This window comes from Nonomuraea sp. NPDC003560 (assembly GCF_042878785.1).
Classification (GTDB): domain Bacteria; phylum Actinomycetota; class Actinomycetes; order Streptosporangiales; family Streptosporangiaceae; genus Nonomuraea.
In genome coordinates this window covers 1-55,200 of record NZ_JBIAOF010000009.1, presented here as the reverse complement: position 1 = coordinate 55,200, position 55,200 = coordinate 1, and the positions used below count along the sequence as shown (strand labels likewise).

At 71.0% G+C, this 55,200-nt stretch carries 55 protein-coding genes (1 of these 55 only partly in view); 23 read left to right on the top strand and 32 right to left on the bottom strand.

Annotated elements, in window-relative coordinates:
• The 3 genes from ACFYUV_RS31415 to ACFYUV_RS31405 all read right to left on the bottom strand — a co-directional run.
• Window positions 1–633: the 5' portion of an FAD-binding oxidoreductase gene (locus ACFYUV_RS31415; RefSeq protein WP_387674523.1), read on the bottom strand. The gene continues 519 nt to the left of window position 1, outside the view; the window shows 633 of its 1,152 coding nt (coding positions 1–633); its start codon is at window positions 631–633; the stop codon falls past the left edge of the window.
• Between the two features lie 43 nt (window positions 634–676).
• Entirely contained in the window at window positions 677–1,582 is a 906-nt protein-coding gene (locus ACFYUV_RS31410) for an LLM class flavin-dependent oxidoreductase (protein WP_387674521.1), read from the bottom strand.
• Between the two features lie 179 nt (window positions 1,583–1,761).
• A complete protein-coding gene (locus ACFYUV_RS31405) occupies window positions 1,762–2,226 on the bottom strand; it encodes a MarR family transcriptional regulator (protein WP_358287222.1) in 465 nt (154 codons plus the stop codon).
• Window positions 2,227–2,357: 131 nt separating this feature from the next.
• Here ACFYUV_RS31405 and ACFYUV_RS31400 point away from each other — a divergent pair, with 131 nt between their 5' ends.
• On the top strand, window positions 2,358–3,188 hold the full coding sequence (locus ACFYUV_RS31400) for an NAD(P)H-binding protein (RefSeq protein WP_387674518.1): 831 nt from the start codon (window positions 2,358–2,360) through the stop codon (window positions 3,186–3,188).
• Between the two features lie 124 nt (window positions 3,189–3,312).
• Window positions 3,313–4,731 carry an alpha/beta hydrolase family protein gene (locus ACFYUV_RS31395; protein WP_387674515.1) on the top strand — a complete coding sequence of 473 codons (1,419 nt, stop codon included), beginning with the start codon at window positions 3,313–3,315 and terminating at the stop codon, window positions 4,729–4,731.
• Window positions 4,732–4,753: 22 nt separating this feature from the next.
• On the opposite strand, the gene ACFYUV_RS31390 is transcribed toward ACFYUV_RS31395, so the two are convergent.
• Window positions 4,754–5,806 (bottom strand): winged helix DNA-binding domain-containing protein, encoded by a 1,053-nt coding sequence (locus tag ACFYUV_RS31390; protein ID WP_387674513.1) that lies wholly within the window; start codon window positions 5,804–5,806, stop codon window positions 4,754–4,756.
• Window positions 5,803–6,789: a zinc-binding dehydrogenase gene (locus ACFYUV_RS31385; protein WP_387674510.1), complete on the bottom strand. Its 987-nt coding sequence runs from the start codon at window positions 6,787–6,789 to the stop codon at window positions 5,803–5,805. The genes ACFYUV_RS31390 and ACFYUV_RS31385 overlap by 4 nt, the downstream gene beginning before the upstream one ends.
• Window positions 6,790–6,851: 62 nt before the next feature.
• On the opposite strand from ACFYUV_RS31385, the gene ACFYUV_RS31380 reads away from it, so the two are divergent.
• The gene (locus ACFYUV_RS31380) at window positions 6,852–7,820 is read left to right on the top strand and encodes a helix-turn-helix transcriptional regulator (protein WP_387674507.1); all 969 of its coding nucleotides are present in this window, start codon (window positions 6,852–6,854) and stop codon (window positions 7,818–7,820) included.
• Between the two features lie 40 nt (window positions 7,821–7,860).
• On the opposite strand, the gene ACFYUV_RS31375 is transcribed toward ACFYUV_RS31380, so the two are convergent.
• The 5 genes from ACFYUV_RS31375 to ACFYUV_RS31355 all read right to left on the bottom strand — a co-directional run bounded on the left by ACFYUV_RS31375 (window position 7,861) and on the right by ACFYUV_RS31355 (window position 12,328).
• The gene (locus ACFYUV_RS31375; protein ID WP_387675571.1) at window positions 7,861–8,511 is read right to left on the bottom strand and encodes a carbon-nitrogen hydrolase family protein; all 651 of its coding nucleotides are present in this window, start codon (window positions 8,509–8,511) and stop codon (window positions 7,861–7,863) included.
• Between the two features lie 175 nt (window positions 8,512–8,686).
• A complete protein-coding gene (locus ACFYUV_RS31370; protein ID WP_387674505.1) occupies window positions 8,687–9,589 on the bottom strand; it encodes an aminoglycoside phosphotransferase family protein in 903 nt (300 codons plus the stop codon).
• A 36-nt stretch (window positions 9,590–9,625) separates the two neighbouring features.
• The gene (locus ACFYUV_RS31365) at window positions 9,626–10,072 is read right to left on the bottom strand and encodes a hypothetical protein (protein WP_387674502.1); all 447 of its coding nucleotides are present in this window, start codon (window positions 10,070–10,072) and stop codon (window positions 9,626–9,628) included.
• Window positions 10,073–10,351: 279 nt separating this feature from the next.
• Window positions 10,352–10,846 (bottom strand): NUDIX hydrolase, encoded by a 495-nt coding sequence (locus ACFYUV_RS31360; protein WP_387674499.1) that lies wholly within the window; start codon window positions 10,844–10,846, stop codon window positions 10,352–10,354.
• A 78-nt stretch (window positions 10,847–10,924) separates the two neighbouring features.
• Window positions 10,925–12,328, bottom strand: coding sequence for an MFS transporter (locus ACFYUV_RS31355; protein WP_387674496.1), 1,404 nt, complete (start codon window positions 12,326–12,328; stop codon window positions 10,925–10,927).
• A 90-nt stretch (window positions 12,329–12,418) separates the two neighbouring features.
• On the opposite strand from ACFYUV_RS31355, the gene ACFYUV_RS31350 reads away from it, so the two are divergent.
• Window positions 12,419–12,988 carry a TetR/AcrR family transcriptional regulator gene (locus tag ACFYUV_RS31350; RefSeq protein WP_387674493.1) on the top strand — a complete coding sequence of 190 codons (570 nt, stop codon included), beginning with the start codon at window positions 12,419–12,421 and terminating at the stop codon, window positions 12,986–12,988.
• Between the two features lie 214 nt (window positions 12,989–13,202).
• A complete protein-coding gene (locus tag ACFYUV_RS31345; RefSeq protein ID WP_387674490.1) occupies window positions 13,203–14,144 on the top strand; it encodes a zinc-binding dehydrogenase in 942 nt (313 codons plus the stop codon).
• A 25-nt stretch (window positions 14,145–14,169) separates the two neighbouring features.
• On the opposite strand, the gene ACFYUV_RS31340 is transcribed toward ACFYUV_RS31345, so the two are convergent.
• The 4 genes from ACFYUV_RS31340 to ACFYUV_RS31325 form a co-directional block, all read right to left on the bottom strand.
• A complete protein-coding gene (locus ACFYUV_RS31340) occupies window positions 14,170–14,754 on the bottom strand; it encodes a TetR/AcrR family transcriptional regulator (RefSeq protein WP_387674488.1) in 585 nt (194 codons plus the stop codon).
• Window positions 14,755–14,780: 26 nt separating this feature from the next.
• The gene (locus ACFYUV_RS31335; RefSeq protein ID WP_387674485.1) at window positions 14,781–16,307 is read right to left on the bottom strand and encodes an MFS transporter; all 1,527 of its coding nucleotides are present in this window, start codon (window positions 16,305–16,307) and stop codon (window positions 14,781–14,783) included.
• A 70-nt stretch (window positions 16,308–16,377) separates the two neighbouring features.
• Window positions 16,378–16,806, bottom strand: a complete 429-nt coding sequence (locus ACFYUV_RS31330) for an ester cyclase (RefSeq protein ID WP_387674482.1) — start codon at window positions 16,804–16,806, stop codon at window positions 16,378–16,380.
• Window positions 16,807–16,827: 21 nt separating this feature from the next.
• Window positions 16,828–17,484 (bottom strand): FMN-dependent NADH-azoreductase, encoded by a 657-nt coding sequence (locus ACFYUV_RS31325; protein ID WP_387674479.1) that lies wholly within the window; start codon window positions 17,482–17,484, stop codon window positions 16,828–16,830.
• 234 nt (window positions 17,485–17,718) lie between these two features.
• On the opposite strand from ACFYUV_RS31325, the gene sigJ reads away from it, so the two are divergent.
• Window positions 17,719–18,654: an RNA polymerase sigma factor SigJ gene (gene sigJ, locus ACFYUV_RS31320; protein WP_387674476.1), complete on the top strand. Its 936-nt coding sequence runs from the start codon at window positions 17,719–17,721 to the stop codon at window positions 18,652–18,654.
• A gap of 173 nt (window positions 18,655–18,827) precedes the next feature.
• Here sigJ and ACFYUV_RS31315 read toward each other — a convergent pair whose 3' ends face one another.
• Together ACFYUV_RS31315 and ACFYUV_RS31310 are read right to left on the bottom strand one after the other, a co-directional pair.
• Window positions 18,828–19,775 carry a hypothetical protein gene (locus ACFYUV_RS31315; protein ID WP_387674473.1) on the bottom strand — a complete coding sequence of 316 codons (948 nt, stop codon included), beginning with the start codon at window positions 19,773–19,775 and terminating at the stop codon, window positions 18,828–18,830.
• Entirely contained in the window at window positions 19,772–20,155 is a 384-nt protein-coding gene (locus ACFYUV_RS31310) for a PadR family transcriptional regulator (RefSeq protein WP_387674470.1), read from the bottom strand. Before ACFYUV_RS31310 ends, ACFYUV_RS31315 begins: the two co-directional genes overlap by 4 nt.
• A gap of 288 nt (window positions 20,156–20,443) precedes the next feature.
• Here ACFYUV_RS31310 and ACFYUV_RS31305 point away from each other — a divergent pair, with 288 nt between their 5' ends.
• Entirely contained in the window at window positions 20,444–21,793 is a 1,350-nt protein-coding gene (locus ACFYUV_RS31305; RefSeq protein ID WP_387674467.1) for an alpha/beta hydrolase, read from the top strand.
• A gap of 87 nt (window positions 21,794–21,880) precedes the next feature.
• Entirely contained in the window at window positions 21,881–22,087 is a 207-nt protein-coding gene (locus ACFYUV_RS31300) for an alpha/beta fold hydrolase (protein WP_387674464.1), read from the top strand.
• A 51-nt stretch (window positions 22,088–22,138) separates the two neighbouring features.
• Here the strand turns inward: ACFYUV_RS31300 and ACFYUV_RS31295 are convergent, their stop codons facing one another.
• Both ACFYUV_RS31295 and ACFYUV_RS31290 read right to left on the bottom strand, forming a co-directional pair.
• Window positions 22,139–23,104: a hypothetical protein gene (locus tag ACFYUV_RS31295; protein WP_387674461.1), complete on the bottom strand. Its 966-nt coding sequence runs from the start codon at window positions 23,102–23,104 to the stop codon at window positions 22,139–22,141.
• A 51-nt stretch (window positions 23,105–23,155) separates the two neighbouring features.
• Window positions 23,156–23,899, bottom strand: a complete 744-nt coding sequence (locus ACFYUV_RS31290) for an SDR family oxidoreductase (protein ID WP_387674459.1) — start codon at window positions 23,897–23,899, stop codon at window positions 23,156–23,158.
• A gap of 71 nt (window positions 23,900–23,970) precedes the next feature.
• Between ACFYUV_RS31290 and ACFYUV_RS31285 the strand changes: the two genes are divergently transcribed.
• Window positions 23,971–24,804: a LysR family transcriptional regulator gene (locus ACFYUV_RS31285; RefSeq protein WP_387674457.1), complete on the top strand. Its 834-nt coding sequence runs from the start codon at window positions 23,971–23,973 to the stop codon at window positions 24,802–24,804.
• Between the two features lie 37 nt (window positions 24,805–24,841).
• Here the strand turns inward: ACFYUV_RS31285 and ACFYUV_RS31280 are convergent, their stop codons facing one another.
• A complete protein-coding gene (locus ACFYUV_RS31280; protein WP_387674454.1) occupies window positions 24,842–25,696 on the bottom strand; it encodes a LysR family transcriptional regulator in 855 nt (284 codons plus the stop codon).
• Between the two features lie 59 nt (window positions 25,697–25,755).
• On the opposite strand from ACFYUV_RS31280, the gene ACFYUV_RS31275 reads away from it, so the two are divergent.
• The gene (locus tag ACFYUV_RS31275; RefSeq protein WP_387674451.1) at window positions 25,756–26,574 is read left to right on the top strand and encodes an alpha/beta fold hydrolase; all 819 of its coding nucleotides are present in this window, start codon (window positions 25,756–25,758) and stop codon (window positions 26,572–26,574) included.
• A gap of 31 nt (window positions 26,575–26,605) precedes the next feature.
• Here ACFYUV_RS31275 and ACFYUV_RS31270 read toward each other — a convergent pair whose 3' ends face one another.
• Window positions 26,606–27,433, bottom strand: a complete 828-nt coding sequence (locus ACFYUV_RS31270) for an alpha/beta fold hydrolase (RefSeq protein WP_387674448.1) — start codon at window positions 27,431–27,433, stop codon at window positions 26,606–26,608.
• 85 nt (window positions 27,434–27,518) lie between these two features.
• Between ACFYUV_RS31270 and ACFYUV_RS31265 the strand changes: the two genes are divergently transcribed.
• Window positions 27,519–28,247 carry a TetR/AcrR family transcriptional regulator C-terminal domain-containing protein gene (locus ACFYUV_RS31265; protein ID WP_387674445.1) on the top strand — a complete coding sequence of 243 codons (729 nt, stop codon included), beginning with the start codon at window positions 27,519–27,521 and terminating at the stop codon, window positions 28,245–28,247.
• A gap of 31 nt (window positions 28,248–28,278) precedes the next feature.
• On the opposite strand, the gene ACFYUV_RS31260 is transcribed toward ACFYUV_RS31265, so the two are convergent.
• Window positions 28,279–28,761, bottom strand: coding sequence for a MarR family transcriptional regulator (locus ACFYUV_RS31260; protein ID WP_364344704.1), 483 nt, complete (start codon window positions 28,759–28,761; stop codon window positions 28,279–28,281).
• Window positions 28,762–28,818: 57 nt separating this feature from the next.
• On the opposite strand from ACFYUV_RS31260, the gene ACFYUV_RS31255 reads away from it, so the two are divergent.
• Window positions 28,819–29,646, top strand: a complete 828-nt coding sequence (locus tag ACFYUV_RS31255; protein ID WP_387674441.1) for an SDR family oxidoreductase — start codon at window positions 28,819–28,821, stop codon at window positions 29,644–29,646.
• 169 nt (window positions 29,647–29,815) lie between these two features.
• On the opposite strand, the gene ACFYUV_RS31250 is transcribed toward ACFYUV_RS31255, so the two are convergent.
• Window positions 29,816–30,127, bottom strand: coding sequence for a hypothetical protein (locus ACFYUV_RS31250; protein WP_387674438.1), 312 nt, complete (start codon window positions 30,125–30,127; stop codon window positions 29,816–29,818).
• Window positions 30,128–30,301: 174 nt separating this feature from the next.
• Entirely contained in the window at window positions 30,302–31,153 is an 852-nt protein-coding gene (locus ACFYUV_RS31245; protein ID WP_387674435.1) for a LysR family transcriptional regulator, read from the bottom strand.
• Window positions 31,154–31,246: 93 nt separating this feature from the next.
• Between ACFYUV_RS31245 and ACFYUV_RS31240 the strand changes: the two genes are divergently transcribed.
• From ACFYUV_RS31240 to ACFYUV_RS31230, 3 genes are all read left to right on the top strand, one after another.
• A complete protein-coding gene (locus ACFYUV_RS31240; protein ID WP_387674432.1) occupies window positions 31,247–31,984 on the top strand; it encodes an SDR family oxidoreductase in 738 nt (245 codons plus the stop codon).
• Between the two features lie 54 nt (window positions 31,985–32,038).
• A complete protein-coding gene (locus tag ACFYUV_RS31235; protein ID WP_387674429.1) occupies window positions 32,039–32,962 on the top strand; it encodes an NADP-dependent oxidoreductase in 924 nt (307 codons plus the stop codon).
• A gap of 575 nt (window positions 32,963–33,537) precedes the next feature.
• Window positions 33,538–33,837 (top strand): hypothetical protein, encoded by a 300-nt coding sequence (locus tag ACFYUV_RS31230; RefSeq protein ID WP_387674426.1) that lies wholly within the window; start codon window positions 33,538–33,540, stop codon window positions 33,835–33,837.
• Window positions 33,838–34,103: 266 nt separating this feature from the next.
• On the opposite strand, the gene ACFYUV_RS31225 is transcribed toward ACFYUV_RS31230, so the two are convergent.
• Entirely contained in the window at window positions 34,104–34,409 is a 306-nt protein-coding gene (locus ACFYUV_RS31225) for a DUF1330 domain-containing protein (RefSeq protein ID WP_387674423.1), read from the bottom strand.
• A 188-nt stretch (window positions 34,410–34,597) separates the two neighbouring features.
• On the opposite strand from ACFYUV_RS31225, the gene ACFYUV_RS31220 reads away from it, so the two are divergent.
• On the top strand, window positions 34,598–35,500 hold the full coding sequence (locus ACFYUV_RS31220) for a LysR family transcriptional regulator (protein WP_387674420.1): 903 nt from the start codon (window positions 34,598–34,600) through the stop codon (window positions 35,498–35,500).
• Between the two features lie 61 nt (window positions 35,501–35,561).
• On the opposite strand, the gene ACFYUV_RS31215 is transcribed toward ACFYUV_RS31220, so the two are convergent.
• The gene (locus ACFYUV_RS31215) at window positions 35,562–36,038 is read right to left on the bottom strand and encodes a DUF6326 family protein (RefSeq protein WP_387674417.1); all 477 of its coding nucleotides are present in this window, start codon (window positions 36,036–36,038) and stop codon (window positions 35,562–35,564) included.
• A 378-nt stretch (window positions 36,039–36,416) separates the two neighbouring features.
• Between ACFYUV_RS31215 and ACFYUV_RS31210 the strand changes: the two genes are divergently transcribed.
• The 3 genes from ACFYUV_RS31210 to ACFYUV_RS31200 all read left to right on the top strand — a co-directional run bounded on the left by ACFYUV_RS31210 (window position 36,417) and on the right by ACFYUV_RS31200 (window position 39,937).
• Entirely contained in the window at window positions 36,417–37,091 is a 675-nt protein-coding gene (locus tag ACFYUV_RS31210) for a TetR/AcrR family transcriptional regulator C-terminal domain-containing protein (protein ID WP_387674414.1), read from the top strand.
• 462 nt (window positions 37,092–37,553) lie between these two features.
• Window positions 37,554–38,948 carry a phenylacetate--CoA ligase family protein gene (locus ACFYUV_RS31205; RefSeq protein WP_387674411.1) on the top strand — a complete coding sequence of 465 codons (1,395 nt, stop codon included), beginning with the start codon at window positions 37,554–37,556 and terminating at the stop codon, window positions 38,946–38,948.
• Window positions 38,948–39,937, top strand: a complete 990-nt coding sequence (locus ACFYUV_RS31200; protein ID WP_387674408.1) for a hypothetical protein — start codon at window positions 38,948–38,950, stop codon at window positions 39,935–39,937. Before ACFYUV_RS31205 ends, ACFYUV_RS31200 begins: the two co-directional genes overlap by 1 nt.
• Window positions 39,938–39,943: 6 nt before the next feature.
• Here the strand turns inward: ACFYUV_RS31200 and ACFYUV_RS31195 are convergent, their stop codons facing one another.
• Window positions 39,944–43,231 (bottom strand): BTAD domain-containing putative transcriptional regulator, encoded by a 3,288-nt coding sequence (locus ACFYUV_RS31195; RefSeq protein ID WP_387674406.1) that lies wholly within the window; start codon window positions 43,229–43,231, stop codon window positions 39,944–39,946.
• A 564-nt stretch (window positions 43,232–43,795) separates the two neighbouring features.
• Between ACFYUV_RS31195 and ACFYUV_RS31190 the strand changes: the two genes are divergently transcribed.
• A complete protein-coding gene (locus tag ACFYUV_RS31190; RefSeq protein WP_387674403.1) occupies window positions 43,796–44,338 on the top strand; it encodes a hypothetical protein in 543 nt (180 codons plus the stop codon).
• Here ACFYUV_RS31190 and ACFYUV_RS31185 read toward each other — a convergent pair.
• The 3 genes from ACFYUV_RS31185 to ACFYUV_RS31175 form a co-directional block, all read right to left on the bottom strand.
• On the bottom strand, window positions 44,305–45,177 hold the full coding sequence (locus ACFYUV_RS31185; protein WP_387674401.1) for a DDE-type integrase/transposase/recombinase: 873 nt from the start codon (window positions 45,175–45,177) through the stop codon (window positions 44,305–44,307). The two genes, ACFYUV_RS31190 and ACFYUV_RS31185, sit on opposite strands and share 34 nt — an antisense overlap.
• 343 nt (window positions 45,178–45,520) lie before the next feature.
• The gene (locus ACFYUV_RS31180; RefSeq protein WP_387674398.1) at window positions 45,521–46,615 is read right to left on the bottom strand and encodes a serine hydrolase domain-containing protein; all 1,095 of its coding nucleotides are present in this window, start codon (window positions 46,613–46,615) and stop codon (window positions 45,521–45,523) included.
• Between the two features lie 194 nt (window positions 46,616–46,809).
• The gene (locus ACFYUV_RS31175) at window positions 46,810–47,907 is read right to left on the bottom strand and encodes a serine hydrolase domain-containing protein (RefSeq protein ID WP_387674395.1); all 1,098 of its coding nucleotides are present in this window, start codon (window positions 47,905–47,907) and stop codon (window positions 46,810–46,812) included.
• A 118-nt stretch (window positions 47,908–48,025) separates the two neighbouring features.
• Here ACFYUV_RS31175 and ACFYUV_RS31170 point away from each other — a divergent pair, with 118 nt between their 5' ends.
• The 3 genes from ACFYUV_RS31170 to ACFYUV_RS31160 all read left to right on the top strand — a co-directional run bounded on the left by ACFYUV_RS31170 (window position 48,026) and on the right by ACFYUV_RS31160 (window position 50,542).
• On the top strand, window positions 48,026–48,682 hold the full coding sequence (locus ACFYUV_RS31170) for a response regulator transcription factor (RefSeq protein WP_387674392.1): 657 nt from the start codon (window positions 48,026–48,028) through the stop codon (window positions 48,680–48,682).
• Window positions 48,679–49,944: a sensor histidine kinase gene (locus ACFYUV_RS31165; RefSeq protein WP_387674389.1), complete on the top strand. Its 1,266-nt coding sequence runs from the start codon at window positions 48,679–48,681 to the stop codon at window positions 49,942–49,944. Before ACFYUV_RS31170 ends, ACFYUV_RS31165 begins: the two co-directional genes overlap by 4 nt.
• A 163-nt stretch (window positions 49,945–50,107) precedes the next feature.
• Window positions 50,108–50,542: a recombinase family protein gene (locus tag ACFYUV_RS31160; RefSeq protein ID WP_387674386.1), complete on the top strand. Its 435-nt coding sequence runs from the start codon at window positions 50,108–50,110 to the stop codon at window positions 50,540–50,542.
• Between the two features lie 741 nt (window positions 50,543–51,283).
• Here ACFYUV_RS31160 and ACFYUV_RS31155 read toward each other — a convergent pair.
• From ACFYUV_RS31155 to ACFYUV_RS31145, 3 genes are all read right to left on the bottom strand, one after another.
• Window positions 51,284–52,321, bottom strand: a complete 1,038-nt coding sequence (locus ACFYUV_RS31155) for a site-specific integrase (protein ID WP_387674384.1) — start codon at window positions 52,319–52,321, stop codon at window positions 51,284–51,286.
• A 331-nt stretch (window positions 52,322–52,652) separates the two neighbouring features.
• The gene (locus tag ACFYUV_RS31150) at window positions 52,653–53,516 is read right to left on the bottom strand and encodes a hypothetical protein (protein ID WP_387674382.1); all 864 of its coding nucleotides are present in this window, start codon (window positions 53,514–53,516) and stop codon (window positions 52,653–52,655) included.
• Window positions 53,517–54,241: 725 nt separating this feature from the next.
• A complete protein-coding gene (locus ACFYUV_RS31145; RefSeq protein ID WP_387674379.1) occupies window positions 54,242–54,721 on the bottom strand; it encodes a hypothetical protein in 480 nt (159 codons plus the stop codon).
• Window positions 54,722–55,200 lie beyond the last annotated feature (479 nt).

The window sequence follows — 55,200 nt, the reverse complement described above, 5'->3', positions numbered from 1 at the left end:
CGCGGCGATCTCGCGCAGCGGCTTGACCAGCCGGGCGCCGTCCTGTGGCGAGCCGAGGTGGCTCAGGCGCAGGTGCAGGGCGAAACGCCCGCGCAACTCCCCGGGGACCTCGGGCACATCGGGCCAGGGCATCATCAGGAAGGAGGAGCTGAGCTCGTCGGGCGCCTCGGTGACCCAGGTGCGGTAGAAGTGCAGCACGTCGCGGATCGACTCGGCCGGGAAGAACAGGCCGCCGCCGTAGATCCGCGACACCTCCACCAGTTCCACCTCAAGTGAGGTGACCACCCCGAAGTTGCCCTTGCCGCCGCGCAGCGCCCAGAACAGGTCGGCGTTCTCCTCCTGCGAGGCGGTGCGCGGTTCGCCGTCGGCGGTGACGACCTCGATGGAGCGTACGTAATCGGCGGCGTAACCGTAGCGGCGGGACAGCACGCCGATGCCGCCGCCCAGCGTGTAGGAGACGGCGCCGACGATGACGGCCGGGTGGTGTACGACGGAGCGGTCGAAGCCCTCCGCCTCCTCGGTGTACCCCGGGTCGCCGGGGAGGAAGACCGGGCCCTTGACGCTGCCGGCGAGTACCGTCACCGCCCCGGCGGTCAGAGCGGGGCCGCCCGTCGGCGGGATTTGCTCGATCACTGGCATGTCCTCACGTGTCGTCATTCAGGGGGCGCGGTCCCGGTCAGCCCGTGGTGAACTCGAAGGTCGGGTTGCGCCGGACCCCCACCCGCTCCAGCGCCTCGGCCAGCAGGTGGACCTGGTCCAGGGAACTGCTGACCGGGTAGAGCACCAGGTCGTCGACGCCCGCGTCCAACAGAGCGATCAGCTCCTTGAGCAGGCGCTCGTCGGAGTCGAGCGAGTCGGCGCGGACCGACTCGTAGTAGGGCGACTCCTTGGAGCCGTAGTAGTGGGCCACGTACTCGTCGGTGAGCTGGACGGCCTCGGGACCGCAGCAGAAGTAGCGGCCGGTGAGGATGTGCGGCCTGCCGGGCCGCCCAGCCGCGGCCCATGCCTCGGTGACGCCTTGCACGCCGTTCACGAGCAGGTCCAGGCTCAGCGTCGGCGCCACCCAGCCGTCGCCGAAGCGGGCGGCGCGGGCATGGCCGGCGGGGATCAGGCCACCGATGAGCAGCTTGGGACGGCCCTCGCCGGGCAGCGGGGTCGGGCCGGAGATGCTGGTGACCTCACCGTCCCAGACGCGGCGCATCTCGGTCAGGGTGTCGTCGAAGATCTTGCCGTGGCCCTTGTCGGGAGCGCCGCTGAGGGCGAAGTCGTCCGGCCAGCCCCCGATGCCCAGGCCCGCCGTGAGCCGGCCCTGCGAGATCAGCTCGACGGTGGCGAGCTGCTTGGCGAACAGGATCGGGTTGCCCCGCCATCCGACGTTCAGCACGCTGGTGAACAGCTGGACGCGCTCGGTCACCGCCGCGGCGATGCCGAGAGAGATCAGCGGGTCCAGGATGTCGTAGACCAGGCGGTCGATGGATCCCAGGGAGTGGAAGCCGAGGCGCTCGCTGTCCTCCGCCCACTGCTTGACCTCCCGCGCGGGACGTCCGGGAACGGCGATCGGCAGGCCGATTCCTATATTCACGAGCACTCCGTCTCAACCAGATCTCACTAGGGCACAACGATCTGGACGGTCCATTTCCGGCCGTCCTCATGCGCCCGCCGAGGGGCACAGCCGTGACGATATTCAGCGAGATCGGCATCGGGCTTGTACGGATCGGACATGCTCCGAACCGGCCGGCCCGGGCGCCTCCGCACCACGCTCTAGGCGGACGTCGTGAGGCGCTGTGCCTGTGCGCGGCCCACCGAGGCGGCCCGCTCCAGATAGTCGGCGATCAGGGCGAGCGCGTCGTCGTCGTAGTGGTCGAGCATCTCGACGAACGCCCTGCCGGGAACGTCCCAAGCCGCACCGATCCGGGCACGGGCCTCCGGGGTCAGGGCGACCAGGGCGCGCCTGCGGTCGGCCGGGTCGGCGTGCCGCACGACGAGACCCGCCTTGTCCAGGCGGTCGACCAGGCGGGTGGCCGAGCCGGGGGTGAGTCCGGCCAGGCGGGCGATCTCGCCGGTGCTGATCGGCCCCTGCTCCAGATCGAGCAGGGCCACGCATTGCAGGTCGGTGGGATGGAGGCCGAGCCGGTCGGCCATGGCCTGATTGAACAGCGTGTAGGCCGCGTAGTGGCGCTGACTCTCGTCGCTGATGCGCTTGAGCATCTCGGCTCGATTTGACACGTGCGGCTCCGTACTCCTCATAATGTTCGTCACGCAATCATTGCGTGACACAACTTCTGTGTCGCGCTTTCATTCTATCGACAGGCGTCGCGCTCACGTCGCGAAGAGTCTGCGAAGGGATCTGCACCGACATGACCACCCTTGTCACCGGCGCTCGCGGCGCCGTCGCGACCGCCCTCATCGGCCTCCTGCGCGAGCGGGGCTTGTCTGTACGACCGGCGTCCAAGGCCCCCGCCGACCCGTCCGTCGTCAGGTGCGACCTGGGCGATCCGTCCACCTTTGACCGTGCGCTCGCAGGCGTGACCTCGGTGTTCCTGTACGCCGAGCCGTCGCACGCGCAGGAGTTCGCCGCGGCGGCCGAGGCGGCCGGGGTCGAGCATGTCGTGCTGCTGTCCTCGGCTGCCGTGCTCATGCCCGATCCCGACAGCAACCCCTTGGCCGCCACGCATCTCGTCCCGGAACGCGCCCTGGCCGCCTCGCCCGTGCCGAGCACCGTCCTGCGGCCCGGCACCTTCTGCGGCAACGCGATGGCGTGGTCACGGGCCATCAAGTCGGGGACGCCGATCAACCTGCCCTACCCGCACGCGCACGTCGACGCCATCCACGAGGCGGACATCGCGGCGGTCGCGGCCGCCGTGCTGGCCGACCCCGCGCTCGGCGGCAGAGCGTACACACTGACCGGACCCCAGTCGCTCACGTTCACCGACCAGATCGAGATCCTCTCCCGCGTCACCGGGCGGGACATCGCGATCACGCCCGTCACCAGGCAGGAGTGGACGGCCGAAATGGCGCAGTACATGAACGCGGCCCTCGCGGACGCCCTGCTGGACTACTGGCAGAGCTGCGACGGCCGTCCGATCGAGCTCACGCCGGTGGTGGCGGAACTGACCGGCACGCCCGCGCGGACGTTCGCCTCCTGGGCCGAGGAGAACCGGGCAGCGTTCCTCGGCCGGCACGCCTGATCGCCGCGGCCCGGCCGCTTGCGACTCCGGTCGCAGACAGGTCGCGGCGGTCATACCGGGGTCGCATGCGGCTCTCGGCCTCGGGCCCGATGTCCGGCCGAGGTCATTGCGACACCGTGATCACATGAACGTGACCGTGTTCGGCCTGTCCCTCGTGGAACTCCTGGCCCTGGCAGCCGCCGTCGTGCTGGTGCTGGCCCGCTGGCTGCCGTCCGGAGCGCGCCGGCCGTCGATCCTGGCCGGTGCGGCGGCCCTCGTGGTGTCCGCGGGCGTGCTGGCCGTGCTCGGGATCCGCTGGCAACTCCTCCCCGTCCTCGCAGGCGGGGGCATCGCGCTGGCGTTCGCCGCGCCGTCCCTGCTGGGGTGGCGTGCCGGGCGGCGGGCTCGATGGTGGCTGGCGCTGCCCGGGTCGGCGGCATGCCTGGCGCTGGTCGTCGCGGGCGCGACGGCGGCGTGGGCGCTGCCCCTGCCCGTGTTCCCCGAGCCGTCGGGCGCCTACGCCGTCGGCACCACCGTCGTCCAGTGGACCGACGCTGATCGGGCGGAAGCCGCCACGTCCGGGACCGATGACAAGCGGGTGATCGTCGTCCAGCTCTGGTATCCCGCGCGGGACGTCCCCCCGGCCGCCGAGCGGGCGCGGTACCTCGGCCGCACGGCACGCGAAGCCCAGGTCGTCGCCCGTGGCCAGGCCGAGTACCTGGGCCTTCCCGCCTTCGTTCTGGACGAGCCGGCACGCGCCCGCACGCGTTCGGTGCCCGATGCGCCGGTGGCCGGCGGGGGCCGGTTCCCCTTGGTGCTGTTCTCGCCCGGGCTCGGAGGTGTGCGCACCCAGAACACCGCCTGGGCCGAGGAACTGGCCGGCCGCGGGTACGTCGTGGCCGCACTCGACCACCCGTACGACTCGGCCGTCGTCACCCTCGCCGACGGCCGAACGGTCCGCACGCGCGTCGCGGCCACCGGCGACCAGGCGGAGGACAACAGACGCGCGGCCGGATGGACGGCGGTCAGAGCCGCCGACCTCAGCTTCGTCCTCACCCAGCTCGGCCGCCTGGACAGTGGAGAGATCCCGGGCCTCCTGAGCGGACGCCTCGACGTCCGCCGCGCCGCGGCGACCGGTCACTCCCTCGGGGGCGCCGCCGCCCTGCAGGCCGCCCGCCAGGACCCCCGCTTCGCGGCCGTCATCGACCTGGACGGCTTCCCCCGCGACCCCGCCGCGCGCCCCTTCCACCAGCCCGTGCTCGCGCTCACCCACGACGTCGAACCGGGCGAGTCGCCGGACTACATCCCGCGCCTCACGCAGGTGCTCCAGCTCAGCACGGCGACCGGCTACCGGCTCACCGTCCCCGGCACGGCGCACCTCACCTTCACCGACGCGCCGCTCTTCATGCCGCCCCTGCCCGCGCTCATCGGCTCTCTCGGCCGGACCGCCGGGCCGCGCATCACCGCGGCCGCCACCGTCGCCTTCCTGGACGCCACACTCCGCGGCACCTCCGGCGACCTCGCCGCGACCCTGTCCAGGTACGGCCACCTGACCGTCCTGTGACGCCCGTTCTTGGTCGTCGCGTTCAGCGGCACGACAGGAACGGCAGCAGTCGGCTGATCTCGTCGTCCACTGCCTGCTGTTCGTCCCGGGAGAAGCTCCCGAACGGGGTCAGTCGTACGTCGCCTGCGGTGAAGGACCAGGTGCCGCGGACGTAACCGTCGACGAGCACGGTCGGCAGCACCCTGGCCTGCCCGGGGGTGACGTGCTTGCGGTCGGCGTCGGCGATGATGCGGCTGCGGTCGGCGTGGCCCAGGAGGGCGTTGTCGTAGGCGGGCAGCAGCCGCACCGGCGCGGGGGTGTCGGGGTCGGGGAGCGGGGCATCGGGCAGGTCGAACAGGCGCCGGCCGTCGGGGCCGGTGCAGTGGCGCAGGTCCGAGCCCATGTCCGAGACGATCTGGTCCAGCCGGGTCAGCCCGCACCACGCCTGGACGTCCGCCACGGTGGCGGGCCCGAAGGCGGCCAGGTAGCGGCGGACCAGGTCGCGGAGCGCGGCGGGCTGCGGGGCCTCGACCGGCGCGGCGCTGACGGCGATCGATGAGCGGGTCCCCCACCCGCCCCAGGACGCGGTGGCCGGATCGTGGACGAGCGGGGTGCGCAGCTCGACCTCACCTGCCAGGACTCGGCTGTCGCGGCCCGGGTGGAGGGACGCGAGGCGCCCGGCGAGCTCCTTCCTGGGCAGCGGCCCGGTCCGCAGCAGGGCGCGTCCCTCGGCCACCAGCGTTTCGGGGTCGAGTCCGGCGTTGTTGCGCCGGAAGTGCGCCGAGTCGGCGGTGCGGTTCAGGACGGGCTGCAGCACCGGCCGCAGCCGACGGAAGTCGTCGGCTGCGGCGAGGTGCATCGTGCTGCGCAGGAAACCGGACCGGACGACCCGTCCCTGGGCGAGCAGGGCGGTGAGGTCGGCGTGGGTGAAGTCGCGGATGCGGGCCCACAGGCCGACGTAGGGCCAGTTCGGCTCCTGCGCCTGCATGGCGACCAGGCGGCCGATCACCTCCAGGGCCGTCAGGTCGGCCCGCTCCAGCAGGAACTGCCGCTGGAGCAGGGCCCGGTTGAGCGCCCGGCGGGACAGGACGGTCATACCAGCCGCACCGAGACGTTGCCGCGGTAATCGCCGCGCAGCAGGGCCAGGAACGCGCCGGGGACGCCGTCGATGCCGGTCTCGACGACGGTCCGCGGGTAGACGAACCGGCCCTGGTCGAGCGCTGTGCGGAAGTGGCGGTGCCAGGCGGCGAGCTGGTCGGGGGTGTGGTGGCAGGAGAACGGCAGCAGCTCGACGTCCCTGGCCAGGGCGGCGTCGCGGTCGGGCTCGGGGAAGCGGTCGGCGGCGGCGCCGAGCTGGGTGGACAACGATCCGCACAGGGCGAACCTGGCGCCGGGCGCGGCGACTTCGAGCGCGGCGTCGTACAACGCGCCGCCGACGGTGTCGAAGAAGACGGTGATGCCCTCCGGGGCCAGCTCCTTGAGCGCGGCGACCGGGTCGTGGTGGTAGTCGAAGGCGGCGTCGAAGCCGAGTTCGTCCACGAGGTAGTCGGCCTTGGCCTGGCTGCCCGCGCTGCCGATCACCCTCCTGGCGCCCAGGTTGCGGGCGATCTGCCCGGCCAGCGAGCCGACACCGCCGGCCGCGCCGGAGACGAAGACGACGTCGCCCTCGCCGACCTTGGCCACGTCCGCGACGCCGTGGTAGGCGGTCGGGCCCTGGGCCAGGTGGTAGGTCGGGTCGGGATAGGCGTCCGGGTCGAGCTTGACGTAGGAGGCCGCCGGTCCCGCCGAGTGCGTGCTCCAGCCGCTCATCGACTGGACCAGGTCGCCCTCCCGCAGGTCAGGGCTCGCCGAGCGCAGCACGGTGCCGATCGCCATGACGCCCACCCGCCGGCCGGGCTGCCAGGCCGGGATCGGAAGGTGGCAGTCGGCGCGCATGAGTTCGAGACAGGTGGCGGCCAACCCCAGATAGTCGGTACGGACCACGACCTCCCCCTCGATCTCGGCCGGAGCGACGGTGAAGTGCTCGGGGCCCGGGACGGCGGCGATCTGGGCGGTCAACTGAACCTCTTGAGTGATCATGGTGACCACTTTAGGAAGGCTTCCGGCCAGTTTCTGACCGGAAGTACACAGATAATGGCGATATGGCCAACACCAGTTCCCGCACCCTCACCCTGCTGTCGTTGCTGCAGACGCACCGCCACTGGCCGGGCGCCGATCTGGCCGAGCGGCTCGGCGTGTCGGAACGCACACTTCGCCGCGATGTCGATCGCCTGCGCGAGCTGGGCTATCCCGTGCACGCCTCCCGAGGCACCGACGGCGGCTACCAGCTGGCGCCCGGGGCCGTGCTGCCGCCGTTGCTGCTCGACGACGAAGAAGGGGTCGCGCTGGCGGTCGGAATGGGAGACGCGGCGCAGAGCGGCATCGCGGGGCTGGAGGAGGCGGCGGTGCGCGCGCTGACCAAGGTGGTGCAGGTCCTGCCGCCTCGCCTGCGGGCCCGGGTGAACGCGCTGCGCGCGATGACCGTCTCGGCGGCCTCGGCCGGGCCGGTGATCCCGGCGGAGGTGCTGACGATGATCGCCCAGTCCTGCCGGGACCAGGAACGGCTGCGCTTCGACTACGTCGCACGCGCCGGCGCGCGCACCGAACGCGAAGTGGAGCCCCATCGCCTCGTCGCGCTCGGGGGCCGCTGGTATCTGGTGGCCTACGACCTGACCAGGCACGACTGGCGCAGCTTCCGCCTCGACCGGCTGGCCCAGCCACGCAACACCGGCGCCCCCTTCCTGCCACGGCCGCTGCCCGGCGGGGACGCCGCCGCGTTCGTCCGCACCGCGGCCCAGGTCCCCACCGCCAGGACCGTCGTCGCGCTGGTTCACGCACCGGCGGAACAGGTACGCCGGAGGGCCGGCCGATGGGGCGAGATCGAACCGGTCGACCCCGATCGATGCCGGCTCACGATGACCTCCACCAGCCTGGACTGGCCCACGCAGGCCCTGGGCAACATCGGCGCGGAGTTCGAGGTGCTGGAATCGCCGGAGTTCGTCGATCACCTCAGAGACTGGGGCACCCGGTTTCTCGACGCCGTCGACAGATCGTCCCCCGGGTCGCGGTGACAGCTGTGCATTCGAGTCGCCGGGTGGCGCGTGACGACGGTCAGAATGCCGTGCGGGTCCCGCTGCGGGGATCCTCCGGCACCAGGTGATCGTCATAGAGTCCGGCGCGTGCCAGGCGTCGCCAGGGCCGGGCCAGGCGGACCGACACGTCGATGTCGGCGTCCGTCGCGTCCAGGTCGAGATCTGCCACGGCCAGGGCCGGGCGGCCGTCTGCCGGACAGCGCGCGAGCCAGCGGCCGCCCGGCGCGACGACCCCTGACGGGACGGTCGCGCTGAACTGCGCCGGGACGGAGTACCCGAGCCAGTAGCCGTACAGCCTTCCGTACGCCTGCGCGACGACCGCCCGCGCCGCGTCGTCGACCATCACCGACAGCAGCACGCAGTCCACGTCCAGGCGCTCGTACTCGGCGAACACCTCGGGGAACTCGGCCTCGATGCACAGTGCGCACCCGAACCGGACGCCGTCGATCTCGAAGACGACCGGGGACGAACCGGGCGCGTACAGGAACGACACCTCGGTGTTCGACAAAAACCGCTTGTCATAGCGCGTGACCAGCCGGCCCTGGTCGGAGACCACGTACAGGCTGTTGTGCGGCCGGTTCGGCGGGGTCAGCGGGTGGATCGAGCCGAAGGCCACCCAGAGCCCGAGTCGTCCTGCCAGGTCGGCGATCGACTCGGCCTCCTCGTGCAGCTCGTCTGGAGGCGCTGCTGGAGCTCAAGCGCCAATCGGCGGCCTGGGACCGGAGGGTCTTCGACACCGTCGAAAGGCTCACCGGCCGGGCTCCGCTGACCCTCCACGACTGGGTTCGCGAGAACGTCCACGCCTTCCGGTGACGGAACCGTCCCGGCGCGGGCCGTGGCGTGCCTCACACGCCCTTCAGCACACGATCGAGCGCCGCCCGGCCCGCAGGCCCCCAGTGCGGCTTGCCGCCGGGCAGGCCGCGATCTCCGTTCTGCCCCATGAGCAGCAGGAAGAGGCTCTTCAAGGCGGCCAGCCCGCGGGCGCGCCGGATCGTCGCCTCGTCCGCCTGTCCGTACGCGTCGAAGAAGCGTGCGGCCGCGCCCGCGGGGAGCAGCACCCATGCGGCGGCCAGGTCCCACGCCGGATCGCCGGCGAACAAGGAACCGAAGTCGACGACGCCCGCGAGCGTTCCGTCCGAGACGACCACGTTCGCGGGATGCAGGTCGCCGTGCACCCACACCGGCGGCCCCGCCCACTCGGGGGCGGCGACCGCATCGGCCCACACGTCACGGACGGCGCCGACATCGCCGACGGCGCCGGGGTCGACGGCCTGCAAGAAGTGTTCGAAGCCGCTCGTGCACCTTTGGGGGTGAGCGCCGAGGTCCGCGCTGGCGGGGGCCTCGGCGGGCGCCTCCACATGAAGCGCCCGCAGGAAGCCCGCCAGCGTGTCGGCCGCGTGGGCGCCCCTGCTGATCGAGCCGTGGTCCAGCGGCTCGCCGGCGACCCACGTCATCACGGTCCAGTGCTTGGGGAACCGCCCGGACGGTTCGCCGAACCGCACAGGGGTCGGCACCGGCAGCGGCAGGCGCGGGGCCAGCACGGGCAGCCACCGCCGCTCCTTGAGCTGGAGCTCCGGGGTGGGGTCCATGCGCTGCATGCGCACGGCCAACTCGTCCCCGAGGCGCCACATCTGGTTGCCCCAACCCCCCGCCACCTCCCGGACGGCCAGCCCGGCAAGGTCTGGATGTTGCTCCCGCAGCAAGTCACGGACCAGGTCAGCGGTGATCTCGATCTCGGTGTCGGTCATGCGAAGCCACAGTACCGAGGCGGCCGGTGTCGGACGTCAGTCGATGCGCTGGCAGATCGTCACCGGCAGACGCGCCGACCAGGTGCGGGTGGCCTCGTCGTAAGCCTGCGCGTAGCCGTTCTTGCTGCCGGAGCAGGGGGCGGCGATGGTCGTCTCCACGTAGACGGCGCCGCCGGGGGTGACGGGGTGGGTGCGGGCGATCACCCACCTGGAGAACTTCGTGACGCCGTTGTTGAACTTGACGGTCACGAAGACGCGGCGGTCGACGGTGAAATTGCCGCCGGCGACCTTGAGGTGGTTGTTGAAGGTGTAGGTGAACAGGAAGGAACGCGCCTGTGCGAGATCCCGGGCGTGGCTGGTGTTGTCGAGGCCGGAAGGCGAGGCCGGCGACGCGTTCGCGGCGCTGCTCATGGCCGGGACGGTCAGGGCGATGGTCGCGGCGGTGGCGGTCAGGCCGAACAGGGCGCGCAAGCTGCGGTTCATCGGAACCTCCTGTTGTATGGGGACTTGAGCACCATTGAGCGGCCGACCGCCTGCAACGCGCTTTCAAGCCCCCGGACATCCGCCGACCAGCATTTCCTGACCCCGCTGTCAGGGCAGCACGTCGATGCTTCGGCGAGGTGCGGCTGGACCTGGCCAGGCGTCTGCCGTTGAGCGGCGCTGCGAACCGCCGCAGCCCGGATCCCGCGGCTCCGCCCCTGCGACCCGGCCCGCCAGGCGGCGCATGGTGATCGCCCCGGGTCCGCCCGGGAGCGGCTGTCGTCACTGAGCCGGGTGGCCGAGATATCGGTGCAGGGCTTGTCGTCCGGCTGGGACGAAAGGCCCTCGATCGACCACCTTGCGCAGTTCGGGCTCCGTGACCCAGGCATGCCAAGCGATCTCGGACGGGTCCGGAGTCAACGGCTCGGCGACCAAGGCCTCGTGCACCCCGAACCAGACAGGGCTGATCCCCGCCTGGCACAGGAACCTGAACAGAAGACGGACCGGAACGCCGACGCTCAGTTCCTCGACCAGTTCCCGGGCCGCCGCGTCCTCATACGATTCCCCTACGCCCACGGCGCCGCCGACCAGCACGTCATAGTGGCCGGGAAAGCGAACATGCTCCTCGGCCCGGCGCAGCACGAGGATCCGCCCCGTCGGATCGCGGCAGATCGTCGCCGCGATCCGATGCATCCACCGCCGGCGCACCGCCTCTGCGCGCTCCACGACCTCCAGCACGCGGTCCTGTTCATCCACCCGCTCGACCAGCTCACCCACGCGGCACACGGTCGCAGACGCCACTGACAATCCTTACCGAGGTGCGCTGTCGGAGAAGTCGACGGCCGGGACGAGCCGTCAGCGGACGCTCGCCGACTGCTCGGCCTCCTGACTGTTCGCCCGGACGCCGCTCGGCGTCCGGGCCGCGGCCAGCCACAGGCCGGTGAAGACGGCGCAGGCCAGCGTCACGGCACCCGCCACGAGGAAGGCGCTGTTGAGGCCGGACTCGAACGAGGCTCCGCCAACCTCCCGCGTGTGCACGATCGCCCCGAGCACCGCCACGCCGAGCACCGCGCCGATCTGCCGGGTGGTGCTGGCGACGCCCGAGGCGAGGCCGCCCTCCTGCGGGCTGACCGCCTGGATGGCGGCCCCGGTCAGCGGTGACATGGTGAGAGCGAACCCGATGCCGACGACCGCCAGCCGCCACCACACGTTCCCGTAGCCGGTGTCGGCGTGGACGAAGCCCAGCGCCAGCAGCCCCAGCCCGGCCAGCGCCAGGCCGGTGCCGGTGACGACGCGGAAGCCGTACCTGGCCGCGAGCCGGCCCGCGTACGGGCTGACGATCACCATGGCCAGCGAAACAGGCAGCGTCTGCAGCCCGGCGACCAGGATCGAAGTGCCCTGGACGTACACGAAGAACTGGGAGAAGAAGAACGACGACCCCATCAGCGCGAACCCGACCACGACCATCGCCGTGTTGGACACCGTGAACAGCCGCTGACGGAACAGCCGCAGCGGCAGCATCGGCGTCGCCACCCGGCCCTCGACCACGACGAACGCGGCCAGGAGCACCAGCCCGGCGGCGAAGCTGCCCAGGATCACCGGCGAGGTCCAGCCTCGGGAACCGCCCTCGATCAGGCCGTACGTCACAGCCCCCACGCCCGCGGCGGACAGGACCGTGCCGGGGACGTCGATCGGCGGCGCGCTCGGGTTGCGGGACTCCCCCAGCACGCGCAGCCCGGCCAGCAGCAGGACCGCCCCGATGGGCACGTTGACCAGGAAGATGGCGGGCCAGCCGAAGGACTCCACCAGGATCCCGCCCGCCAGCGGTCCGGCGGCCAGGCCGAGGCCGCTGAACCCGGCCCACAATCCGATCGCCCTGACGCGCTCCTTCGGGGCGGGATACGCGGCGGTGAGCAGCGCCAAAGAGGCGGGGCTCAGCGCCGCGGCCCCGACGCCCTGCAGCACCCGTCCGGCGATCAGCCAGCCGATCGAGGGCGCGAGCGCGCACACCACCGAGGCGGCCGTGAACACCACCACCCCGGCCAGGAACACCCGCCGGCGGCCGAACCGGTCGGCGAAGACGCCGCCAGACAGCAGCAGCATGGCCACCAGCAGCACGTAGGCATCGACGATCCACTGCAGACCGGTCAGCCCTATGTGCAGCCGCTGCTGCATGTCAGGGAGGGCGGCGCCGACGATCGTGTTGTCGAGCAGCACCATGAACTGGCCTGCGCAGGTCAGGGTGAGCAACGCTCTCACGTACATCTCTCCTAAAAGCAGTTGGTGACTGCGTTAACGTAGACCCTCTGAGGCTCTAACGCAAGTCCCAACTGCGTTAAGGTGGGACGCATGGATGAGCAGGGGCGGGCCAAGCGGCCCGGCGGGCGCAGCGCCCGGGTCCGCGCGGCAGTGCATCAAGCCGTGACCGAGCTGGTCAGGGAGCGCGGCTACGGACATTTCACGATCGGCGACATCGCGGCCCGCGCGGGCGTGGCCGACACCAGCCTCTACCGCCGGTGGGGCAACCTCCAGGCCCTGCTCAGCGATGTGCTGCTGACCCGGCTCAACGCGCAGTCGCCGATGCCCGACACCGGCAGCCTGGCCGGCGACCTGCGCACCCACGCCGCCAACGTGGCCCGCGAGGTCACCGGCCCCGACGGCCTGGCGCTGGTGCGGCTGACCCTCGCGCTGTCCGGCGAGGGCCAGCAGGGCCTGCAGGCGCGCGACGAGCTTCTGGCCGACCGCACCAGCCAGCTGCAGGCCGTGCTCGACCGCGCCCGCGCCCGCGGCGAGAACCCGCCCGACGTGCTGGAGGTGCTGGACCACCTCCTGGCGCCGATCTACATGCGCGTCCTGTTCAACGCCGGGCCGCTCACCTCTGACTACCTCGACGGGCTGGTCGACCGGTTGCTCGCCTGATCCGGTCCGTCGCGCCGTGGAACCGGCGACCGAAGGACCGATGCGTGAACCCCGGCCAGCCCCGACCGGCGACCTGCCCGAGCACTACTGGCGACCGAGCCCCTAGCCCGGGTGACACCGCCGCCGGAATGCATGAAGACTCTTCATGCATTCCGCCTCATCCACAAATCCCGCCCGCTACCTGCGCAACCGCCCGGCTCCTAGCGTTGACGGCATGAGAGCGATGGTTGCAGAACGCCTCGGCGAACCCGATGTCCTGACCCCCGCCGACCTTCCCGACCCAACGCCGGGCCCCGGCCAGATCCTCCTTGACGTCGAGGCCGCCGGTCTCAACTTCGCCGACGCCGAGCGCCTGCGCGGCACCTACCTGCCGCCGCAACTGCCGTTCATCCCGGGCGGCGAGGTCGTCGGCCGGGCCCCGGACGGTCGCCGCATGCTTGCCTTCGCCGGCAGCGCGTTCGCCACCAAGGCGCTGGTGCAGGATCCGGTCGAGATCCCCGAGGACCTTTCCGCGGGCGCCGCGCTCGCCCTCCTGGTCCAGGGATTGACCGCCTGGCACCTGCTGCGTACGGCCGCGCGGGTCCGCCCCGGCGAAACCGTCGTCGTCAACGCCGCAGCGGGAGGCGTCGGCCACCTGGCGATCCAGCTGGCCAAGGAGTTCGGCGCCGGACGGGTCATCGGCACCGCCTCCACCCCCGGCAAGCGCGCCCTGGTCCGCCGGCTCGGCGCCGACGCCGCGATCCCCGGCGACGTCGACGGCTACGCCGAGCGCGTCCGCGAAGCCAACGACGGCGCCCTGGCCGACGTGATCCTCGACGCCGTCGGCGGCCCCGTCTTCGAGGCAGCCCCCTGTGCGCTGGCGCCCTTCGGCCGCCTGATCGCCTACGGCACCTCCGGCGGGATCGACGCCGCCCCCATCGACCCCGGGATCCTGAGCGAGCGCAACATCACCGTCGGCGGCTACTGGCTGGGCGCCCACCTGCGCCTCCCCGGCAGCCGTGCCGCCGAGCCACTGCACGACCTGCTCGCCCTGGCCGCCTCGGGACGCGTCCACCCCACGGTGGGCGCCGAATACCCGCTCGACCAGGCCGCCGCCGCCCTCACCGCCCTGGCCGCCCGCCGCACCACCGGCAAGGTCATCCTCCGCATGACGTGAAGCCCTTCAGGGCATTCCTGGACGCTCAGTCGCGGACGGCTCGTTGCAGGACGGCCTGGATGTGGTCAGGGTCGGCGGGCACGTTGTCGAGGAGGATCGCGGTGCACAGGCCGTCGGAGGCCGCGACGAGGGCGGCGATGGCCGCGGGGTCGTCGGTCAGTGTGGTGGCGAGTTCGGCGATGTTCTGCCGCCAGCGTCGTGCCACGGGACGCAGGGCGGGGCGGCGGGCGGCCAGGGTCGCCAGCTCGCGTTCGGCCAGGGCGCGTTCACGTCCGGTGCCGGCGGACTCGGCGATGAGGTGGGCCAGGCCGCTGAGCTTGTCGCCGGGGGTGTCGATGATGTCGCGGATGCGGGCGGTGTAGGCGTCGGCGACGGTCGTGAGGGCGGCGACGAGCAGGTCGTCGAGGGTGGCGAAGTAGTAGGTGCTCAGGGACGTCGTGGTGCCGGCCTGCTTGGCGACCGTGCGATGGGTGACGCCGGCCGCGCCGTCGCGGGTGACCACGGCGAGGGTGGCCTCGATGATCTCCGCGCGTCGCCTCTCGCCACGTGCGCGGCGTCCGTCGACGTGCTCGCCGTCGTCGGCGGTGTCGTCCTTGCTGCTCCTCGGCACGAGCCCCAGGATAGTCGGACCATCGTTCAAACGTCGGTGTCGCGAGGCCGCTCCGCCCCGAGCGGGGGCACGTGGCGCAGCATCGCGAGGCACAGCGCCGTGGCGGCGGCGATGGCGACCCCCGCGACCAGGGAGGCGACGTTGAGCCCGGCGGTGAAGGCGTGCCGGGCCGCCTCGACGGTCCCGGGCGGAAGGCTGTCGGTGATCGCCACGGTTGAGTTCAGGCTGTCGGTGAGGGGGCCGGAGCTCTCCGGCGTCAGACCTTCGGGCACCGTCACCCGGGTGCGGTAGACGGCGGTGGTGAGGCTGCCGAGCAGGGCGACGCCGATGGCGATGCCGAGTTCCTGGACCGTCTCGGAGATCGACGCCGCCGACCCGGACCGCGCGGCCGGCACCGCGCCCACCACCATGTCGGTGCCCAGGGCGGCGAGGGCGCCCAGCCCGAGGTAGACGAACGTGAAGCCGGCCGCCACGGGGACCGCGTCGCCGAGCCCCGCGGTGGCGAGCAGCGCGTAGCCGGCGAGGGACGCCCCCAGGGCGGCGCCCATGACCGAGCCGGGACGGAAGCGCCGGGCGACCAGCGGAGCACCGATGGCGGCGGCGAACATGGCCAGCGCCGGCGGTCCCATCCAGAGCCCCGCGTCGAAGGGGGTGAGCCCTTCGACGAGCTGGAGGTACTGCGTGACCAGGTACATCGAGCCCCCGACCCCGGCCAGGCCGATGAGCAGCACGCCCAGGGCCACGACGAAGGCCCGGTTGCCGAACAGCGTCACGTCCAGCAGCGGGTCGGGCAGGCGGCGTTGGCGGCGTACGAACACGATCGTGGCCAGAACGCCCGCTCCGGCGCAGGCGAGGACCGGGCCGCCGGGCCCCTCGGAGGCGATGTGCTTGACGGCGTAGATGACCGGCAGGATCGCCGCCAGGGACAGGCCCACGCTGACCAGGTCGAGCCGGCCGCCGGACGGGGCCGCGTACTCGGGAAGCAGGGCGCGCGCCCCGGCCAGGACGACGAACGCGACGGGCACCGCCGCCAGGAACGGCGCTCCCCACCAGAAGGAGTCCACCAGGGCGCCGCCCACGATCGGCCCGGCGGCCATGCCGAGCGCGAACATCGTGGCCCAGACCCCGATCGCGACCGCGCGCTGACGCGCGTCGGGGAACATGTTCGAGATCAGCGACAGCGTGGAGGGCATGAGCGTCGCCCCGGCCACCCCCAGCAGGGCTCGCGCGAGGATCAGCAGCTCGGCCGTGGGGGCGAACGCGGCGAGCACCGAGACCGCCGCGAAGGCGATCATCCCGGCCCGCAGCAGCCGGCGCCGTCCGATCCGGTCGCCCAGCGTGCCCATGGTGACGAGGAACCCGGCGACGAGGAACCCGTAGGCGTCCATGATCCACAGCAGCTGGGTGGCTGACGGTGACAGGTCGGCCGCCATGCTCGGCGCCACCAGGTACAGGACGGTCACGTCCAGCCCCAGCAGCACCGTCGGCATGGCCAGCAGGCCCAGGCCCGCCCACTGGCGCGCCCCCGCCCGCGTGAACTGTCGCTGCGTCATCGGGTCCCCCTCGTTCTCATCATGTTGAACGCTAGTACAACTTGTACGTACGTTCAACATGATGGTCGTTTCACGAAGGGATCAGGCCGAGCTGTTTCAGCTGGGCCAGGACGTCGACGATCCCCCACGTCTCGACGATCCGGCCGTCCGCGAAACGGACGATCATGATCTCTCTGTAGGTGATGGATCTGCCGGTCGGCGGGACGCCCATGTACTCGCCCCGGTGAGTCCCGGTGACCGTGTTGCGGAGGACGACCTTGTCGCCCTCAGCGATCACGTCCTCGACCTCGATGCGCAGGTCGGGGAACGCGTGCAGGAGCATCGCGCCCACCTGTTTGAGGGCTTCCGCCCCCGTTGCGGCGATCGGCAACGGAGTGCGGATCAGCACGTCCGGGTGCACGACCTCGTCGACCGCCCTGCCGAAGGTTTCGACGTCGCCGCTGCTCTGGGCGTCGTGCAGCCGGGCGAACGCCGCCTTGTTGCGTGCCACCTGATCCATTGACATGTCGCTCCTGTTCGGTCAGTGGGAAACGGTTCGCGGGAGCCGCCTGGCCGCGGTCGCCCGGCCGGCGGCGCGGGCCGCGGTCAGGGCCTGGACGTGGAGGCCGGCGGCGAGGTCGCGCAGGTGTTCCATGCCTGGGCTGGTGGCGGCGAGGGTGAGCTCGCGTTCGACGATGGTCAGGTCGGCCTGCCACATGTCGGCGAGGACGCGCCGGAGGTACGGGGTGGAGTGGTCCCAGCCCTCGCGCGGCGTGCCGGGGGCGTAGCCGCCGCCGCGCACGGTGGCCAGGACGGTCGGCTTGCCCTTGAGCACCGGGCTGCCCAGGGGCGCCCCGGCGATGACCAGATCGACCCAGGCCTTGAAGTGCTGGGAGACGCCGAAGTTGTACAGCGGCACAGCGAGGAGGACCGTCTCGGCGGCCGCCAGTTCCGCGACGAGCGAGACGGCGAACGCCAGCGCCTCGCGCTGGGCGGGCGAGCGGTCGGGCTCGGGCGTCAACGCGCCGAGGTGGGCCTGGGCCCAGGCGTCGGACGGCAGTGGATCGGTGCCCAGGTGCCGGCGCACCACCGGCTCGTCCGGGTGGGCGGCGGTCCATTCGGCTTCCACGATGTCGGCGAGTTCGGCGCTGGCCGAGGTGCCGGGAAGGATGCTGGCGTCAAGCCGGAACAGACTCAAAGTGGCTCCCCTGAGGTGGGGCCGCGACGACGCGGCGTGGTCGAACGAGGTCCGGACGTGCTGACCTGTATGCGGCGGCGGCGCCTGGTGCGCCCTCCCGTGGTGGTCAGGACGTCCGCGTGCAGTTCGACAACACAGCCCCCGGAAACGTCAGGTGACGGCATCGGCCTCACATTCCGGCACGCTGTCTTGTCGAGCAGGAAGAAGGCAGACACGACCGAGGGAGCCGTCACGATGACCAGCCAGAACAGGCCGGATGCCGTTGGGTCAGCAGGAGGGTGGCTCGATCCGGGCCTGGACGTGGTCATCAGTGAGCGGCGTCACCTGATCAACCTCGCCTACCGGCTGCTGGGCTCGCTGGCCGAGGCCGAGGACGCCGTGCAGGAGACCTACACCCGCTGGTACGCCATGTCCCGGCGGGAGCAGGAGGCCATCGAGTCGCCCGGCGCCTGGCTGACGACGGTCGCCAGCCGCATCTGCCTGAACCTGCTCGGCTCGGCACGGGTCCGGCGGGAGACCTACGTGGGCGAATGGCTCCCCGAGCCGCTGCCCGAACCTGCGGACGGCGGTACGGTCTCCGATCCGGCCGACCGGGTCACCCTGGACGAATCGGTCAACCTGGCCTTCCTGGTCGTCCTCGAATCGATGACGCCGGCCGAACGCGTCTCGTTCGTCCTGCACGACGTCTTCCGCTACTCCTTCGCCGAAGTCGCCGAGATCGTCGGCCGCACCCCCGCGGCATGCCGCCAGCTGGCCTCCTCGGCCCGCCGCCGCATCCGCGCCGCCCAGCCCGCCGCGGCCCCGGCGACCCGGCAGGCCGGCATCGTCCGGGACTTCAAGCGGGCGTGGGAGGCCAAGGACATCAACGCCCTGATCGGCCTGCTCGACCCCGACGCCGTGGCGATCGGCGACGGCGGCGGCCTCGCCGTCACCTTCCTGCACCCCATCGAGGGCGGCGAACAGATCGCGCACGCCTGGATCGAGATCGCCCACCGCCGGCCCGGCAACATGACGTACCTGGAACGCACCGTCAACGGGCGGCCCGGGGTGGTGGCCGAGCAGGACGGCGTCATCGTGACGGTGTTCGCGTTCGAGGTCGCAGGCGACAGGATCAAGCGCATCTGGGTCGTGCGCAACCCCGAGAAGCTCCGTCACTGGACGACGGGCTGAGACGTGCCTTCAGCGGATGACGTGGGCGATGGAGGGCGAGATCGTCGGCGGCATCGACGCCGCGGCTCAGTACTGACGCCGGCGCCGGGCCGGCACGTGACCGTGAACGTCGGGCCGGTCAGCGCGGTGGTGCCGCCGGCGACCACGCGTTCTTCGCGCGTCGCCCGGCGACCTCACGTACCGCTTGTCAGGCGCTTCGCCGGCCCGGAGGCGGGAGCGCCGGTCCTGGCCAGCCACGCCGTGACGGCCAGCAGGGCCACCGTGGTCGCAGCCACCGCTGGAAGGTTCGCCGGATCCCCCACCCAACGCAGCCAGTTGAGGGTGACGGTCATGAGCGGCAACACGATGAACACCGCCCGCCGCCCGACAGGCGAGCGCACTGCCATGACCGCCGCCACCGCGAGCACGAGAAGGAGGAGGTAATCCCCCTCGGGCGAGGCGGGAAGCCGACTGCTCGCCACCGCGCCGACGAGCGAGACGGCGGCCCATCCGGCCAGCCGCCGGGCTCCCAACGGAGCAGGACCGGATGAGGGAGCGAACGTCAGCATCACGGCGACCAGGCAGGCGGGCAGGACGAACAGCACCACGCTGCCGAATCCCGCCCCCACGAGGAGCACGCCGTCCCACGCCACGTAGACGGGCGAAAGGCCGAGATCGGGCGGAGTGGCGACGAGCCCGGCGTACAGTACGGCCCAGCCCCATGCCACGGCGGCCGCGACCCTTCGCGAGTTCCGCCATGCCAGGAAAACGATCAACCCGTACGGCAGGGCGATCATCAGTGGCCTCAAGGTCGGCATCGGACCCGCCACTCCGGACCGAAGCGACATCTCCATGAGAGCGCCGGCTTGACCGACTTCGAGGACGAGCAGCCAGATCGGCGCCAGAAGCGCCGCAACGTTGAAGGCGGCACGCCAGTGCCCGCGGGAGACGGGCCCCACGGCACGCCACAACCGGATGGCGAAGGCTCCTCGCAGCAGGTCGAAGGTCTCGCGGACGGTCGGTCGGTCTCGGCCGGGTGCGGCTGTCGCGAGGAGGACCGCGACCATTTCCTCCTCGTGCAGCGCGCGGTGCTCCTTCGGGTACCACGCCAGTAACCGCCGGTAACGGTCCTCCAGATTCACGATGCACTCCCGAGGAACTCGCGGCCAGGCGTCGCGACCTTGAGGCTGTACGCCGAGCGCAGTCTGGCGCGCAGGCGAGAGGAGGCGGTGTCGACGTTGCGACGCAGGTGCTCCGCTTCGGCGGCCAGCCGGGCCTCGCCCGCGGAGGTGAGACGGTAGTAACGCCGCGCGCGGCCGTCGACGACCTCCTCGCGGTCGGCCTCGACCAGCCCTTCCCCCTGGAGGCGGTCGAGCGCGGCGTACAGCGTGCCGGCTTGCAGCCGTACCCGTTCGCCTGAGATCTGCACGACGTCCGTGATGATGCCGTAGCCGTGCTGGGGCCCGGCTGCGAGCGCCGTGAGGATCAGGAACGTCGGCTCCTGCATAGGTCTTCGACTCATGTGATCTATATATAAAGATAAGTTGAGCGACGTGCAAATCAGGCCTGGGAGCCGGGTCCCGGCCTCCTCGATGTGCCGCCCTGGCTGGATCGCGCCACGAGACAGAGACCCGCCGAACGCGATGAACTGTCGTCCGTTCGGCCGATGCGGCAGGCCGAAAGGCCGATGACGGAGGCTGGTGAGCGGGGGACGATCCAGATCATGAAATGGACCCCCCTCGTCACGGCCTTGGCGCTGATCGCGACAGCGGTCCCGGCGGCCCCGGCCGCTGCGACCCCATCAGCGAACGTGACCAGTACAGACGCGATCGACTGGCGAGCCTGCGGGAAGGAGCCCGGGGCCGAGTGCGGCACCCTTGCCGTGCCGGTGGACTGGGCGACGCCGGACGGGCCGCAGGTCTCGCTGACCATGACGCGACGCAAGGCCACCGGGCAACGGATCGGGACGCTGTTCTACAACCCGGGCGGGCCGGGGACGGGTGCGGCCGACCTGGTGCGGGACTGGGCGCCGTACTTCTTCTCCGACGAGCTGCGCGAGCGGTTCGACATCGTCGGGATCGATCCGCGCGGGGTCGGCGGCAGCGAGCAGATCCCATGCGGGAAGGCGGTGCACGATCCGGCCGTCACGCAGTTCCCCGAGACGCGGCGGGAGTATGACCGGCTCGTCGCGCACAACCGGGCCGTGGGCGAGAGTTGCGGGCCGTTGATCCGGCACATGGACACCGGGAGCGTGGCACGGGACTTCGACGAGGTGCGGGCCGCGCTGGGCGAGGAGCAGATCAGCTACCTGGGACGCTCCTACGGGAGCATGCTCGGCACCGAGTACGCGCGGCGGTTCCCCGGCCGGATACGGGCGATGGCGCTGGACGGGATCGTCGATCACGGGATGAGCTCGCGCCGGATGGTGCGCGATGCCGCGGCGGCGGTGGAGGACGGGTTCGACAGGTTCGCCGGGTGGTGCGAGCGGCCCCAGGAATGTGAGCTGCACGGCCGGTCCGTACCGCAGGTGTGGGACGCGCTGGTGCGCAAGGCGGAGGAGACGCCGATCCCGGTGACCGGCGGGCGTCCGCTGACGGCGGACGAACTGCGCTACGTCGCGTACGCGATGCTCACGATGGCCCCCGACTTCAACGGCGGTCTGGCCCGGGGCATCGTCCAGGCGGAGCAGGGCGATGCGGTGCTCTTCGGGCAGATGCGGGCCGAGGCGCTGGACAACCCTGCGACGACCTCGGCCTACCGGGCGGTCCTCTGCCAGGACATCGACCCTGGCATCAACGGATTCCCGCAGCTCAGGACGCGGGCCCGGGACGTCACGCGGAGGGCCCCGCACATGCGCGGGACGTCGGAGTTCTGGGACATGACGACCGGATGCGTGGGATGGCCCGTCCCGCCGTCCAATCCGCAGCGGCCGGTGCACATCACCCAGGCGCCGCCCGTTCTGCTGGTCGGGAACACGCATGATCCCGCGACGCCGCTCGCCTGGGCCAAGAGCCTGGCCAGGGGCATCAAGGGGGCGCAGGTGCTGACCTATGACGGCGACGGGCACACCTCATACCTGCGCAACGCCTGCGCGACCGCGAGCATCGACCGTTACCTGATCTCCGGGACGCTTCCCGTGCCCGGCACGGTCTGCCGCTGACCCCTGTGCGACGTGCGATGAGTTTCCGGCCGGGACTTCACCGGCAGCCTCGACGCGCTGGCCGCCGTCACCTGCCCCGTGCTGGTCATGACCGCCGACGACGACATCGTCACCCTGGAGCAGACCCTGCGGATGTGCCGGACGCTGCCCGCGGCCCAGCTGGCCGTCGTCCCGCGGACCTCGCACCTGCTGCTGCGCGAGAGGCCCGAGCTGTGCGTCCGGCTGGTCGGCGACTTCCTGACCGGCACCCCGGCTCCCGCCTGGATGCCGGTCCGTCGCGCCGCGGGCTGGTAAAGGACCGCCCCAACCGGACAGAAGCGTCGAGTGACCGCTTATGTCCTCGGATCAGACGGCGGTGCCGGGCGGGGACTTGAGCAGCGGCGCGGCCTCGTCGAGGTAGCCGCCACGGTGCTGCCGCAACGCGTTGGCCGCCATGCGGATGAGGTCGATGTTGACCCCGGCGGCGCCGCTGGGGTCGTGCACCTTCAACTTCACGTCCAGGGACACCGTGGTCTCGCCCCAGCCCTGTGCCTCGATGTTGATGTGCGCCACCTTGTGCGACTTCAGGTGCGGAAGGTATCCCAGCGGAGCGACCTCCACCCGGTCGGGCGCTTCGCTCTCCGAGGCCAGGGCGTTGAGCTTGGAGCGCATCTTGGTCTCGCCGTTCTCGGCCAGGTTGCGGAAGTCGTCCGTGCCGCCCAGATTGACTTGGTAAGAGCTGGTGAGGGAGAGCCCGCGCTCCTCCAGCAGCCGCAGCAGGGCGTGGTGCACGACCGAGGTGCCGAACTGGCTGGTCAGGTCGTCGCCCAGCAGCGGCAGTCCGGCCGTGACAAAGCGGTCCAGCAGTTGCGGATCGCGGGCCACCGGGTCGGAGGTGGTGTTGACGAACGCCGCCCCCGCCCGCAGCGCCGCCTCCGCGTAGGCGCGCGCCGTCTCCGGCCGGCCACTGGGAGCGGCATACAGCACGACCTCCGCTCCGGCGAGCTCCCCGGCCACCCGGTCCACCTCGGCGTCGTCGGCGGCGTCGGTGATTCCCCTGGACACCGTGACGCCGGTGGGCGGCAGCTCACCGGTGATCTTCGGATAGTTGTTGGGCGGTAGGAAGATCACCTCGGACAGGTCCCGCCCGATCTTCTCCGGCGAGGTGGCGAAGGCCGCCACGAAGTCGACGTCGCCCACGCCCAGCCCCTCCAGCACCGGCCTCCGGAGCCCGGCCACACTCCCCGAGGCCCGGTACAGCGCTATCCCCTGCACCAGCGCCGACACGTTGTTACCGACGCCGACCACCGCGACCCGCACTCGTTCGATCATGAACGCCAGGCTACGGCCGCCCGCCCGCCTGGCGGCGCTCGGCGGAGCCGGTCACCAGGGCACCACGCCGTCGTCGTCGAAGAACCCTCCGGTCGGGCCGTCCGCGTCCAGGGTGGCCAGCCGGACCACGATCGCGGCGCCGTCGTCGGCCGTGCGGGTGACGGGGAGGCCGAGGTGCCGGGTGAAGTCCGTCGCGCAGGGACCAGGGGTGCAGGCGTTGACGAGGATGCCTCGTTCCCGAAGGTCCTTGGCGTACTGCACGGTCAAGGAGTTGAGCGCCGTCTTCGAGGGCGGGTACGCCGCGTGCCCCGCCAGCCGGGACATGTAGTGATCCGGATCGGTCATGCGGGCGAGCGACCCGACACCGCTGGACACGTTGACGATGCGGGCCGCCGCCGACCGCGACAGCAGCGGCAGCATGGCGTTGGTCACCGCGATCACACCGAAGAAGTTGGTCTCGAACACCCGCCTGACCAGGTCGAGGTCGGCGGCCGCCGGCTCCGTGGGCCCGGGGCTGCCGGAGATTCCGGCGTTGTTGACCAGCACGTCGAGCCGGCCGAAGCGGTCGCCGATCCGGTCGGCGGCCGCCGCGATCGTCGCCGCGTCGGTGACGTCGAGCACGATGGCGTGCACGTCACCGCCGCCGGACCTGAGCGCCTCGGCCGCCTCCTCGCCACGCGCGAGATCCCTGGAGCCGAGAAGGACCGTCGCGCCGCGGTCCGCGAGCCGGCGGGCGACGGCCCGCCCCACCCCTCTGTTCGCGCCCGTGATCAGGGCGATCGTGCTGTCCGTCATGGGGACGACCTCACCACCGGGGGCCACGGCAGGACAATGCCCGGCTGAGTCTCCGCCGATACCCTCAGGGTATGGATCGCTTGCAGACCCGCGAACTCGCGTTCTTCGTGGCGGTCGCCGAAGAACTGCACTTCGGCCGGGCGGCCGAGCGTCTCGGCATCGCGCAGCCGCCGCTGTCTCGGGCGATCGGCCGGCTGGAACGCCGGATGGGCGTCACCCTGCTGGAGCGCAGCAGCCGAAGGGTCGCGCTCACCCCGGCCGGCGAGGTGTTCCTCACCGAGAGCCGCCGGGCCCTGGACGCGGTCGACGCAGCCGTGCGACGCGCCCAGCGGGCGGCCCGGCCCGTCTCGCGGCTGGTCGTGGCGATGAAACCCGGCGGTGACTGCGGCCTGATGCCCGGCATCCTGGCCGCCTACGATGCCGAGCGGGACGCGGTCCCGGTCGACATCGTCCTGTGCTCGGCCCACGAGCGCGCCGGGATGATCCGCGACGGCCGCGCCGACGTCGGCCTGCTGCACCGCTCGAACACCGACCTGACCGGTCTGGACTTCGCGGAACTCCTGACCGAGGACCAGGTCGTCGTCCTCCCCCGGAGTCACCGCCTGGCCGGCCGGGCGAGCGTGCGCCTCGCCGACCTGGCCGGTGAGACGATGCCCCACTGGTCGGCCGACACCTCGAACGAGCTGTCCGTACGGGACGTCGGCCAGCTCCTGCAGCTCATCGCGCTCGGCCGCGCGGTCGCCGTGGTGCCCGCATCCGTACGCGGCCAGCTCCGCGACGACCTGGTCTGCGTACCGGTCACCGACGCCGAGCCCACCACCCTCGTCCTCGCCTGGCCACAAGGAGGCCGGGCACCCGCACTCGCGGCATTCGTCCGCACCGCAACCATCGTCGCATCACGATGAGGAGGAGAGCGCCGTCAGGCCCCGACCCTGCCGAAGATCATTGCTCGGCCAGGTCGAGGAAAGCCCGGACGGCGGGTCCGCAGTCGCTCGGCGACAGGACGGCCAGGGCGAGCGTCCGGGTGAGGCGCGGTTCGAGCGGCCTGGTCGTGACCGGTCCGAGCCGGGCCGGCAGGCCGAGCGTGGGCACGATGCTGACCCCCAGGCCGGCGGCCACCATTTCGAGGATGGCCGATTGGCCGCCGGCCTCGTAGGCGACGTCGAGCCGGACGCCGGCCTGGCGTGCCGCGTCGGTGATGAGCGGACGGCAGCCCGCCGTGGTGAGGATGAACGGCTGCCCGGCCAGGTCGGTGATGTGGACGGTCTCCTGCCCCGCCAGGCGATGGCCGGCCGGCACCACGGCGACCATCTCGTGCGTGCTGAGCGGGATCGTGTGCAGGCCGGGGGCGGGGAGCGTGACCACCCCGACCTCGGCCGCGCCACCGCGCAGCCAGCCGCGGACGTCGTCGTCGGCCCCCTCGAACAGGCGTACCTGGACCTGGGGGTGGCGATCGGTGAAGGTCCGCAACCGGTGGGCGATGAGGGTGCCGGTGGCGCTGGGCAGGCTGGCCAGCCGGAGCGGCCCGGTGACCTCACCGGCGGCGGCCGCCACCTCCGCGCGGATCAGGTCGAAGTGGCGAAGAGCCTCGCGGGCGCGAAGATGGGCGCGCCGCCCGGCCTCGGTGAGGGCGATGCCGTCGGTGTGACGGACGAACAGGGGTGCGCCGAGCTCGCGTTCGAGAGCGGCGACAGCGCGGCTGACCGCGGGCTGGGACATGCCGAGCAGGTCCGCCGCCGCGGTGAATCCGCCTTGCTCGGCCACCGCGATCAGCGCTCGGAGCTGCGTCAACGTCATAGGGCCATACCCTAAGTGGTATTTGACCGGCGGTGATCCATTCCCCGATGGTTATGGCCATGTCCACACGCATGACGATCGACGTCGACGGCCGTACGGCCAGCTATCTGACGGCGGGCGAGCACGGCCCGCAGGTCCTGTTGCTCCACGGCACGTATTGGAGCCGCGTCTGGCTGCCGGTGCTCGACGACCTGGCCGCGGCCGGGTTGCGGCCGGTCGCCGTCGACCTCCCCGGCCTGGGCCGCTCGGAAGGGGAGCTGACGCTGGAGACGGCCACCGTGCCCGCGCTGGCCGCCTGGGTGACGCGGTTCGCGGCGGCGCTCGGCATGGACGCGCCCGCGGGCGTGGCCGGGCACGACATCGGCGGCGCGGTCGCCCAGCAGCTGCTGACCGGCGGCGAGCTGGCGGTTCCCCGGCTGGCGCTGGTCAACTCGGTGAGCTACGACTCCTGGCCGGTGCCCGGCGTGGCCCGCTACCGTGACCCCGCCGTGGTCGCCGCCACCACCGTGGAGGACCTGCTCGCCGCCCGGCGCGTGGCCGTCACCACCGCCTTGGCCCGGCCTGTCACCGAAGGAGAGATGGACGACTACCTCGACCCGTGGCGCGAACCACGCGTGGGACGGTCCTGGATGGCGCTGGCCGGCGCCGCCGACAGCCGCTACACCCTCGACCTGATGCCTGCCCTGCTCGCCTGCGACGCGCCGAAGCTGCTGGTGTGGGGCGAGGACGACACCTTCCAGCAGGTCGGCTACGCGCAGCGGTTCGCCGACGAGGTGCCGAACACCACGCTGGTGCGGGTCCCCGAGGCCGGTCACATCCCCATGGAGAACGACCCCGCACTGGTCGCCCGCACGCTGGCCACGTTCTTCCTGGCTTGACGGGCCTCTCCCGTGACGCTCTCCGGGGCAGTCAGGCGCCGGACCAGAGGGCGGTGAGCAGCGCGTTCAGCCGCTCCGGCGCCTCGACGTGCGGGTAGTGGGCGCTGCCCGGCACCTGTTCGTGCCGGGCGCCGATCCGCTCGGCCGTGACCCGTGCGCAGGCCATGAGAGGGACGCCGCCGCGCTCCCGGTACGGCCCCGGCGCGCCCTCCCAGGTGCCCGAGACGACCAGCTTGGGAAAGCACGCCGCCCGCAGCGCCGGCAGCGGGAGGCCCGCCTCCCAGCAGACGCGTTCGCGCAGTGCCGTGGCGGCCGCGCGCAACCGCCGCTCGCCCGTGCCTGGCTCGGGCATGCCGGTCGAGCCGGCGGCGGCGCGCAGCCACTCCTCCGGCGTCACGTCGGGGAGGTCGGCGTAGGCGGCGCGGTTGGCGCGCAACGCCTCGGCCACGGCGGGGTGGTCGGCGGCCGCCTGGTAGCTGCCCGGCTCGACCAAGGTGAGCGAGCGCACCGCCTCGGGCCGCCGCGCCGCCGCGATCATGGCTCCGACGGCGCCGTAGGAGTGGCCGACCAGGTGCGCGCCCGCGCCGAGGAGTTCGGCGACGTCGTCCGCGTCGGCCAGGTAGTCGCCGGGGAACCTGTCCCCGGCGTCCGGGCTGCCGCCGTAGCCGCGGCGGTCCATCAGCAGCAACCGGAACCGGGCGGCCAGCGGGCGTTGCGCCGCGAACCCGTACACCGGGTCGTCGCCCCAGCTCGTGGAGCCGTGCACGAAGATCACCGGCGGCCCGGACTCGGGGCCGAGCGCGGTCACGCGCACGTCGCCCGGCAGTGGGCCGTTCGGGCGGAACATCAAGGCCGGCATCCGGCCCCTCCTTGAACGGTGTTCAATACTCTTGAACGTTGTATAAGGGAATGGAAGGCGACGTCAAGGCGGGTAGGGTGATCGCGTGCCGTCGTCAGAGTCCTCCGGCGGGTCCGTGTGGCTGCGTCCCGAGCGGCCGCCGCGCGACCGTCAGCTCACCCGCGAGCGGATCGTCGAGGTGGCGGTCGCCGTCCTCGACGCCGAGGGTCATCGCGGGCTGTCGATGCGCCGCGTCGCCGCCGAGCTGGGGGTGACCGCCGGGTCGCTGTACTGGTACGTCCACACCAAGGACGACCTGCTGGAGCTGGCCCTCGACCGCGTGCTGAGCGAGGTGCGCGCCGGCCCCGGCACCTCCGGCTGGCGGGACGGCCTGGCGGCGCTGGCCCGCAGCAACCGCGCCATGCTGCTGCGCCACCGGTGGGCCCTGTCCGAGCTGACCGTGCGGCCCAACCTCGGCCCGAACGCGCTCGCCCTGGCCGAAACCGGGCTGCGCCTGCTGGAGAGCGCCGGGTTCGCCGGCTCCGACCTCGACGCCGCCATGGCCGCCGTCAACGACCACGTGGTCGGCGCGGTCATCGCGGAGGTCGCCTGGCGCGACACGCTGGCCCGGATGAGCGGGACCGGGTCCGGCTGGGACGAGCAGGCGGCCGATTACCTGCGCCAGGTCGCCGAACGCCACCCGACGCTGGCCGGCCGGATGGCCGCCACGGGCGAGATCGACGTCGAGCGCGAGAGCGAGCGCCGCTTCACGTTCGGCCTCGACTGCCTCCTGGACGGCCTCGCCACCCGCTGCGCGACCCCGTCCCCGTCATAGCGCCGAGCCCGGTCCCGTCGCGGACCCGGCGTCACCAGTTGCGCACCTCGTGCGCCCACGCGATCAGCCCTGCCACGAACCCCTGCCGGTCCGACGGCGAGAGGTTGTCCAGAACGCGCAGCAGCGGCGCGGCGCGCAGGGCGACGAACCCCTCGACCATGGCCCGATGGTCGGGGGCCAGCGACACCAGGGTGCGGCGGCGGTCGGCCGGATCCTCCCGGCGTTCGACCAGGCCGGCCCGGCTGAGGTCGCCCACCAGCTCGCTCGCGGTCGGCAGCGACACGCCCATCCTGTCGGCCAGCTCGCTCACGCTGAGCGACGACTCGACGGTCAGCTGCGGGATGACCGCGCCGTGCCTCCCGGTGAGCCCGTGGTTGCGGAAGATCTCCCGCATCCGGTCCGGCATCTCGGCCTGGGCCCGCCGGAAGTACGCCTCCACCAGGGGTACGAAGCCGAGGGCTTCCCTGACCTCCTCGGGGCGTGGCAGTCGCGGGGGCGAAACGGGGTCCGTCACGGTGACAGGTTACAGTGCCCATATCCAAACAGTTCGGATATCCGAAGTGAGGTAGACGTGATTCTGGTGACAGGCGCCACGGGAAACGTCGGACGTCAGCTGGTGGATCTGCTGCTCGGGGCGGGCGAGCAGGTCCGGGCGATCAGCCGCGACCCCGAGCGGGCCGGGCTGCCCGACGGCGTGGAGGTCATCAAGGCCGACATGTCGCAGGCAGAGGACCTGCGGGTCGCGTTGCGGGGCGCGGACCGCGCGTTCCTGCTCCCGGCCGCCGGCCAGGTGGACGGCTTCCTGCGCGAGGCCGCGAGGGCCGGCCTCGGGCACGTGGTGCTGCTGTCCGCGCTGGCGGTGACCATGAAGCAGGCCGGCGTGCTGGGCAGCGCGCACGCCGAGTACGAGCGGGCCGTGGCCGGTGCGGGGCTGCCGTGGACGTTCCTGCGTCCCGGCGCGTTCATGGCGAACGACCTGCGGTGGGCGCCCGGCGTCAAGAACGGCGGCGTGGTGCGCGCCCCGTTCGCCGAGGCGGCCACCGCGCCGATCGACGAACGCGACATCGCCGCGGTGGCCGCGCGGACGCTGCTCGACGACGGGCACGCGGGCAAGGCGTACGAGCTGAGCGGGCCCGCCTCGCTGACGACCGCCGACCGGGTACGGATCCTCGGCGAGGTCCTGGGCCGCGACCTCCGCCTGGAGGAACTGTCTCCCGAGCAGGCGCGCGAGCAGATGATCGCGCATACCCCCGCGCCGGTCGTGGACTCGATGCTCACGCTGTTCGCCTCGTTCGTCGGCAGAGCCGCGGACGTGTCACCGGCCGTGCGCGAACTGACCGGCGACGAGCCCCACACCTACGCCGACTGGGCGGCCCGCAACGCCGCGGCGTTCAGCTGAGGCAAGCAGTACGGCCCGCCCGCGCGGGACGCCACCCTCACGACGCCGCTGAGGGCCTCGACGGGAGGCGACCGCAGAGCCATCCGCGCGGGGACGGGCGGCGTCGGACTCCGAATGGTTCGCATCCGCAGTCGCGTCGTGATTGTCACGCTCTTTGCGGAAGTCCCCGTCAGTGAGCAAGCTCTTCGCGCAAGAAGGTCAGAGCTTGTTCGCAATGGGCGACGACGGTGCTGCGCTGGCCGGACCGAATCCAGGCGACAACCGCCACGCGGATCGTCCCGGTGACGGCGTGGGTGATGACACGCGCGCGGAGCTCGGCCTCGGGAGTCCGAGGCACCCCCGTCAGCAGGGCTTCGACAACGTGCTCCTGGTCGCGCCACACCAACTGGTGGATGCGAGCTTGCAGTGCCGGTGTGGCGTCGAGCAGGTGATATGCGGCGCGGGCGCGTTCGGGGCGGCGGGCAGCCAGTGCAGTGATCATGGACCGCGCCGCGAGGTCCGCGCCTGATTCGTGGGGGCGGCGCCCGGCGAGGGCCGCCCGCATCGCGGCCTCCACCTCGTCGCCGTCATTCGCTCCATGCAGTCTCGCGCTCGAACGCTTGCATGAGAGTCGGAGGTCCTCATCCGTGGACCCGCTTGGATTGCGACGTTCGAACTAGGCCGCCGACCATAGGCGTGTCGCGGTGCGGACGAGGTCGGCGACGGCCTTGGATCTGCTGTGTGGCGGCCAGGCGATGACGGTCGTGACGGCCGGCGCGTCCGGCACCGGCACGATGGCGTAGTCGTCGCGCAGCTGCTCTCGGAGCGACTCGGGGACGACGGCGCAGGCCAGCCCGAGCGCGATCAGTTGGAACAGTTGGGTATGGTCGCGCACCTGCGGGCCGGGGCCGTCCGGATGGCCGCCGTCCCGTCCGGGCCAGCGCGGCAGGGGCAGGTCCGTCTGGGCCTTGACCTCGGCCAACGACAGATACGCCCGGTTGGCGAGCGGATGCCCCTTGGGCAGGACCACGACCTGCTGTTCGGTGTGCAGATCCTCGGTGTCGAGTCCGGCCGTCGTGTCGTAAGGCCGGTGGAGCAGAGCGACGTCGGTACGTCCGGTGCGCAGCAGGCCCTCCGGCTCGCCCGGCCCGCACAGCATCACCTCGACCGGCACCGAGCCCGGTTCGGCGGCGTACGCGTGCAGCAGCTTCGCCAGCAGTTCCCTGGACGCTCCGGCCTTGGTGGCCAGGACCACACCGGGCTGGTCAGCCGCGGCCCGGCGGGTGCGGCGCTCGGCGGCTTCGACCGCGTCGAGCGCGAGCCGGGCCTCCCGTAGCAGCACCGACCCGGCCTCGGTCAGGGCGACGGCGCGAGCGGTGCGGTGCAGCAGAACGACTCCGAGCCGCCGTTCCAATTGCTGGATCGCCCGCGACAGTGGTGGTTGCGCCATCGAGAGCCGTTGCGCCGCCCGTCCGAAGTGCAACTCCTCGGCCACGGCGACGAAGTATCGCAACTCCCGGGTCTCCACCGGCTCATCGTACCCAGCGCTGACCACGGCCGATACCCGTGCGGTATCGCCGTCCACCTGACCGGTCTTGGACGCCCCGCCCGAGTCCGCAACATGATCGACGGCATGAGCGAACGGACGATCGCGCTGGTGACCGGCGCGAACAAGGGAATCGGATACGAGGTCGCCGCAGGGCTGGGCGCCCTTGGCTGGCGAATCGGTGTGGGCGCGAGGGACGGACATCGCCGCGACAGCGCGGTCGAGAAGCTGCGCGCGGACGGGATCGATGCGTTCGGCGTGCCCCTCGACGTCACCGACGATGAAAGCGTCGCCGCCGCGGCCGAGCTGATCGCCGTCCAGGCCGGAGGGCTCGACGTCCTGGTCAACAATGCCGCGATCACCGGCGGTATGCCACAGACACCGACCACGGTCGAGCCCGCGACCGTGCGAGCCGTCGTGGAGACCAACGTGATCGGCGTCATCCGGGTCACCAACGCGATGCTGCCGATGCTGCGCGACTCGGCGGCACCGCGGATCGTCAACATGTCCAGCAGCGTCGGCTCACTCGCGCTGCAAACCACACCGGGCATCGACATGGGCCCGGTTCCCGCCGCCTACCTGGCCTCCAAGACCTTCCTCAACGCCCTCACCATCCAATACGTCAAGGAACTGAGCGGCACCAACATCCTGATCAACTCCGGCTGCCCCGGTTACACCGCCACCGACCTCAACGGCTTCCAAGGCGTCCGCACGCCACAACAGGGTGCGGCCATCGCGATTCGCCTCGCGACCCTGCCCGACGACGGACCGACCGGCGGATTCTTCGACGACGCCGGAAGCGTGCCCTGGTAACACCTTCCCGTTCTCGACGCCGGAAGCGCATCGCGCCACAGGAGAAGCAAGACAATGACCAAGGCAGTCAGATACGACGAGTTCGGTGGAATCGAGGTGTTGCGGGTCGACGAGGTCGACCGTCCGTCGCCCGGGAGCGGGCAGGTCCTCGTGCGGGTCAAGGCCGCAGGCATCAACCCCGGTGAGGCGGCCATACGCACCGGCGCGATGGCCGACATCTTTCCCTCGACCTTTCCGTCCGGGCAGGGCAGCGACCTCGCCGGGATCGTCGCCGAGGTCGGCGCCGGAGTCGACCGATTCGCGGTCGGCGACGAGGTGATCGGGTTCTCCGAGCGGCGGGCAGCACAGGCCGAGCTGGTCCTGGTCGACGTCGACAACCTCACCCCCAAGCCGGACGGCGTCTCATGGGAGGTTGCGGGCGGCCTGTACGTCGCCGGAGTGACCGCGTGGAGAGCAGTGCATTCCGTACGACTCGACATCGGGGAGACCGTCGTCGTCTCCGCGGCAGCCGGAGGAGTCGGCTCGTTCGCCGTTCAGCTCGCGCGCCGGGCCGGAGCCACGGTCATCGGCCTGGCGAGCGAGCACAACCATGGGTGGCTGCGAACACACGGCGTGATCCCGGTCGCCTACGGTGACGGCGTCATCGACCGGATCAAGGCCGCCGCACCGAGCGGCATCGACGCCTTCATCGACGCCTACGGCGGCGGGTACGTCGAAATGGCCCTTGCCCTCGGCGTCGCCGCCGAGCGGATCGACACCATCGCCGATTTCGCGGCGGCCACGAGGTACGGGGTCAAGACCGAACCCGGAACCAACGCCAGGCCGGGTGCTGAGGTACTCGCCGAACTGGCCGCCCTGATCGCCGACGGACACCTCGAAGTCCCGATCGCCAACGTCTACCCGCTGACGCAGGTCCGCCAGGCCTACACCGAACTCGAACGCCGACACACCCACGGCAAGATCGTGCTCAGCCCCTGACCGGCACCATGCGACGCAGCCCGCTCAAGGCTCTGCTCAACCTACTGGCGCTGCATGAGCGATTTGAAGACGATTCGGCGAGAAGGAGCCCTCCGCTCCGTGAGGCACCCGTAGTGGGGCTTATGCGGCCAGAGGGACAGTGGCCTTTCTCTCGAATACAGAACGGAGTTGAACGAATACTCAAAGAGACGCATCGTGGTGGCGATGGGCGTACCGGGATCATGGCGCACTGGGTGAGCGCGGTCTGAGCGCCGACGCCCGGAGGCGAAACGGCTGGGGACCATACTGCTCGGCGGCGAAGGTCCCGCCATGTCATCGCGGCGGGAAGCGTCGGACTTCTCCCCGAACGCCCGGACCGAACCCGGCGGCGGGGAACTGTCGCCCGCTGTGCTCAGCGGGACTGCCTGGCCGTGGGCGACGCCCGCATCGGGCGTGAGCCTACAGAGGCAGGCATTCCTCACTGCCCCGACACATCACATGCAGTATTCAAATATGTACGTTCAGTAGCGAGCATCGGGATTGTGATCACATAGCGCGAAACCCGGAGCCGTACTCTCACCACAAGGAGCCCCCGCATGAGCATGATCCAAACCGGCATCCTCGACCTGGACTCCACCCACCCTGTGGCCACCACCGGCGGCGACACCTCCACCTTCACCCACGTGACGTTCCCGACCCCGTTCCCCGCCGGGGCACGCGTGATCGTCATCCCCTTCGTCCAGACCTTCAACGGACCCGAGACCCCCGGCCTCAGAATCGCGGACGTGACGCCGCAGGGCTTCCGGATCCGCATCAACGAGATCCTCGCCGGCGCCACCAAGAGCGACGGACACCACGCCCGCGAAACCATCGGCTGGCTGGCCACCACCGTCTGACTCCGACCAAGCCCCAAGAGGTCAGCCCCTCCAGGCCTGGAGGGGCTGACCTGAAGCCGGAAACACAGCCGCCGGCCACCGCGGTCATCCGGGCATGCCGTGCAGGTGTGGCCGGATATCGCGGGCGCGCGTCGGGGCCTGTCCGCGAAGTCCGCGAATCGCCGGGGACTGCTGAAGGCTGTCGGCGCCTTGGAGACCGGCCCATAGCGAGCCGGCGCCGACAGCTTGCCCGCCGGCACCGGGTCGGCGCCCGGCGAACCTCACTGTCAGTCGATGCCTTCGATGATGCGGAAGTCGCGCTGGACGCCGTCGGGGAATGCCACCAGCGCCTTCTGGTAAGCCTCGCTCTCGTATGCCGCGACGGCCTGTTCAAAGCTGTCGAACTCGATCAGAACCACACGTTGCGTGATTCCGGCCTCGTGGGCGACGACTCGACCGCCACGGGACGGGAGGAGGGCCAGGTTGCGCCCGCCCCCAGCCTGGACAGCCGGACCGGCCAGCTTGTCGTAGGCAGTCAGGGCCTCAGGATCGGAAATGGCGGGGTAAACACTGACCCAGTAGCCCTTAGCCATGGAAACCTCCTGTGTTCGGCCGGACACGTCCGACTTCGAATTGACACTCAAGTCGATCGATCCCGGCGACGGGTGCTGTGGCCGGTTGAATCGTCATATGCGCAGGTTAGGGCCCGATGTACGGCCAAGGGAAAGATCGATTCTGGATAGACTAAGAACGGATCGTTATCAATCGGCAGGGAGGGCACGTGGCGCCGGACACGGTGAGCCTGCGGTACTTCCTGGTGCTGGCGCAGGAGTTGAACTTCACCCGCGCGGCCGCACGGATCGGTATCGCACAGCCCGCCCTCAGCGCCCGGATGCGCCGATTGGAGGCGGAACTCGGCACGGCCCTGCTGGTCCGCAACACGCGTAGCGTCGTGTTGACCACGGCCGGTGCGGCCTTGGCGGAGTCCGCGCCGCCCGCGCTGGCGGCGCTGGACCGAGCCTGGGACACCGCCCGGAGCGCGGCGGCCGGCGAACTGGGCACGCTGCGCATCGGTTACAGCCTCAGCACCGGGGCCGAGACGGTACCGGCCCTGGTGGACAGGCTGATTCGCGGCAACAGCGGGCTCGAGGTCAGCGCGGTCCCGATGGCGACACCGGAGATCTCCCCCGCGGTCGCCGACGGTCGCATCGAGGCCGGGATCACCCGCGGTGAACAGCCGGGCCGTGGCGTGCGCCGGTTCCTGCTGCGGCGCATGCGCGTCGGGGTCCAGTTGGCGCAGCACCATCCGCTGGCCGAACAACCGGAGATCGAGATCGCCTACGCGGCCGCGTATCCGCTGCGGCTCCCGGACCGTGCGGCCAACCCCGTGATCCACGATCAGCTGTCCGCACTGTTCCGAGACGCCCGAGCACACCCGCGATTCCACACGCCCGCGGTCTCCTTCGACATGTCTCAACGTGACCTGCGCGACGGGGTCACCCTCGCCCCGGCCGGGGAAGCCGCGGTCACGACACAATCGGCCGGTCTCACCTGGCGACCGCTGCGGGGCGCGCCCAGCCTGACGATCCACCTGGTCCTCCCGCGCGAGCAGTCGCCGCTTCACCGCCGCATCCGTGCCGTCGCAAAAACCCTGGCGCACGAGCTGCGCTGGCTGTCGGACTGACGCGCAAGAGGCCAAGCGAGACGGACGCCTGCGGTAGCGAGGTAGGGCTTCACACGGACGCCTACTGTCGAAGGTCGGTCGTCGCGGGACCGGCCGGGACGGCGGGGGTTCGAGGCCATGTCCAGGCGGAGCGCACGATGAAGGCCAGGAGCAGCACTTCGATTCCGATGGAAAGGCCGTAGAAGGGGGCCCAGGCCCAGGACTCCCCTACCGCGTTGAACACCGAGTAGGGGATGTAGAGCGATGCGACGACGAGGTTCGTGGCGCGGTTCAGCCGGGCGGGCAGCGTCATGGAGAGCATCACCATCAGGGCCGGGATCGCCACGGACGCGAGCATCATGGTCAACAACGTCGGGTTGATGTCGAACTCGAAGACGACGCCGGCACGGAGGTTGTCGATGACGCCGGGCTTGTGGAGGTGGAAGTAGTCGACGTAGATGTAGAGGAACATGAAGCTGGTCCATGCGGCGGCGAGCTGGGCGTGCACGGGGACCGGCCGGTTGTCGAGCAGGTTCGCGGCTTTCGTTCGGGTGGTCATCGGTTCTTCTTTCGAGAGGAGCGGTCCCTCCGCCGGAGTGGCGGCAGGGATGTACCGAGGCCGCGCCCACCTGGACGAGCACATCGCCTCGACCGCGCAGCGGTAGCGCGGACCGCGGACGACTCGAGCGCTCAGGGCAGGCCGTAACGGTGCTGGTCGGCGGCCCGCATCGTCGTCGCCCCGGCCGGACTCGCCCCCGGCGCCAGGCGTGCTCCGGCACTCGACCGCTGTTCGATTCCCACAAGCCTCCTCACGTCCGAGCTGCGACTCCGGCCGGTTCGTACACCGTACGTCGTACGCTGTACTACAAGTAGTACGCTGTACCATGACGGTGCGCTGGACGATTGTCAAGCCGTTCGAGCGAGTGAGAGGAGACCCGTGTCTGCGAGGGAACAACGCCAGGGGGCGTCAGACGCGGCGTTGAGCAGGCAGCGGGTGGTGGTCGAGGCGGTCCGGCTCGCCGACCGCGAGGGGGTCGACGGGCTGAGCATGCGCCGGCTGGCCGGCGCGCTCGGCGCGGGCGCGATGTCGCTCTACTACTACGTGGCGAACAAGGAAGAGTTGCTGGACGCCATGATCGACGTCGTGTTCGAGGAGATCGAGCTCCCGCCCGAAGAGGCCGACTGGCAGTCAGCGATGCGCTGCCGGGCGGTATCCGCCCGGCAGGTTCTCGCACGCCACCCGTGGGCGATCGGCCTGATGGAGTCGCGGACATCGCCGGGGCCCGCGAACCTCCGCCACCGCGAAGCGGTCACCGCCTGCCTGCGCAGGGCCGGCTTCCCGGTCTTGATGGCGACGCACGCCAACTGGTTGCTCGACAGCTATGTCTACGGTTTCGCCCTGCAGGAAGCCAGCCTGCCGTTCGACACCGCCGATGAGTTCGCGGACATGACCGAGGACGTCTTCCTGCCCCAGCTTCCTCCTGACGAGTTCCCCTACCTCAACGAGTCCGCCGCGGTGCTCGCCGCTGCCGGCTACGACCCGGCGGAGGAGTTCACCTTCGGCCTCGACCTCGTCCTGGCCGCCCTGGAGCCCCTGAGAGTGCCTACGTGAGCCTCCATCGGTGATGTCGTCATGTGATCGTGCGGGTTTGTAGTGTTACCGGTCCTCACGGCAGGGAAGGCCGCGCACCCCTCGGTCAGCCCACGAGAACACGGTCGTCGCTCATGGCGCCGGCCTGGGATCGCCATGGACATCGTCGAACGCAACCCCGCCGACAGGCTGCAGGCCGCTGGTGTTGTAGCGCGGACAGGGCCGCGACCAGCTGTTTGTAATGACTTTGTAGCGACTGTGTAGGGGATCTCTGGCAGCGGCTCCCACTCTTGATCGCAGAGGGCGCGATCGGTGCGCCCCCTGAAGAACTGGGAGTTCGTCATGGTCAAGACCGCCCGTCGTTACGCGAAGTACGCCGTCAGCACCCTGTCCAGCGCCATCTTCGGGCTGCAGGTCTGACGAACAGCGAGTGATCCCCCGGGAGCCTTCTCCCGGGGGACACCACGACGGGAGGAAAGCGGCGTGTTCGGCACCGCGGTACGCCAGCTCGGCTACGCCTGGTCGATGATGTCGGGGCGCAGGTTCCGGCTGCGGGACGTCTACACGCTGGTCGACGACATGCGCGAGACGCTGGAGACGTTCGGCTCGCCCGGCGAGGGCGCCGACGACCTGATCGCGGGCAACGACCCCGAGCTTCAGGAGGACCTCACCCGGCGGCGGCTGCGGCGCACGGTGGCCCACGCGGCGGCGGAGAGCCCCTACTACCGGCGCTGGTTCGCGGAGCACGGCGTGGACCCGGCCTCGATCACCCCGCAGACCCTGTCCTCGATCGCCCCCACCTCCAAGGCCGACCTGCGCGGCAGGCCGGCGGCGTTCGTCTCCGACCTGGCCAAGCCATCCGTGCTCGCGCACACGACGGGCACGACGGGCACGCCCACGCTGGTGTGGTTCTCCGCCTACGAGATCGAGCTGCTGTCGTGCCTGTCGGCGCTCTCGCTCATGATGTCCGGGAACGTGCGCACGGACGACGTGTGGGCCAACGCGAGCAGCTCGCGGTCCGTCGCGCAGATCCTCACCGAACGGGCCGTCACCCGTACCGGGGCCGTGTTCGCCCACCTGGGCACCATCGACCCGGCCGCCACGCTCGACCGGCTGGCCACTCCGCTGCACGTACCGGGCAAGCGCGCGCAGATGTCCCACCTCAACGTGCCGGCCTCCCACCTCGCGGCGCTCGTGCAGGAGGCCGAGCGGGGCGGCTGGCGGGCCGCCGACTTCGCGCTGACCACCATCTGGTCCGGCGGCGAGGTCCTCACCGACGCGCTGCGCGAGCGGGCGGAGCACGCGTTCGGGGCCGAGGTCCGCGACGGGTACGGCATGACCGAGATCGCCCCGGTGTCCGGCCGCGTCTGCCCCGACGGTCATCTGCACCTGTCCGCCGACCAGGGCCTGGTCGAGATACTCGACCCCGAGACCCTGGCCCCCGCCGCTCCCGGCGAGGTCGGCACGATCGTCGTGACGCCGTACTCCACGTTTCGCGACACCACGCTCCTGCTCAGGTACGTCACCGGGGACCTCGTCCAGGTTCTGGCCGAGCCCCCGACGTGCGCCCTCGCCGCCCTGCCCGCCACCTCGCGGGTGCTCGGCCGCAGGTCGCCCGGCGGGCTGACCACGCGTGACGTGCTGGACCTGCTGCAGGCCGAGCACGGGCTGCCGCTGCCCACCCGGTACGCCCTGGAGGACAGCGTCCTGTACGTCGTCGCTGGCAAGGCCGAGCAGGGTTTGCTCGGCCGGCTGGAGGAGCGCGCCCACGGGCTGCCCCTGACCGGCATCGTCCTGGTCGAGACCGCCGAGGACCTGCCCACGCCCTGCCGGCTGCGCACGGACCTGCTGGAGATCAGCTTCGAGCGAGGACTGTGATGACCCCGTACGTGCTCGCCCTGTACGCCCTCGTCGCTGCGGCCGTCGCGCTCACCGCCGCGTACCTGCGCCGTTACGTCATGCCCAGACCGCCGGTCGGCCGGATGGTGGGCGCGGACATCGCGGTCATGGTGGTGACGCTGGTCGTGATGCCGTTCGCGTACCTGCACCTGCCCACGGGCGTCGTCGTGTCGATCTTCGGGCTCGTGGTGCTGACGTTGACCCAGCTCACCCTCGCCCCCGTGCTGGGCGGACGGTGGGGCATGATCGCCGCCCTGCTCCTGTGCGCCGCCGACGTCACCGCCTTCGCGCTGGGATGGCCGCCCGCGCTCCTTGTGATCAACGACGCCCTGCTGATCCTGCTCGTCGTCGGCGTGGTGAACATGTGGGTGCAGGCGGCGATCACGCCCGCGCAGGTGGCCGCGCTGGCCGCCGCCCTCACCCTGTACGACACGCTGGCCACCGGGCTGACGTCGCTCACCGCCGACTTCGTCCAGCGGATGCAGGGGCTGCCGTTCGCGCCCGTGCTGGCCTCCTCCTATGGCGACGATCCCGCCCTCATCGGGCTCGGCGACTGCCTGATGTTGTCGATCTGGCCGGTGGTGGCGCTGCGGGCGTACGGGAAGGCGGCCGCGTGGTGTGCCGCCGGCCTGGAGGCCGTCCTGCTGGCTCTGTCCATCGCCTTCGTCCTGTCCCATGGCCGGCTGCTGCCGCTGCTGACCGTGCTCGGGCCGTTGATCGTCGTGCAGTGGCTGTACTGGCGGCGGTGGCAGGCCCGCCGGACGCCCGCCCCGGCCCGGCCGGAGGTGAACCGCGCGCTGGAGGTGAACCGGGCCCTGGAGGTGGCCGACGCGCCCGCCGGGATGTGGGCCGCCCTGTCGCCCGAGGGCGTGCTGGTCGCCGAGGGCGCCACACCGGGGCTGGCGCGCAAGGAGGCCAGGCTGGCGGGAACGCAGGGCGTGCCGGTCGTGTGGCGGCTCGGCGAATAGCGTCGGTCAGGGCGCCAGGAACGCGGCCACCTCCCGTCCCTCCGCCGCGTCGCCGAACAGGACGAGGGAGCCGCGCCACGCCGCCGCGGCCTCCTCGTGCCGCCCCAGCAGGGCGTAGGCCCGGCCCAGCTCCCTGAGAACGCGGGCTCGCCACACCGGAGGCCCGTCGCCGCCGAGCCGTTCCAGCGCGGCCCGCAGGTCCGCCACCGCCCGGTGGGGCTCGCCCTGGCGCAGGTGCACGACGCCGAGCGTGTGCCCGGCCAGCGCCTCGCCCAGGGTGTCGCCGCTCACCACGAACAGCCGCAGGCTCGCCGCCAGTGTCTCGGCCGCCTCGTCGAAGCGGCCCAGCGCACCCAGTGCCTCCCCCAGCCGGCGCAGCGCCTTGCTCGTCTCGGCGCGATCGCCGAGCGCCTGCGCCGCCAGCAGGCCCTCCCGGTAGCGGACGACGGCCTCCGCCGTCTCGCCCCGCTGGTAGAGGGCGGCGCCGAGGCCGCGCAGCAGGTTGCCGCGGATGGCGTAGTCGTCCTTCTCTGTCACCTCCAGCCGCGCTCTGGCGATCTCCACGGCCCGCCCGTGCTCACCGCGCTCGACGTGGATCCAGACAGGCCAGGTCCACGCGTACGCCAGCCCGGCGGCGTCGCCGTGCGCCGCCATCAGGTCGAGGCAGGCGTACGCGTCGGCCAGCGCCTCGTCCAGACGGCCCATGCCGTGCCGCGCGGCCGCCCTGACGATCAGCGCGTACGCCGCTCCATGCCTGTCGCCGGCGCGGCCGAACTCCGCCAGAAGCACGCCGCACATGGTCTCGGCCGATGGGAACCGACCCCATTCGATCTCCACCGTGGCCAGCAGCAGCCGGGCCCGCAGCGCGGCGCGCTCGTCGCCCAGCCCGATCACGATCCGCTGGACCCGCTCGGCGTCGGCCAGGAACCGATCCATGATCAAATAGCTGGTGAGGTGGTGCCCCAGCTCGGCCGCCACGTCGTTCAGGCCCAGCTCGGCGGCGGTGCTGAGGGCGAGCATCAGCGTACGCCGCTCGGCCGCCAGCCACATCTCGCTCACCCGTACGTCGGGCGCCGGTCCCTCCTCCGGCTCGCGCTCGTACGGCGGGGCCAGCAGGATCGGCAGGCGGCGCGTGGCGGCCCGGGTACGCCGCAGGCATTCCAGCACGTGCCAGGTGAGCGCCGCACGCCGCCCCTCGGGGGTCTCCTCCGCCTGCGCCCGCTCCCGCGCGTACACCCGCAGCAGGTCGTGCAGCCGGTAGCGGGGCTGTCCGGCCCCGTCCACCTCGGTCGAGGTGAGCATGCCCCGCGCGACCAGCGTCTCCAGCGCCGCATCCGCCTCCAGCGCGAGCTTGTCCGCATCCGCCGCCGGCGGGGCCGCCCCCGGCCTGTCCGCATCCGCCGCCGGCGGGGCCGCCCTCCACTTGTCCGCGTCCTCGTCCGAGCCAGGCGGGCTGGCGGGCGCCGCGTCCGGTTCCGTGGCGGGTCCTCTGAGGAGGGCCGCGACCGACCACTCCGCCACGCTGTCCAGCCCGGCCAGGCCCAGCAGCCGGAACACGCGCCTGGCCGGGTCCGGCAGCGCCGCGTAGCTCGGCTCGAACGTCGCGCGCACGTCCAGCCCGCCGACGACCAGCTCGTCCAGGCCCCGTCCGGCCAGCCGGGTGGCGAACTCGCTGACCGGCCAGACCGGCCGGGTGGCCAGGCGGGCTCCCGCGACCCGGATGGCCAGCGGCAACCGGCCGCAGGAACGCAGGATCTGCTCGGCCGCGCCGGGCGCCGAACCGATGCGGTCCGGGCCCGCCACGCGTTCCAGCAGGAGCCTGGCATCCTTCTCGTCAGGGAGGTCGAGCGTGAGCCGTACGGCACCTTCCAGGGCGGGCAGCGGAGAGCGGGAGGTCACCAGGACGGCGCCGCGTGCGGTGCCCGGCAGCAGGTGGCGGAGCTGGTCCTCCTCGACGGCGTCGTCCAGCACGAGGAGCACCGCCCGGTCGGCCAGCCGCTGACGCAGCAGTCCCGCGCGTTCCTCGACCGGGACGGGGATGAGCGCGCCGTCGAGGCCGAGCGAGCGCAGCAGCACGTCCAGCAGTTCGCCGGGCTCCCGGGGGCCGCGCGCGTCCCGTCCGAGCCGGACGAAGAGCTGCCCGTCGGGATAGTCGGCTCGCAACAGGTGCGCCAGTCGTACGGCGAGCGTGGTCTTGCCCACGCCGGGCAGACCGGACACGACCACGATGGGCGGAGCTAGCCGATCCGCGCCCGCCCGCAGCAGCCCCAGCAGCTCGGCGATCTCTCCCGCACGCCCGACGAAGTCCGCGGTGTCGCCGGGTAACTGGCACAGCCCCCGGAACGCCATCGGCCGCGCGCCCGCTTCGGCGTCCGCGGAAGGCGGCATGCCGTGCCGGTCGGCGTCCGCGGAAGGCGGCATTCTGTGCCGGTCGGCGTCCGCGGTCGGCGGCGGCGAATGACGGCCGCCCTCTCCTTCCGACTTCGGTGGCGGCGAGTGGCGCCCGGCCTCTCCGGCCGGTCGCGAGTGATGATCGGTCTCGCCGGAAAGCAGCGGCGAACGGCGATCGGCGTCGCCGGAGAGCAGCGCGGCGTGCAGGCGGCGCAGCTCCGGGCCCGGCTCGATGCCCAGCTCGGCCACCAGCAGCTCACGCGCCTCGCGGAAGGCGTCGAGGGCCTCGTCCCGCCGCCCGCTGCGGTGCAGGGCGACCACGAGCTGCTCGCGCAACCGCTCACGCAGCGGGTGGGCGGCGACGAGGGTACGCAGTTCGGCGGCGAGGCCGTCGTGGCCGAGCGCGAGCCGTACGTCGATCCACTCCGATCTGGCCACCGCCAGCTGCTCCTCCAGCTCGGTGATCCGCGGCGTCACGGCCCCGCTGAGCGGTACGTCCTCGGCCGGGGTTCCGCGCCACAACGCGACCGCGGCCGCGTACTCCCGCTCGGCCGCCACCAGGTCGCCGCTCGCCCGTTCCCTGCGCGCCCGGCGTACGCCCTCCTCGAACACCAGCAGGTCCAGACGCTCTGGCGGGACCTCGCAGGCGTACCCCGACCCCTCGGTCCCCAGCGACAGGCCGCTGCCCTCCAGGGAGCGGCGGAGCTGATGGACGTAGGTCTGGACGTTGGACAGTGCCGAGCGGGGCGGGTCGTCCCAGAGGGCGCCGATCAGGCGTTCGGTGGAAACGGTCGCGTTCGGGTGGAGCAGCAGGACCGCGATCACGGCCCGCTGCTTGCGGCTGAGACGGATCCGGCCGCCGGGACCATTGAGGCGAATGGTGCCCAGGATCGCGAAGTCCACCGGTCCTCCCTCGTGCCTGATCGGATGATCAGCTTTCCGGAAGGCAGTACATCTCTGGTGACACCCATTTGACAAACGCGGCAAGCCGGACGGTCAGCGATGGCCGGTGTCGGGCGCCAGTAGCCGCGATCGGCCCCGGGGCTGGCAGGAGTCGTTGATCAAGTGGTCCGTGTTCAAGCCAGTCGGGCTGCAGGTGTTCACTGTGCGTGGTCATTCGAGGCATAGCGGTTGCAGGTGCCACCTGCGTCAGCGACGACTTGAGTGGTGGTCTTGTCGTACAAGCCGAAGGCCCTGGCATGACCGGTGCCGGTGAGGATCCGGCGAGGCGTGGATGTTCGATCCGCGTGATCGGCTGAGCGAAGAGGAGCATGAGCCAGGCCGAGACCCGGATGGGGAGGGCCAGTGTTTCGTCGCTGAGCGCACGTCGGAGAAGTTCCAGACGGCGGCGCTGAGACGAGGGCGGAGCCACCGACAGACCCAACAAAGCACTACTGGCTCGCGCGGGTGAGGCGATTCACCCTCACAGGTGATCAATCGTTCTCGAGGCCAGGAGAAGGTACAGGTATGGCGATCAAGCTCTTGCATGCGGCCCCGGCCAGCAGTGACACCGCACAACCTGCCTCACGCTGGGCGCTCCGTACCGCCTACGCGCTTCCCTGGCTGCTGCTTCCCACGTGCCTGTGGAGGTTGCCGTTCGCCTTTCACTTCGACATGGGCCAGCTCAACGACGCGCCTGTGTCACCGTTGTGGATCAGCATCCCCTATGTCTTCGGGCTCAGCGTGCTCACCGAGTTGGCGGCGCTGCTCAGCATCGGTCTGGTGCGCGGCTGGGGCGAGGTGGTGCCGAGCTGGATCCCGGTCATCGGCGGCAGACGTGTGCCGCCCATGGCAGCGGTCGTCCCTGCCGTGGCCGGTGGGCTGCTCTTGACCGCGGTCTCGGTCTGGATGGTGCTCTCCTGGGTCGGCGTCGCCGGCAGCGTGGCGTACGAGAATGGCTGGTGGCAGGCGCTGGCGATGGTGTCCATCACCCCGACGGCGCTGTGGGGCCCGATATTGCTCGCCCTGGCCTGCGCCTACCATCTGCGCCGCCGCCCCGCCCGCGGTTGAGAGGTCCCAACAGAATGATCTTTACTGTGCTTTGATCTCTCGCTGTAGCCGAGAGAGGAGTACGGGCGGCCAAGCCGAAGCCGTGGGACGTCAGTGACGAGCTGTGGGCCGGTGATGAGCCGCGGTTGCCCCAGCGTCAGCGGCGTTTCCGCTCGGCCAGGGTCAGCTTGGCCTGGCCGGCGCGGCCGGGGGGTGCCGCGGGGCGCGTAGCTGGGCAGGTCGGCCAGGCACATCTGGTTGATCGTGCCGATCAGCCGCTCGATTTTCCCGTGGCCGTGTGGCCGGCCCTTCAACGTGAAGACCGGATTCACCTTCAGGTCCGCCATCACCTGTTCCAGATGGGCGGAGGTGGCGTCGCATCCGTGATCAAGTTGGAGTACCGACGGGATGCCGCACACGTGCCAGTCCGGCTGGGGCTTGCGCCAGATCGCGCGCCGGAAGGCCAGCGCGGTCGTCAGAGCTGAGGGCGCTTCCAGGTTGACGGCGTATCCGGCGATGGCGCGGGTGTGGCCGTCCTCGATGGCGGTCAGCCACGGCCGGGCAGACCTGCCCCGCTCGTCCATCCCCCAGATGTCCAGCTCGGTGTGGTCGGCCTGCCAGATCTCGTTGGGCTGGGTGGCCTCACGCCGGTGCAGCAGCTCGAAGGACTCCCGGTACTTCTTGGTACCGTCCACGCCGAGGGTGACCCACGCAGGGTCAAGGTCGGCGACGATGCCGTGCACGGTCCAATCGCCCGGAACCGGCCAGCCGCGCGCCTTGGCGACGCTCTCGGCCTGCCGATGGAGCGTGGCCACGCCGGGGCGGGGCTTGCGCAAGGCAAGCCCCGCGACGAACGCCACCAGCTCCTCCGGGAACCGGCGTATACCCTTGTCCCTGCGACTGACGCGAGCCAAGCCATCCAGGCCAGAACGCCGGTAGCCGGCCAGCCACCGCTGCAAGGTCCGGTAGCAGGGCCCGTCTTCACCATGGGCGGCCGCCAGCCGCGCCAGCGGCACCCCCCTCGTGCAGGTGCGGCGCCAGCACCTCATACCGGCTCATGGCCAGGGCGCGCCCGGCCACGTCCCCGCAGCACCCGCTGTCCGGCCTGGCCTGTGCGTGTTGTTCACTCGCATTGCGAGGCCGCCCTGCTGCGGATAGCCAACAATTCGTCGATCGGAAAGACTCAAGCGCCTAGAGGCGGCGCTACCCCGTTATCAGGGTTCTGGCCTTCCTGAGTGGCTCGAAGAGGGCGAGGTCCTGGTTGGTGAGGATGACGATGGTGTAGCCCTTGGTGGGAAACATGTCCAGCTCACTCCAGTAGCCGGGGATGCCGCCGTTGTGGCCGACCACGCGCACGCCGTTGCGCAGCTCGTCGCTGAAGCCGTAGGCGTACTTGCTGTCCTTGTTCAGGCCTTGCACCTTGCCCTCCATGACGGTCCGGGTGAGCTTGGCATTGAGCAGCCGGTGTCCCCGCAGGGCCTGGGCGAACTTGAGCATGTCGCCCACGGTGGAGATGGCGCCACCAGCGGGCGACGCCCCGTCGGGCTGGTCGCCGAGGTCGCGTAGCTCGCCCTCCGGTGTGGTGCCGTCCCTCGTCGGCACGCCGACCCACTGGCCGTTCGTGTCGAACAGTGCGTAGGGATGAGCCATGCGCTTGACCTTGACGGGCGTCCAGGGGCCGAGGAAGGTGTCGTGCATCCGCGCGGGCGTCAGGATGTGCTTGCGGACGTAGTCGGCGTAGTCCTGCTTGCCCACCTGCTCGATGATCGCGCCAAGGACGATGTAGCCGGCATTGCTGTACTGCATCTTCGCGCCCGGCTCGGAGGTCAGCGGCTGCTTGACGATCTCCTTCATCAGGACGTCGACGTCGGTCTGCGCATGGTCGTTCCCGGGAACCTCGCCCATGCCCGAGGTGTGGGTGAGGAGGTGGTGAACGGTTACCGTGTCGGCGATCTCGTTCGGGAACCCCTTGACGTACGTGCCGATCGTGTCCTGGAAGGAGACCTTGCCTCTCTGGACGAGCTGGGCGACGGCGACGCCGGTGATCATCTTGCCCATGGAGCCGATGCAGAACCGCGTCTGCAGCGTGTTGACCTCGTTCCCGGCCTTGTCGGCCATGCCGTAGGCGTTGTTGAGTACCGGCCGGCCGTCCTTGGCCACCAGGACCGCTCCCGAGAACTTCCCGGCAGCAGCCAGTTCCTTCAGATAGGCATGAAAGGCACGCCAATCTTCTCGTGAGGGAACAGCGGCCGCGGCCGCCGCCCGCGCGACCGGCCGTCCGGTGGCGGCAAGCGCCATCAGCAGTGCTCCGCCGACAACGGCCCTACGGCTGACAACCATGGAGATATTCCTTTCAAGAGTGTATGGACAAGGAGGCTGCATCACGCTGGTGCCGCCGAGGCCCGACTACCGGGCGCCACGTCGATGCCGTTGATCGGTTCGCGGGGTCCGGAGGCTCGTGGACGCAGGTCGCGGTGGATGGACGCCTCCGGTCATCGGCTGGGGCAGAGCACGGTCGTGGCGGCCTTGTTCATGGCGTCATTGACGGGCATGGCCTGTTGGTTGTCGATCTTCAGCGTGGTGGATACCACGAACTGGCGGCGGCCGTCGGAGGAGGTGTAGGTCACCGCCAGGAAGCCGGGGCCACTGCCCGCGGCCGCCGCGACCGTCCCGCCACACAGATCGGGCCGCGGCCGTCCTACCGCCTGCTGCAGGTCCGCCGGCAGCAGCCGGCCCTGGTTGAGCGCGCGGTAGAAGGCGCTGAGATCGCCGGAGGTGGAGACCACTCCTCCGGCCGCGCCCCCGAAGCTCGCGTTCTGCCGGTCGACGTCGCGCGGCCTGCCCTCGGCGTCGGGGTGGTAGCCGTGCCCGTGCGGGCCCTTGACCCCCTGAGGAGGCCTGGTGGTCAAATAGGTGTGCTTCATCCCCAGAGGTACGAAGAGACGCCGCTCCAGCTCGGCGGACAGGCTGCGGCCGGTTACCTTCTCGACGATCAGGCCGAGGAGAACGTAGTTGGTGTTGGAGTAGGCGAACCCCGCGCCCGGCTCCCCGGTGCGGGGGACCTCGCGGGATGCCTTCACCAGGTCGATCGGGGAGTAGTAGGTCGTGAAGTCGAAGGCGTCGTCGAACTTCCCCGAAGCGAAGAAGTCAGGGATGCCGGAGCTGTGGCGGAGCAGCTGCTGGACGGTGATCTCGCCGGCCCGCTCGACCAGATCCTGCTGCGCCACCTGCGGCAGAACGGCGGCCAGCGTGTCCCCCAGGCCGAGCTTGCCCTCCTTGACCAGTTGCAGGACCACCGTGGCTGTCATCAGCTTGGTCTGGGACCCCACCCGGTATCGGGAAGCCGCAGGAATGTGCCCACCCTTGCCGCCGAGCAGGCGCGTCCCCGCGCTCCCCTGACCCTGGCGCCGGCCGTCGACGTACAGCTCGCCGATGGCCCCCACCACGCCGTCCGTCTTCGCCAGGTCCTTCATCGCCTGCTGGACGTCTCCCGGCTTGACCTCGACGGCGGCGGTGGCGGATGTGTGGAGACTCAACGCCAGCATGGCCGATGCCAACCCGGTCATGCCGGCCGCTCGTGCACGGCTCATCTCGTCATGATCCTTTCTATGGGGATTTCGAGGTGATCACATCTACCGGCCGGCGCATATCGGCGGGCGATCGGCGGACCATATGTGATCCATATGTGGGTGTTGCGATACTGCCCGGATGCGTGTGCTCCTGGTGGAAGACGAGCAGCCCCTCGCCGGCTACATCGAGGCCGGGCTGCGCAAGCACGGCTTCACCGTGGACCTCGCTCTCGACGGCCGCAGCGCGCTGGACAAATGCGAGCTCACCCCGTACGAGGTGGTGGTCCTGGACCGGGACCTGCCGGAGGTGCACGGCGACCAGGTCTGCCGCCGGCTCGTCCAGCGGGGCGTGTCGCGGGTGCTGATGCTGACCGCGTCCGACGCGGTGGAGGACCGGGTCGGTGGGCTGATGCTGGGCGCCGACGACTATCTCGGCAAGCCGTTCGCCTTCTCCGAGCTGGTCGCCCGCGTGCACGCCCTGGTACGGCGTAGCGCACCGGCCCGTCCACCGGTGCTGCGCACCGGCGGGGTGAGCCTGGATCCGGCCCGGCGCAGCGCCGAGCGGGACGGCAGGCTGCTGCACCTGACCCCCAAGGAGTTCGGCGTGCTGGAGCAACTGCTGGCCGCCGGCGGTGACGTCATCAGCGCGGAGACGCTGCTGGAGAAGGTGTGGGACGAGCACGCCGACCCGTTCACCAACGCGGTCCGGATCACCATCGGCACGCTGCGCCGCAAGCTCGGCGACCCGCCGCTGGTCGGGACCGTCATCGGCGCCGGCTACCGGATCGGCCCATGAGGCTGACCGCCCGCGCCCGGCTCGCCATCTTGCAGACCGCCCTCGTACTGGCCGCGGGGGCCGCGCTGACCGGGCTGACCTACCTGCTGATGAAGCGGCGCCCGGCGCTCGTCACCCACCTGGACCCGGACGGCCCCGACCCACAGGGCGCGCTCCAGCCGGTGCCACCCCAGACGCAGGACCTGCACGATCTCGCCGACCAGGTACAGGCCGACACCCTGGCCGCGCTCGTGCCCCAGGCCGGTCTGGCGCTCATCATGGTGACCGTCCTGGCCGCCCTACTGGCCTGGCTGGTCGCCGGCCGGGTGCTGCGGCCGATCCGCGTCATCTCCGCCGCCGCCCGCCGGCTGTCGGCCGAGAACCTCACCGAGCGGGTCCCGGTCACCACCCCGGCCGACGAACTGTCGACGCTGGCGGGCACGGTCAACGACATGCTGGACCGCATCCAACGCGGCGTCGCCGAGCGCGACCGGATCCTGGACAGCCAGCGGCTGTTCACCGCCAACGCCGCCCACGAGCTGCGCACCCCGCTGACCACCGCCCGCACCGCGATCGACGTCACCCTGGACGGAAACCCCAGCCGCAACGAGCTGCTCGCGATGGCCGGCGACGTGCGCGACGCCGTCACCCACATGCAGCGCGTCCTGAACGGGTTGCTGCTGCTGGCCCGCAGTCAGGCCGAAGCCGGCACGCGGCAGGCGGCCGATCTGGCCGCCATCACGGCGGCCGCCCTGGGCACGGCCGAGGAGCAAGCGGCAGCCGCCGGCATAGCCGTGCACGCAAGGCTGCGGCCCGCGCTGGTCACCGGCGAGCCCGTCCTGCTGGAACGCCTGGTCGGTAACCTGGTCGACAACGCGCTCCGCTACAACCACGCCGACGGGCACCTCATCGTCGAGACGCACGCCGTCGAGACGCGCACAGCGGGCGCACGCGCCGTGCTGCGGATCTGCAACACCGGCCGCGAGATCGCGCCTGAGGAAGCCCAGACGCTGCTGGAACCGTTCGTGCACGGGCAGGGCACCCGCGTCCGCACCGACGGCCAGGGCCTGGGCCTGGGACTGTCCATCGTGCGCGCTATCACCCATGCCCACCATGGACACATCGCGATCACAGTCCGCCCGGGCGGCGGCCTCGACATCACCATCGAGCTCCCGCATCACTCACGGGCCGCAGAGTGGCCGGCACGACGACCCGCTGCGGTCACCGCACAGCCGACGTCCGTGATGCCTGCGGCACCACCGAGGAGCCGTCCCGCTGGATGAACGCATCCGACGCCTACGCGTACCGGTCCCGAGCTGTTGGGAATCGGATTCCATCCGCCTGCCTTCGGCGTCAAGCGGCTGTGCTGGGTGCTGAAGGTGTCTCGTTCGGGGTTCTACCGGTGGATCAAGGCGGCGCAGGCGCAAGCTCGCCACCGACGACCTATTGAACGTGCTGTCTTATATCCGCGACGGCGACCTGCTGACCGTACAGGAGGTCGACCGCCTCGGCCGCAACCTCCTGCAAGGGCTGATCGTCCTCAACGACCTGTTCCAGCGCGGTGTCGGCGTCAAGGTGCTGGAGGCCATCGCAGCCGGCGAGCACACCGAACGCTCCCTCATCCTCGACCTTGCCCTCGCTCTAGCCGAAGACCGCCGCCGCTACATCACGCGCAAGACCAAGAACGGCCGGGAAGCCGCCCGCAAACGCGGTCGGGTCGGCGGCCGCCGTCCTGTGGTCGACGACGACAAACGCGCCGCCATCCTCGCCCGGCGCCAACGCGGCGAATCCATCCGTACCATCGCCGCCGGAGTCAAAGCCTCCGTCGGCGTCGTCCACAAGACCCTCGCGGAGCCCGGCGGTGATGGCGACTCCAGGTAGTTGCGGGCATCAGGCAGCGAGTACTTCCGCTCCTTGTCGGTCAGCTCCTCCCCGGTTGAACAGAGAATTCCTTCGTAGGCGAGCTGCTGGAGAGCCTTGGCCGGGGCCAGGGCGCGCTGGCCGCCGAGCGGGATCTGAAGCAGCAACACGACGCTCTTCTCCAGAGGACGTTAGGGCTGGTCAGCGGGGTTTGTCCGCGGCGGTTGTGGCGGCGCCCTGAGCATCGGATCCTCGCAGCGAAGCTGATCCACAAGGGGTCCCTCGCGACCCACGCCACATCAACCGAGAGACCGAGCGGCAGGCCACCACCATGGCCACCGCGGCCGCTTACCTCCCGCTGCTGCTCTACCGGTGCCGCACTTGCACCGGTAGAGCAGCCCCGACGGCTCGCCAACGCTACTGGCGCGGTCGCCGCTCAAGGGCCTGCGCATGGGTCAACGACAGAGTCGCCGACGCCGGGACCGGGCAACGCGCGTATGAATCTTCGTCATCAATGAACAGTCTTCGCTCACTGCGATCAAGATCCTTCTCAGCGCCAACGGCTGTCCGGCGCCAAATCACGTCATCAAGCGATCCAAGCCACAACATGAGACCCGGGCTCGCCTCTGTTTCATGCGACCCGGGGCGCCGCCATTCCTACGCTGCCCTGCCCCTGCGCACGCACCATCAACGAAGTGACGAACTCGGCAGAGGCGGAAGGCGCATCTCTTGGATTCGCCGCTACCGCGTGCCTGTTGCCAGTCAGAGACCGACATTCCGCATGGCGTTGTCCCGCCAGCGATCCACCGCCCTGATGTACCGCAAGACCACAGGTGAGGCGGGGGCCCAGCGGCCGTGTTTGGCGATGACCGCGACGGGGACGCCGGCGGCGTAGGCGACGGTGGCGCCGCCGGCGCGCAGGCTGTGCGCGGTGACCGTGTCGGCGAAGGGCACGCGCGCGCGTACTGCCAGGTCGCGCACGATGACGTTGACCGCGTCGGCGCCGAGGGAAGGGCCGATGCCGCCGTGCCGGTTGACGCGGCGCAGTAGCCGTCCGCTGGTGTGTCCGGCTTGGTCGAGCACGATGATCCAGTCACGCCAGGCGGCGACCGGGTCGGTCAGCGGGTGGGTGCCGCGGGGGATGGCGATGGTCTCGCCGCGGGAGTCCTTGTCGGTTTTGGAAGTGCGGATGACGACCTCCAGCCCGTCGGCGACCTCGCGTACGTCGTCCCTGGTCAAGGCGACGAGTTCGCTGCGGCGGCCCATCAGGGCCAGGCCGAGCACCAGCAGCAGCCGGTCGCGCAGCCCGATCGGTGTGGCAAGGTCGCAGGCGCTGACCATGGCGCGCAGCGCGTCGATGGTGATGGGTGGTGCCTCGCGCTGGCCGCGACCGCCGTTCTCGGCGCGCTGGCGTTTGTAGGCGCGCAAGGCCAGCCGCGCGGCCTCGGTGACGGGTTGGCCGGTGTGCCCGGACAGGCGGTGCATGGTGCGTACGGCAGCCAGGGCCTGCTCGATGCTGGCCGGGGCCTGCCCGGCCAGGCACAGCTGGGCGACGTACTCGGCCAGCGTCTGTCCAGTGGCCGGCAGTGCCTGCCGGCCGTACTCGGCACACCAGACGGTGAAGGCGGCCCATTGGCGGGCGTAGGCGCGACGGGTGTTGGCCGGCACACCCTCGGCGATCAGGCGCCGGGTGTCCTCGCTGAGCGCGTAGTCGGCCACGGTGTGGCCGCCCTCGTACTCCGGCGCCCCGAGCGCCTTGGACTGCTCCCCCGCCGCCGGCAGCCACCCGCTCTTACTCATGTCCGTTTCGTCCCCATTCTTTGATGCGGCTGGACGCGCTCTAACCTCTGATAAGGAAGATTATCACGCACCAGAATGTGAGAGTTCAGCGTTCCCGTTCGCACGAAACGGATGCGTTCGATCGCTACGAACGCTAATCTGGCTGACTGTGGCAGACGATCAGGAACTTGTGGTGGCATCACCCCAGAGCGACGACATCCCCCGAGTCGAGACGACGGAGGAGATGCGATGCGCGGGCCCCGGTTGCGCCAAACCCCTCCCCGGACGCAGCAGCCGAGCCAAGTACTGCAGCGACGCCTGCCGTGCCGCCGCCTACCGGGCGCGTACCGCCTCACACGCCGCACCGGTGGCGAACGCGCTCTTGCGAGCGCAGGATCTCCTCGGCCCGCTGCTGGCTGCCGGCGAGCAGTGGCAGGCTGCTCAGGCGGCATTGAGCGCCCAGTTGACCGAGCTGAGCAGCGGCGCGCTGGCGCAGGTCCAAGCCGCGGAGCAGGCAGCCGAGGAGGCCCGGGCCGCCGCCGCAGCGGCCGACCAGCGTGCCAATGCGGCAGATCAGCGCGCCACGGCGGCGGCCAACACCGCCGCCGCCCGGATCGCGGCGGCCGAACAGGCGCAAAGGCAGGCGGAGACTGCCCGCGACCGCGCCGAGGAACGCGAGCAGGACGCCTGGCGCCAGGTCGGCGAACACGGGAACGCACGTTCTCAAGCTGAGCAACTCGCCGCCGAAGCCACCGCCCGACAGCACCAGGCCGAGCAGGACCGTGACGTCGCTCTCCGCCGAACCGCCGAACTCACCGAGATGCACACCGCCGCGACCGCCCGTATCACGGACCTTGAACGCCAAGTCGCCGACCAGCAGCACGAACTCGCCGACCTCCGCCGGCACCGCCAAGAGCAGGAAGCCCAGACTCGAAGGGTCGAGCAGGAACGCGACCAGGCTCGCGGCACCGCCGCAGCGCACGCGGAAGAGGCCGACCGGCTGCGCCAGGCGCTGACCACCGAATGTCAGCGGCGCGAGCAGGCGATCACCGCCGCCGCTCTGGCCGAGCAGGCCCGCACCCTCGCCGACCAGGCCAGAGCCGCGTCCCTGAGCGAGGCCGAACGGCTGCGCGGCGAACTCGCCGACCTGGCCGGCACTCTGAAAACCGCCCAGCGCCAACGCGAAGAGGCGGTCACGGCCGCCGCCGTCGCCCAAGCGCTCCTACGCGAGCAGCAATCCCTCCACCCATCCGATCAGCCTGAATCCACACCCCCTGCTGCCGACGACTCGGCGAAGGAGTCACGAGCATCGGACTCATAATCCGTGGGTCGTGGGTTCAAGTCCCACCCGCCCTACTCTTCAATACCGCGTTCGACCTGGGGTTTCTCGGTTCTCGCCGGCCTCTGATCTTATTGTTGATCATGGCTGGTTGGTGGTTGATCTTGTGTACGGCTCGTGTATCGCGGTAGATCATTGGGCCGGTCACCGTCAACTCAGACCCCAGGCTCTTCTTGCCCGCCAGGCCGCTCGTGACCAGCAGACAAACGATCCGCTGCTTCTCTCAGGCGATCGTCTCGGTGCGTTTGCAGGGTGGGCCAGGGGATTGATCGGCTGTATATCCTGCACGGCGCTGAATAGAAAAGCAGGCCCGCCGAAGAGTCGGCGGGCCTGCTGCGTCCGTGGTTCAGGTGGTGGTGTCGCCGGTGTGGTTCGGCAGTGTGATCAGCCGGGCGCTCTGGGCACCTGCGGCTGCGGTGTTGATGAGGGCCGCGCGAGCTCGGCCGAACACCCTGGCACGCCTTCGATGCAACATGCCTTCGAGGCCGGTCCACGTGCCTTACGCGCCTGACAAGATCATCGATCTCTGACCTGCGGGAAGACACCAAAACGCAAGACAACCATCGAACGGCTGTTCCGCGCCCACCGTCGATCCATCTGTTTCAGCAGCTGATCGGCGCATCCACCGTGACGGAGGCAGGGCCGTAGAAGCTGGACCCGCCGGGACCCGCGGGTCCCTGGGACAGCTTGACCTCGGCGCGAATCGTCGATCCGCAAGGGGCGGTCGCGGTGGTGCCCTCAACGGTCACGGTGTTGTTCCAGATGCTCACCAACTGCTGCCGGGAGCCGAGGAACAGGCCACCGACGACTTGGCCGGACACCTCCACCTCTGCGCGCTGTGGGGTGATGACTCCGCCGGGGCCAGGCTCCGCGATGCCGGGCGCGCCGACTGTGCCGTAGAACCGCGCCTGAGTGCCCGTGAGATCCACGCAGGCTTTAGTGGAGAGACCCGAGATCAGGATGCTGTCACTGCAGGTGGTCGTAGTCGTGGCGGCGGATGCCGGGCTGCTCAGCGCTAGCGCCCCCGCGGCCACCGCCCCTGCGGCGAGTACCGCGGCTCCACGCTTGACGATCTGCTTCAACGATTTCCCCTTTGGTGATCGGGCGCGCGGCCTCGCGCCACACACGAGCAGTAGCATGTCACACATGACATGATGAAGTGGTGAGCGCCAGGAGAACTGCCTGAGAACCCACGGGAAAAGGTTTGAGCGTTTAAATCGGGCGCTCCAAAACCGCAAAATCGGAAAATGGGATGGGCCCGAACGCGAAGGCGCAACCCCGGCCGTCAAACTCTCGCCCAGAAAGCGTCCGGGCTGCTTCGCGCCGTGCCTCACCTCCTGTATCTCACCCAAATGCGACCGGTGCAGGAGTGGCGCTCTCCTCCGGCCGGGAGACGAGCTCTCACCTCGCATTCAATTCATTTCCCATTCATCTGCAGGAGCACTTCGCGACTCTCGGTTCCGCAGGGAAGCGGCGACAGCGGAAGCGGGTCACGTGGGCATGCCCACAGCTCGGTGAGCGCGGCCCCGATCTCGGCGTCGGCGACCTCGGCGAGCGGCCG

What these genes read in the sequence shown, in the direction of transcription:
- ACFYUV_RS31400 (WP_387674518.1), top strand. Translation starts at nt 2,358, where the DNA reads ATGACCACCCTTGTCACCGGCGCTCGCGGCGCCGTCGCGACCGCCCTC.
- ACFYUV_RS31395 (WP_387674515.1), top strand. Translation starts at nt 3,313, where the DNA reads ATGAACGTGACCGTGTTCGGCCTGTCCCTCGTGGAACTCCTGGCCCTG.
- ACFYUV_RS31390 (WP_387674513.1), bottom strand. Translation starts at nt 5,806, where the DNA reads ATGACCGTCCTGTCCCGCCGGGCGCTCAACCGGGCCCTGCTCCAGCGG.
- ACFYUV_RS31385 (WP_387674510.1), bottom strand. Translation starts at nt 6,789, where the DNA reads ATGATCACTCAAGAGGTTCAGTTGACCGCCCAGATCGCCGCCGTCCCG.
- ACFYUV_RS31380 (WP_387674507.1), top strand. Translation starts at nt 6,852, where the DNA reads ATGGCCAACACCAGTTCCCGCACCCTCACCCTGCTGTCGTTGCTGCAG.
- ACFYUV_RS31370 (WP_387674505.1), bottom strand. Translation starts at nt 9,589, where the DNA reads ATGACCGACACCGAGATCGAGATCACCGCTGACCTGGTCCGTGACTTG.
- ACFYUV_RS31365 (WP_387674502.1), bottom strand. Translation starts at nt 10,072, where the DNA reads ATGAACCGCAGCTTGCGCGCCCTGTTCGGCCTGACCGCCACCGCCGCG.
- ACFYUV_RS31350 (WP_387674493.1), top strand. Translation starts at nt 12,419, where the DNA reads ATGGATGAGCAGGGGCGGGCCAAGCGGCCCGGCGGGCGCAGCGCCCGG.
- ACFYUV_RS31345 (WP_387674490.1), top strand. Translation starts at nt 13,203, where the DNA reads ATGAGAGCGATGGTTGCAGAACGCCTCGGCGAACCCGATGTCCTGACC.
- ACFYUV_RS31335 (WP_387674485.1), bottom strand. Translation starts at nt 16,307, where the DNA reads ATGACGCAGCGACAGTTCACGCGGGCGGGGGCGCGCCAGTGGGCGGGC.
- ACFYUV_RS31330 (WP_387674482.1), bottom strand. Translation starts at nt 16,806, where the DNA reads ATGGATCAGGTGGCACGCAACAAGGCGGCGTTCGCCCGGCTGCACGAC.
- sigJ (WP_387674476.1), top strand. Translation starts at nt 17,719, where the DNA reads ATGACCAGCCAGAACAGGCCGGATGCCGTTGGGTCAGCAGGAGGGTGG.
- ACFYUV_RS31310 (WP_387674470.1), bottom strand. Translation starts at nt 20,155, where the DNA reads ATGAGTCGAAGACCTATGCAGGAGCCGACGTTCCTGATCCTCACGGCG.
- ACFYUV_RS31300 (WP_387674464.1), top strand. Translation starts at nt 21,881, where the DNA reads ATGACCGCCGACGACGACATCGTCACCCTGGAGCAGACCCTGCGGATG.
- ACFYUV_RS31295 (WP_387674461.1), bottom strand. Translation starts at nt 23,104, where the DNA reads ATGATCGAACGAGTGCGGGTCGCGGTGGTCGGCGTCGGTAACAACGTG.
- ACFYUV_RS31290 (WP_387674459.1), bottom strand. Translation starts at nt 23,899, where the DNA reads ATGACGGACAGCACGATCGCCCTGATCACGGGCGCGAACAGAGGGGTG.
- ACFYUV_RS31285 (WP_387674457.1), top strand. Translation starts at nt 23,971, where the DNA reads ATGGATCGCTTGCAGACCCGCGAACTCGCGTTCTTCGTGGCGGTCGCC.
- ACFYUV_RS31280 (WP_387674454.1), bottom strand. Translation starts at nt 25,696, where the DNA reads ATGACGTTGACGCAGCTCCGAGCGCTGATCGCGGTGGCCGAGCAAGGC.
- ACFYUV_RS31275 (WP_387674451.1), top strand. Translation starts at nt 25,756, where the DNA reads ATGTCCACACGCATGACGATCGACGTCGACGGCCGTACGGCCAGCTAT.
- ACFYUV_RS31270 (WP_387674448.1), bottom strand. Translation starts at nt 27,433, where the DNA reads ATGCCGGCCTTGATGTTCCGCCCGAACGGCCCACTGCCGGGCGACGTG.
- ACFYUV_RS31250 (WP_387674438.1), bottom strand. Translation starts at nt 30,127, where the DNA reads ATGATCACTGCACTGGCTGCCCGCCGCCCCGAACGCGCCCGCGCCGCA.
- ACFYUV_RS31240 (WP_387674432.1), top strand. Translation starts at nt 31,247, where the DNA reads ATGATCGACGGCATGAGCGAACGGACGATCGCGCTGGTGACCGGCGCG.
- ACFYUV_RS31235 (WP_387674429.1), top strand. Translation starts at nt 32,039, where the DNA reads ATGACCAAGGCAGTCAGATACGACGAGTTCGGTGGAATCGAGGTGTTG.
- ACFYUV_RS31230 (WP_387674426.1), top strand. Translation starts at nt 33,538, where the DNA reads ATGAGCATGATCCAAACCGGCATCCTCGACCTGGACTCCACCCACCCT.
- ACFYUV_RS31225 (WP_387674423.1), bottom strand. Translation starts at nt 34,409, where the DNA reads ATGGCTAAGGGCTACTGGGTCAGTGTTTACCCCGCCATTTCCGATCCT.
- ACFYUV_RS31215 (WP_387674417.1), bottom strand. Translation starts at nt 36,038, where the DNA reads ATGACCACCCGAACGAAAGCCGCGAACCTGCTCGACAACCGGCCGGTC.
- ACFYUV_RS31200 (WP_387674408.1), top strand. Translation starts at nt 38,948, where the DNA reads ATGACCCCGTACGTGCTCGCCCTGTACGCCCTCGTCGCTGCGGCCGTC.
- ACFYUV_RS31190 (WP_387674403.1), top strand. Translation starts at nt 43,796, where the DNA reads ATGGCGATCAAGCTCTTGCATGCGGCCCCGGCCAGCAGTGACACCGCA.
- ACFYUV_RS31180 (WP_387674398.1), bottom strand. Translation starts at nt 46,615, where the DNA reads ATGGCGCTTGCCGCCACCGGACGGCCGGTCGCGCGGGCGGCGGCCGCG.
- ACFYUV_RS31175 (WP_387674395.1), bottom strand. Translation starts at nt 47,907, where the DNA reads ATGAGCCGTGCACGAGCGGCCGGCATGACCGGGTTGGCATCGGCCATG.
- ACFYUV_RS31170 (WP_387674392.1), top strand. Translation starts at nt 48,026, where the DNA reads ATGCGTGTGCTCCTGGTGGAAGACGAGCAGCCCCTCGCCGGCTACATC.
- ACFYUV_RS31165 (WP_387674389.1), top strand. Translation starts at nt 48,679, where the DNA reads ATGAGGCTGACCGCCCGCGCCCGGCTCGCCATCTTGCAGACCGCCCTC.
- ACFYUV_RS31155 (WP_387674384.1), bottom strand. Translation starts at nt 52,321, where the DNA reads ATGAGTAAGAGCGGGTGGCTGCCGGCGGCGGGGGAGCAGTCCAAGGCG.